Raw genomic sequence first — 57,671 nt, 5'->3', positions numbered from 1 at the left:
GCTGGTGTTGATCTTTGCCTTTCATCATTGAGGACAAATTCATTTGAGTCATGCTACTTAGTCTTCTCCGTAATAGTGGTGAAAATAATGCAATGATGGCTGTTGATGCTGCGATCATTGCACCAGTACTCATACCTTTTCTCTTTTTAAACAAACGAATCCCTCCATTTGATCGTGATGATACTTCTTCATCATGTTTAGGATGACCAATCAAGGCTGATTTATGAATTCATTGCTGAAATAGAGGATGTGTGCATAAAAAGTCTGCTGGATGAAAAACCTATGAGCAAAAGGAGGGAATCAATTGATGAATAAGAAATGGATGCTATCTTTATTACTCGTTCCAACATTGATCACTGCTGGGTGTGGAATGAACAACCAGGGCGATGAACGAAGAGGAACAATGAAACGACAGTACGAAAATGTCACATATAAGAACGACAACATGAGACAGGATCAACCAAATGTGCAGACACCTCAGAAGGTGAAAGTGGCAGATAAGGCATCAGAGCTTGTTGCCAACATGTCTGAAGTGAAAACAGCGAACGTACTTGTCACAGGGAAAAATGCATTTGTTGCTGTCGTGCTTGAAGGCAATAAAAGCGGAGATGTAACAGACGATTTGAAAAAGAAAATTTCTGACAAAGTCAAATCGACGGATCAACAAATTGATAATGTGTATGTATCTGCTAATCCAGACTTTGTCGATCGTATGGCAGGGTACGGAAAACGTATTAGAAGTGGAGAACCAATTTCAGGATTCTTCGACGAGTTTACTGAAACGGTTCGACGTGTCTTCCCTGAATCAAAATAGCTACGACAAAAGCCGTATGTCATATGCGGCTTTTTTGTTTGGAACCGCACCTTGCGCACCTGACTGCATAAAGTAAAAAATATATCACCTCTTGTTGATCTTTGTTTTTTCATAGAAAGAGAAAGAGGTTGCAGGATGAATTCAGGTGGGGAGTAAATGAAAGCAAAACCGTCATTAATTCATAAAAAACTTGTAAGCGGAATGATTGCAGCAGGTTTGATTTTTTATGCGTTCACTGCGTACTTGATTTATGTAGCGTTCCAGCTGGCAGGGCAATATCTAGAGGAGCATTCTTCGCCTAAAACGGTCTTAACGGAAGGACTCAATAAGCAAGTCTATGAACATATTCGAATCTACTATGCAAAGGATGAGGGCGCCTTTGTCGATCTGACCATAGAAGCGCTGGAACAGGCAAAGAAGAGGACGATGTCAGTGTTTCAGTATGAAGCTGATAAACCGTTAGATATCATTTATTTTGATGATAAAGAAACGATTGAGCAATTTGCCGGCATCAAGCATATTACAGGTTTTTATTCTGATGTTGATCATATGATTGGATTATACCCAGATAAACGGGAAGAATTGTTGAAGAAAGAGACACTGCCTTTATACTTTTTCAACACGTTATTCATTCATGAGTATGCCCATTTTGTTTTCTATGAAAAGGTGCATGCATATAAGGTATCTCCAGTCGTCTTTCCCCTTTGGTTCCATGAAGGGACAGCAGAATGGACGGCCTATGATGTGCTGAACGCCACGTCTGAACGGTTTGACGTCATTCCTTTCAAATCTCTTTATTCTGATCAAGACTGGCAAGAATCTCGCACGACGTATGAGACAGATGTTTATTTACAAAGCTACTATATGATCTATGAGCTTGTGCAGCTTTATGGACGAGATGTCATACATGAGATCATGGAGGAAACGGCGAAAACTAGTCGTTTTGATAGAGGGTTTGAACAAGCGACAGGACAACGTCTCACAGATTTTGAAGAGCAATTTAAACTGAATTATCAAAGAAAAAACGGCTGACCTGTAAATAGGTCGGCCGTTTTTTTTATTTAATGAAGCGGTTTTTGCTGGTTGGCTTTGCTCGGCGGCATCTGCACTTGTCCCTGCATAGGGGCAAATGTAGACGTCATCGCCTGCATATCTTGCGCTGTAAGCTGCGGAACTTGATAATAGCTATGTTTGTTTTGATATAAGAAAATTTCATACGCCATTTCAATAAAGTTCGGGATTTGCGCTGCAAGCACACGTCGTACCACAGGGTTTGTGACCTCTAATGCAGTCATTGAGAGTAATCCAGCATGAGATTTCACGAGACCAAGCATATGCCCTGTAATTCCCGCATCTTTTACATCCTGTAATGATTGATTTGGCTTCTTAGGTTGAGATGGTTTTATTCCGTATGTCACCTGTGTCTGTTCGTTCATCATATAAGTAGATGTTTCTTCACTAGGCTTTTGACCAGTAGAAAAGCAATCTACCGTGACGTTGTACTGGGACAATACAAATTGATATTGTCGATCTAACATGTCGGATAATGCGGGATCTTGGATAAATTGCCGAAAGATCATGTATTGATCCAAAATATTAATGGTCCCTGCCAATACCTCATGTAAATCAAATAACTCATGCCCGCCATGATTGAATTGGGGCTGCTGGACATGTCCTTGAACGTTTGGTTGCTGATCGTTTTGCATAAAGAATCCTCCTTCTGTTTATACAGTCTGTTTTAATGTGAGGAAGTTTTCCTCCTTTCATGCAAAAAACATTATTTACAATTAGAGGGTTTTCTTCCTTTTTGTCGAAAAAATGTATCAGACGAATGAACATGGGGGTACCAGATGCAGGACAAAATCATTAATCGTTTGATAGAAGACGAACATGTGCAGGCACCAGTGATTGGCATCGGTGTTTCGCCGTTTGAACAGCATCATCTTGAGGCTTTTTTTCAATCATTTCCGCATGAATTAAATGCCTCTTTTATTGTTGTGCAAAATCATGTGACAGGCGATTGTGTAACTGATTTGGAAGCACTTGTTTTACCGATTGGCTACCGGGCAAAGCCGATTAAGCATGGTGAGAAAGTCATGAAAAATACGATTTATGTTTGTCCGCAGCATGCAGCTGTGACATTGACAGAAGACAAACGGCTACACATAACAGAGCAGCATCCTACAAACAAGGCGTGTGCTGTAAATTCGTTGTTTCAGTCACTTGCCAATGTGCAAAAGGAAGAGGCCTATGCGATCTTTTTTCAAAAAGGCTATTGTGTAGGAAGTGGTTTGCTTCAAATCGTTGAGCAAGGCGGTACAGCCATATCGTGCAGTGAGACAAATAGTGGGTTTGATCGTATGTATCATCAAACATTTCAAGACCCTTCTTCACTTGCGTCATATATAGCCAACATCATCAACGTTCCGCATACAGATGTTGCAGACCCTGTTTTAATCAGAATCATTGAACGTCTTGAAATGCATAAAGGAATTGCATTTTCAACCTATGAGAAGCGCAGACTGCTCTCTGTCATTCAAAAAAGAATGAGGAGTGCGAACCAATCGATCTCCTTGTTGTCCGAGTACGATCGTTTATTAGAGAGAGAACCAGATGAGCTTGATCGCCTGCATGTACAGCTTTTAAGCGGCACGACTTCCTTTTTTAGAGATATGGAAGCCTTTCGAGTATGTGAACATCACATCATTCCGTCGATCATTGATAATACATTGAAAAATGGGAAATCTCGATGCCGCATTTGGATTGCAGGATGTTCTACAGGTGAAGAAGCCTATTCTTTTGCGATGTTATTTTTAGAAGAAATGAAACGAAGACAAGTGTCCATTGAACTTCAAGTGTTTGCAACAGACATCAACCGGAAAGCCATCCAAAGTGCAAGCAAAGGTGTTTATTCGCTTGAGTCTATGGCACGAATACCAGAAAAATGGAGGGCACGATATTTCGAAAAAAAAGGTGACGCTTTTATTGTGAAGCAGTCGCTTAGAAAACATATTGTCTTTGCTCCTCACAATTTATTGATCGATTCACCTTTTATCCACCTCGATTTTATCAGTTGCCGAAATGTTCTGATGTACTTCCAGCCAGAAGTACAAAAACGAGTCTTATCTCGATTCCAATATGCACTAAAGGATCAAGGGATGTTGATATTAGGACCGAATGAAAAGGTACCCAATATCCCTCGTTTATTTCATTTGTTAAATGAAAAGTGGAACATTTACACTCACTCAAACGTTCCTAAATACAATGCAGGTCATACGGAGTTAAAAAAACGAGCTGTCCAATATATGAAAGAAGTAGAGCAGGAGTATGATGCATGTTTCATCATAGACGATTGCGAGAAAATCCTCGCGATATCAAACGGTGCCTATTCTTTCTTAGCGCATGCAGAAGTCTCAGATGAATTATGTGAATATGTAACCCCTGATTATATGAAAGAGATACTAAGTCAAAGCTTTCAAAAGGTGTGGACTGAAGAGACTGAGGTTGTCTTTCAACATGTCCTCATTTCGGAAAATGGCAGAAAGCAGTATGCAGATTTTACAGTGAAACATTTTGATCGCCGTTTTAAAGGAGTATACGTCATTCTCATTCGGAAGAGTGAGAGAGGAAAAAATCAAAAGAACGGCAGGGACAAAGGGATGTTAGAGCAGAATTCGGTTTATCAACAGCGAATTGTCGATTTAGAAAACGAGCTCAATGAGGTCAAACAAAAAGAGCAAGAAGCAAGGGCTCAATTAAAAGAAAAAAACAAGCAAATAGAAGTGCGCGAGAAAACAAACGAGCATTTTATTAATATCATCAACAACTTAAAGGTGACAAGAGAAGAACTGTACCGGCCGTCTGTGAAGCCAGAACTTGCCACGTTGTTTGTGGACCGGGAAATGAATATTCGCTATCACACTCCTACAGCTACCTCTTTATTCACTTCAGCTCAAACCCGGCACCAGCAAACGTTTCAGTCAATGGTGAAGAAGTTATCGAAGGAAATGCTCTATCATGATATTCAATCTGTCATTTCAGATAGGCGCGTGATCGAACGTGAAATTGAAACGAACGAAGGAGAACAATTCACGGTTCATATGACACCTTTATATGATCAAGATCGCGAGGGAGCGGTGATGACCTGGATCAAAATGACCGAAATGACGAAATTGAAGCAGGCTCTTCATCTTGCGGTGACAGCACTTGATAACAGCCATATTCATATTGTGGTTGCAACGGGAGAAGGTGTTATTCAGTGTGTCAACCAGCGCTTTTGTCAGTTTGTACAGCAGCATGAATATGACTTGATCGGAAAAGATATTTTTTCTGTCTATTATGCGTTGTGTCAATGTGATGATCTAGTGAAACAATGGGACGTGTGTTTAAGAGAGGGCAGCTGGACAGGTGAGTTGTATTTTCAGGACTTATCAGGGCGTGAGCGATGGGAAAGAGTCTCTTTACACCGAATCGATGACCCTGACAAAATGCAGTCTACTGTCATGCGGATTTCAGAGGATATTACAAGTCAAAAACAGTCTGAGAAAATGCTGATGAAGTCTGAAATGCTGTCAGCAGTCGGACAGCTGGCAGCTGGTATTGCCCATGAGATACGTAACCCACTTACGTCGTTAAAAGGCTTTTTACAGCTAATGATTCAAAGTAAAAAGTATCAGAAGGATTATGCCGATGTGATGATGTCAGAGTTTAATCGGCTTGAGTCTATTATTAACGAATTCCTTGTGCTCTCTAGAAGCAAATCTGTTAAATTTGAACCGGTGAATGTGAATCTTCTGCTCGAAGAAGTCATTATGGTCGTTGAATCTCAGGCGGTCTTAAAAGGAGTGTCGATTCAAAAGAATCTGGCGCCCTCTCTGCCACATATTCAAGGCATTCCAAATGAACTAAAACAAGTGTTCCTTAACATTCTTAAAAATGGAATTGAAGCGATGGATGGAGTAACAGGTGTGATCCAAGTGACTTCATTATTGAAAAACGACCAAATGATGCTGATATTTGAAGACCAAGGAAAGGGCATACCAGAAGACGAGATTGGGAAATTAGGTGAACCTTTTTACACAACGAAAGAAAAAGGCACGGGTCTTGGATTAATGATGACCATTAAGATTATTGAAAGCCATGGCGGTACCATTCGTTTTGAGAGCAAAAGCTTTGAAGGGACACGTGTGATTATTACGTTTCCAAGTAATTGAGATCAGCTTTACATGAAATCCATCCAGTCTCAATAATTGCTTTGTACAATAGAAGAGATGAAGTTCAAAGGGGAGAAATCTAATGAAACGTATACAATCCATTCGAATGGTCTGTTGTTTGATTTTGGTGATATTTAGTCTGCAATCTTTACTGCCTAGTATGATGACTGCTGAGGCGTTTTCTTCTTCTGAGAAAAAGGAGACTTTATGGAAACAAACAAAGCCGATGAACATAAAAAAAGCCCGAAAACTGATAGGAGAAACGGTAACAGTGAGCGGAATCGTAACAGCAGATCAATCCGCTATAGGGAATGGGAAACTATCAACATATATTCAAGACAAAACAGCTGGTCTCAATATTTATTCTGCGCAGCCTAAGAATTTTCCAGAACTGAAAGCTGGCATGAAGGTCACGGTGACAGGCAAGATCACGACTTATAAAGGGCTCATTGAAATTGTGCCAGATCAAGACCATCTGAAGATTGATGCTGTGAATCAACCATTGCCTTCGCCAAAGAGAGTTTCAGTGAAACAATTGGAAACGGATCAGGCAGGTAAATATGAAGGAAGATTAGTGAAGATAAAAGGCTATGTAGAACAAGCGCCAGATCAGCCAGCTGGCGGTGGATACAATGTGGTCATCATCGATAAAAAATATCATAGCACAGTCCTTAGAGTCATGGTTGATACGGGTGCCATTGATCAAGTGAAGACCGGAAAATGGTATGAGTTTACTGGCGTTTTAAGCAGATACGATACGTTGCAAGTACTTCCAAGACATAAAACCGATGTCAAATTGCTGAAGCACCAGCCAAAGCCGCCAAAAATCAAAAAAGAATATGAGGCAACGGTAGATCGTGTTGTGGATGGAGATACCATTCATTTGAAGAAGCCTGTGCTCGGCACAACAAAGGTACGCTTCGTGAATATGGACACACCAGAAACCTACCACAAGCCAAAAAATGAATTAGATCAAAACCAGCTGCGTTTTGGACAAAAAGCGACGGATTATTTAAAAACCCTTCTTTCAAGTGGTGATCGAGTCACATTAAAGATTGGCCCGGAAGCAAAGGATGGATATGGACGTCTTTTAGCTCAAGTCAAAACCAAAAAAGGGCTGAATACGAACCTAGAGCTTGTGAAAAAAGGATATGCCCCTACTTATTTCATTTGGCCTGTTGGAGATGAAAAAGAGTATCTGATGTTCCAGCAAGCAGTGAAAGATGCCAAGGAAAAAGGGCTTGGTATTTGGAATGAAGAAGACCCTCTGCTAGAACAGCCGTTTGAATTTAGAGCACGCGAGCAGAAAAAAGGGCTCACACGTTATGTGGGTGATTCATCTGCAAAAACCTACGTATCACCTGACAGCTGGAATGAGATCGATGTGGATAAACGTATCTTTTTTGTTTCTAAAGAAGAAGCAGAGCAGGCTGGATATCAGGCGTCAGAATCAACCCGTGAAGTTCCATTAACCATTTTAAGCATGAATGATTTGCATGGGAAAATTGATCAGCAATATGAGCTGGATGTAAAAGGTGATGGCAGTAAAGGAACATATGGACGGATGGATTATGTGGCGGCTTATATAAAACAAAAGCAAGCTGCGCAAAAAAATACACTGACAGTTCATGCAGGAGATATGATAGGCGGAAGCTCGCCAATATCTTCTCTTTTACAAGATGAACCAACCGTTGAACTAATGGAGAACATCGGCTTTGACGTTGGGACAGTTGGCAACCATGAGTTTGATGAAGGTGTGGATGAACTATTGCGCATCTTAAAAGGTGGAGATCACCCGAAAGGCACAAAAGGATACGATGGGCAGAACTTCCCGCTTGTTTGTGCAAACTGTGAATACAAGGATACTGGCAAACCACTTTTACCAGCCTATGAAATCATGGATGTCGAAGGAATTCCTGTGGCTTTTATCGGGGTTGTGACAACATCAGCGGCAGGCATGGTCATGCCAGAAGGAATTAAAGACATTCAATTTACTGATGAAGTCAAAGCTGTCAATGAAGCAACGAAAGAATTAAAGCAAAAAGGAATTAAAGCGATCGCAGTTCTGGCTCATATGACCGCCTCTCAAAATGGCGATACCATTACTGGAGAAAGCGCAAGGCTCGCCAAAGAAGGTGATGACGAAATTGATGTCATTTTCGCTGGCCATAATCACGAAGTGGTTAATGGAGAAGTGAATGGAAAATTAATTGTCCAAGCCTTTGAATACGGAAAGGCAATTGGAGAAGTCAATGTCACACTTGACCGGAAAACAAAAGATATTGTCAAAAAGAGTGCAAACATCCAGTATGTAGACCAGGCTGGTATTGAAAAGGATCAGGAAGCAGCGGACATTTTAGCCCATTACGGAAAAGAAGTGGAGCCGATTATTAGTGAGGTTGTTGGAGAAGCTGGCGTCAAGATGGAAGGTGGCTATTCCAATGATGGTGATACACCACTTGGCAACCTCATTGCTGATGGTATGAGATATTCAATGAAAAGTGACTTTGCCATGATGAATGGCGGCGGTATCAGACAAAATCTCGAAAAAGGACCCATTACTTGGGGAGACCTCTTTAATATTCAGCCATTTGGAAATGTGTTAGTAAAGCTGGACATCAAGGGGAAAGATTTAGTTGATATCATTGAAGCTCAAATATCTCCTCAATTTGGACCAGATTATAGCATTTCAGGCTTTTCTTATTCGTACGATCCGTTAACATATAAAGTAGTCGACTTAAAACTGCCTGATGGTTCTTCCGTTGATTTCGATAAAACGTATACACTCACAGTGAACAACTTCATGGCGACTGCCACTGGAAGTAAGTATGCACCGATTGGGCGGCTAGGGAAAAATCCGGAAACAGGCCCAGAAGATTTAGAAGCAACGGTTGCTTTTGTAAAGAGCTTCGAGGGAGCTTCTATTGTGTATCAAAAAGAGGGCCGAATTCAACAAGCAAAACAAGAAGAAAAGGCAGCAGCAAGCTAAAGAATCATCAGCAAAGACAAAGGAGTTAACGCATGAAAAAATGGCTTGCAGTGATTGTTATGTCAGCGGGGATTGTGGTGCTTGGCTGGGGAATTTGGCAAATCGCTTCTACTCACTTACAAACAGCACATTCGTTAGAGGAAGCAAAGAAGGTCGTAGAAACTGATCAAGGGATGACAAAGGAAAAATTTTCACCTGAAATGGGGAAAGCCTCTGGCATTCTGACCATTCCGAAATTAAAAGCCGATTTGCCGATTGTTGAAGGGACAGATGCGGACGACCTTGCCAAAGGCGTCGGTCATTATAAAGGCAGTTATTATCCTGATCAAAATGGACAAATCGTTTTGTCGGGACACAGGGATACGGTCTTCCGCCGGACTGGTGAACTGGATATTGGGGATCAGCTGAAAATCACTGTACCGTATGGTGAGTTTGTTTATGAAATTACGCATACGAAAATTGTGGATCAGCATGATACATCCATTATTACCTTACAAAATAAAAAAGAAGAGCTTGTGTTAACCACATGCTATCCATTTCATTTTGTCGGCAACGCACCAGAGCGGTACATTATTTATGCGAAAAGAGCATCTGTCTAACGTCAAAAGAGCCTGTATGATCAGGCTCTTTTTTCTACATATTGTCAATTAATTCAGCCATATCAGGTGGGAGCGGTGCTTCTATCGTCAGCTTTTCACCTGTGAATGGATGGTTCATGTCTACTTGTTTGGCATGAAGGGCGCATCTGTGTATCAGGTCACGCTTCCCGCCATATAATGTATCGCCAGCTAAAGGATGCCCGAGACTGCTAAGATGGACCCGAATTTGATGCGTTCTGCCTGTTTCTAATCGCAGCTTAACGGCCGTCATCTGTAAACGTTTATTGAGATGGAAGACCTCATAATGAGTCTTGGCGCTTTGACCAGTAGGAGAAACCCTCCTTCTGACGGCATGGTGTTTATCACGTCCAATGGCTGCTTGGATCGTTCCTTTCTTTTTCTTAAACAGTCCTTGTGCGATGGCAAGATACGTTCTGTTAATTGCTTTTTTTGAAAGCATTTGATCGAGTACAGCATGTGCCAACCTGTGTTTGGCAAAAATGACGGTGCCACTTGTGTCTTGATCCAGCCTATGTATATGTCTGACCCGCTTTTCTTCTCCATTTGCTTGAAAATGGAAAGCGACTAGGTTCGCCAGCGTACCTGTTTGTCCTTTTTCATTTGGATGCGTCGGCCTTCCAGCAGGCTTTTGGACAATTAATAAATGCTCGTCTTCAAAGAGTACCTCTAATTCACCGTATTCTGGCGTTACATCACTTTCTTCCGTCTCAAATAAATCAATGAGAATCTGATCACCTGTACTCACTTTTGCAGCATGGTGTGCAGGTTTTTGATTGAGACGGACTTTTTGGTGCTCCATCCAAAAATGGATAATCGGTTTAGAGGCAGACACTTCCTCTTTTAAAAATTGACTTAAGGAAATGCCATTTTGCTGCTCACCTACTTTTAGGGAGAGCGTGTGTCCTTTTATGATCATGATATTCGTCCTCTCTTTGGGTATATATAGGAAACACTTACCTTAGCGAATGCCTTTTTTTCTGTGCTATTCTGAATGGAGTAATAACGACAGAGAGGTAGATGCCACGTGAGATTAATGAAAGCTGCGACAGACCTTCAAGAGCAGGCAATTGAAGAAGTATCAAAGGAAATCGAAGATCTTTTATCCCATTCTGTCAATGGAGAAGAGCAGGAAAAACAATCCCCGCTTACATTCATTGATGGTGTGTATAACGGGACAATGGATGATGCTTTTCGTATCTTATCAGGTCTTCAGCTATTACATACCATTATTTTAAAGCCGAAGCGACATATCACAAAACGAGATCGTGAGTTATTTGAACTCAACCGTGAACAAGTTAATGCGTGCGGCTTTTCTTTCCCGTTTGATTTAGATGATTTTGCAGGCCGTCACCTTCAAAATGCGTAAAAGTTGGTGTGAACTTCCTTGTTAACTTACAAGGTCGTCGCACATACTATTTTTAAGGGAACGGAGAAACCTTCAAGATCTGTAATACCAATTCCGCTCTTTTTCAACAATGTCTATTCTCCACGAATCGGAGCGCTTGGATCTCTTGCAGAAAGAATCGAACATGACAGGAGCCTGACAAAACGATGCAGGCTCCTTTTATACATAATCATTTTAGCAGACATTCATCTTTGAAAGTCAATTTTATTCACGATATGATAGCAGTATGGAAGATATTTCAGACTTTCGGAAAAAAGGAGTGGCCTCTTTGGTAAAGGCGATTATATTTGATTTTGATGGATTAATTTTAGATACAGAAACACATGAATATGAGGTTCTGCAGGAAATGTTTGCGGAGCATGAATCGGAGCTGCCTCTATCTGTATGGGGAAATGTGATTGGAACGCAGGCAGGTTTTAAGCCTTTTGAATATTTGGAAGAGCAGTTAGGGAAGACATTAGATCATGAGGCACTCACAGAAGACCGGCGTTCACGTTTTCAAAAGAGAATGAAGGACGAAGCAGCAAGACCTGGTGTAGAAGCTTATTTAGAAGCGGCAAAGGAGCTTGGAATTAAGATTGGACTTGCTTCCAGCTCAGATTATAAATGGGTGTCTGATCACCTGAAACAAATTCGACTTTTCGATTACTTTGAATGTATCCGCACGTCAGACGATGTGGAAGAAGTGAAGCCTCACCCAGAACTTTATTTGCAAACCGCACAATGCTTAGGCGTTGAGCCAAAGGATTGCGTGGCATTTGAAGACTCTGTGAATGGGTCAATCGCTGCCAAACGAGCGGGTATGAAATGTGTCATCGTGCCAAATAAAGTGACGAGCACACTGCAGTTTGAAGAATATGACGCGAGATTAGAATCCATGGCTGAAATCGAATTGCTCCAGCTATTCCATCAGCTTGAAAAAGAGGATCAGTAAGGGGGCAATACATCATGGCAGAAAAACTAGATTTAACGCGATTTGAAAAAAGAATGGTGATTCGAAATATTAGAGAAGAAGATATCGACCGAATCATTGCATTGCAAGAGGTATGCTTTCCAGGCATGGACCCTTGGAAAAAAGAGCACCTTGAAAGCCACCTTGAACATTTCCCAGAAGGCCAGTTCTGTGCGGAATTCGAGGGAGAAATTATTGGCTCATGTTCAAGTTTATTAATTAACTTTGATGAATACGATGATCGTCACACATGGCAGGACATCACAGATGATGGATATATCACAAACCATAATCCAGATGGGATGAATATGTACGGAATTGAAGTAATGGTCAGTCCTGAGTACCGCCGGATGAAAATCGGTCATCGTTTATATGAAGCAAGAAAAGACTTAGCGAGAAGATTAAATTTAAAAAGCATCATTATTGGCGGACGTATCCCGAATTATCATAAATATCAAGAGGAAATGACGCCTCGCCAATATGTAGAGCAAGTTATGCTGCACCAAATTTATGATCCTGTGCTATCTTTTCAGCTGTTAAATGAATTTAGCCTGATGCGGATCAATCCGAATTACTTGCCGGATGATAAAGCTTCCAGCACGTACGCAACGCTAATGGAATGGAACAATGTCGATTATCGCCCGCAATCGAAAAGATATTATAAATCGGCGTTCCCAGTACGTATTTGTGTCATTCAATATGCAATGAAGCAAATTCATTCCTTTGAAGAGTTTATGAATCAAGTGGAGTATTACGTGGATGTGGCATCAGATGCGTCAGCTGACTTTGCCGTTTTCCCGGAAATCTTTACAACGCAGCTTATGTCATATTTAGAAGAGAGATCACCAAGTCTAGCAGTGCAGCGGATCACAGAATATACTGAGGACTACATCAATTTGTTTACAGATCTCTCGGTCAAGTACAACATTAATATCATTGGTGGTTCTCATTTCGTTGAAGAGGAAGGGAAAATCTATAATATCGCCTATTTATTTAGACGTGATGGAACGATTGAAAAGCAATATAAGCTGCATATCACGCCGAATGAAAGAAAATGGTGGGGGATTTCAGCTGGTGACCAAGTCCGGGTATTTGATACGGACTGCGGTAAAATTGCGATCCAAATTTGCTACGATATTGAATTCCCTGAGCTTGCTCGAATTGCAGCTGACAAAGGAGCGAAAATTATTTTCACTCCATTCTGTACAGAAGACCGTCAAGGCTATTTACGAGTGCGTTACTGTGCGCAGGCGAGAGCGGTTGAAAATCAGATATATACGGTCATTTCTGGAACAGTCGGAAACCTTCCGCAAACAGAAAACATGGATGTCCAATATGCACAATCAGCCATCTTTGCACCATCTGATTTTGAATTCGCAAGAGATGGCATTGTAGGGGAATGCAACCCGAATATTGAAATGGTGGTTGTCGGTGATGTCGACTTAGAAATATTAAGAAGGCAGCGTCAAGATGGGACGGTTCGTCAGCTGAAAGACCGAAGAAGAGACGTGTACCATATTGAATATAAGAAATAATCAAAACAAGCGCCCCGCAGTTATGCGAGGCGCTTTTCTGTATGTTTACATTTTCTTTAATGCCACTGTAGCAAAATGGGCAATGCTTTTGGCAGCTAAAAATGGAACGTCTGATTTAACAAGAGATTGATAAATCGTTTTTTCTACTTGTTTCCATGTAAGATCAGACTCTTCTAAAAGATTTTTTAAATCAGGTCCTACATGCTGGTTGAAAAACTGTTCAAATTGTTCACGTTTTTCTTGTCCGGCAATCACTTCTAATTTTTGTAGCCACTTTTCTTGTTTTTGGAAAGATTGTTCGATGTTTTGTTTAATGGTGTCTGTTGTTGAAGGAAGCTGAAAATCACTTTCTGCTGTCACCTGCTTCGTTTGAATAGATGCAGCATCAGCTGTCTGTGTAATAGGTGAAGCGAATAAAAGGACAGTGGTGGAGAGCATCAAAGATTTTGCGATTGTTTTCATTAAGAAAACCTCCTAGTTCATTTAGTATTGTGCACGAGATTTATTATACATTTTTGTTAAAATAAGGTAATGAGACTTACCGCTTATTTTTTCATGCGACAAAGGGATGCCAAATGAAAAGACGAATATACTGAATGGAAATGATGTTTTACAAAGGGAGAGGGATATGGGGCGACAATCTAAACATCTGTATATCAATTTGCCGGTTAAGCATGTAAATGAGTCAAAGGCTTTCTTTGAACAGCTGGGGTTTGACTTTCAACAAGAACTGACGAATGAACATGCTGCTTGTTTTGTGATGAATGAGACGATCACAGTCATGCTGTTATCACTTAAGCATTTCCAATCCATTTCAGAGAAGGAATTGGTAGATGCCAGAAATGGCGCAGAGGTCATTATCTCTTTACAGGTCGAGACGAGGGAAGAGGTTGATGAGCTTGTGGAGCGTGCGATTGCAGCTGGTGGTTCACCGTTTAAAGAAAAACAAGACCATGATTTCATGTATGGCTGGAGCTTTCAGGATCGTGATGGTCATTTATGGGAAGTGTTTTATATGGATGAGGAGAGAAGCGACCTTTCATAAGGAAGCTTCTTTTTTATTGATGATCAGTGGTATGATAAGAGGGTAAAAAAGAAGGAATTCATCTAGAGAAAAGTAGGTGCTACATGGAGTTTTTACTTGTCTTAATGCCAGTGTTCGGCATATTCCTTATAGGGTATATTGGGCAGAAGACAATTGGTTTTGATATACATACGCTCTCATCAATGTCTTTATATTTAATGTCACCATTTCTTGCGTTTGAAACCTTTTATCAAAATAAAGTATCGATGGACTATGTGTACTTATCAATATTTGTCGTAGGGCTTTGTCTTTCACTTGTTTTATGTGTCTTCATTTTATCTCGAATTTACGGGTATTCGAATGAAACGTATTGTGCCATGATTTTGTCATCAGCATTTATGAATAATGGAAATTATGGCACGCCTGTTGTCCTTCTTGTTTTTGGAGCAGCTGGTTTAGATATTGCGATTGTGCTAATGGTCCTTCAGCAGCTCGTCATGAGTACGATCGGCATGTATTATGCAGCAAAAGGTGGAGAGGACGCGGGAGACTTGAAGGTCGTTCTAAAAAAAGTGCTGCGTATGCCTGTTGCTTACGGGGCTCTTCTTGGTCTATTATTTCAGCTCATTGACCTTTCATTACCTAAAGAGCTTATGACAGGTGTTCAGCTGGTCGGGGATGCAGCGATACCGACGATTATGCTGATTTTAGGTATGCAGCTCGCAGTGATTTCTTTTAAACAAGTGGATTATCGTAATATTTCCTATGCGGTGCTGCTGAAGCTGTTTATCTCACCACTCATCGCATTCGGCTTTACGCTTATTTTACCGGTAGATGATTTGGTGAAACAAATTATGATTTTAGTTGCAGCGATGCCGACTGCGGCGAATACCACGCTGATGGCTGTGCAATTTCGAACGAAACCTGAGTTTGTCTCAAGCACGACGTTTCTCAGTACGATTTTCAGTATTGTGACTTTACCTGTTTTATTATGGATTTTATCCATGCACCCTCTGGGATAGGGGACGGCAAACAAAGGGGGACTTATGAATGAATGTAGATGTTCATTTTCAAGTAAGTGATGTGTTAAAAACGAAGCATTTTACGCATGCGAAAGTGTTAGCTGGGGAAAAGGGATTGTTTCGGCAGGTAAAATGGGTACATGTACTTGAAGTGCCTGCTGTAGAGGATTTGTTAAACGGAGGCGAGCTGATCTTAACGACGGCCGCAGGCTTCCATGATCAATTGGAAGTCTTTCAGGCGTTTTTAAGACAGTTGATTGACTCAGGTGCGGCTGGATTATGTATTGAGTTTGTACCGCTCCGGTTTGATGTACCGGAAGAACTGATTATTTATGCAGAAGAACGTGATTTTCCGCTAATTCTGTTTACAAAAGAAGTGAAGTTCGTCAATATTACACAGCATCTCCATACGATGATGATTGAACGTCAGTATCAGATGATGGCAGATTTAGAAGCCTTGTCGTCAAAGTTGAATGAGCTTTTACTAACTCCTCATCCGCAGATGGATATTTTGGATCAAGTGTATCAGCATGTGAGAGGGATACTACTGCTGATCCCTGTTCAAGGTGAGCCGATTATTTTATGTGATTCTTCCAAACAAACAGAAGAGCTGGTGATGAATTATTTGCAATATGCTTCATTACCAAAAGGATATGAAGTGACGCAAAAACAAGTCCTTGCACTCAAACAAACCTTTGCAGACCTCGTCCTCATTCATCAATCGAACACACTCTCGGAATTTGAACTGCTTGTGATGGATAAAGGAGCGAATGCCCTTGCCCAGCAAACTTTAAGAGAGCTGTATACAGAAGAGCTGAAGAAGACAAAAGAGAATGAATGGCTGCAAAAATGGTTTCATGAAGATCATACAGAAAGAGAGATCATAGAACACCTTGAGGAGACAGAAGGGCTGAAAAAACCGACCGGCTGTGTGGTGATGCTCTTTCAAAAAAACCACCAAATAGAAGAAATCGCAGGGAATCTTTATTTTCTTGTCTCTTGCCGTTCTATTTTTCAGCGTGCTGGTTTCTATTTGATTGTGTACGAGCATCAAGGACAAACCTTATTTATTTTATTGAATACAAGAAAAGTTGAGGACTGGAAAGAGCGTGCAGAAAAAGCGGCAAACGACATCACGCAATTATATGACCGTGAGAAGCCCGGCGAGGCAGTCATCAATTATGGAATCGGTTCATATTGTGAGCAATTTCAGCACATGAGAAAAAGTTTTCAAGCAGCGAAAGAAGTGCTGCATTTAAAGAAAGTGATGCCGCAACGGATAAAAAGCCCATTTTATCAAGATTTACATATGCTTCGATTGATGCCTGTCATGAAAGAAAGCGGGTTATTAGAATGCATGGTGAAAGAGTATTTGGAGCCGGTGATTTTATATGATAAACAAAATAGCGGCAGGCTCTATCAGACGCTGAATATCTTTTTACAGACAAACGGTTCTAAAAAAGAAACCGCAAGCCAGCTCTATATTGTGAGGCAGACGCTTTATCACAGATTGGATAAGCTTCATGCTTTACTTGGTGAGGATATGATGCAAGCGCCAAAACGTCAAGCGCTTGAATTTGCGATCATTGCTTATGAATTTTTACAGGGAAATCGCCATTAACGGTATATGTTAGATTTGCCAAGGGATCAAGTAGAGTGTCTCATCGTTCTTTTCAATCAGTTGACGATCTGTCTAATGTAATGTGTCTGGCCCCTTTTTTATAATGAGAGTAACGACACGGGCGGTCTTGTTTTCATATGCCTCACTTTTTATCCATATAATGAATGGAGAGGTCATATGCAGGACCGGTTTAAGTTTCTTTGATGATGAAAACGGATACATGGGGGCGTGGGAAGATGAAAACACATAACGCACAAGATCTTCAAGCGAAAGATGATCAGTACATTTGGCATCATATGAAAGGGACAAACAAAGAAAATGAAAGTATGGTGATTCATGAGGCAGAAGGCGCATGGGTGACAGATATTCATGGAAATCGCTATTTAGACGGAATGTCAGGACTATGGTGTGTAAATGCCGGATATGGACGTAAAGAGCTTGCAGAAGCGGCGTATAAGCAATTAAATACGATGCCTTACTACCCACTGACACAAAGCCATGTGCCAGCGATTCAGCTGGCTGAGAAGCTCAATGAATGGCTAGACGGGGACTATGTGATCTTCTTTTCTAACAGTGGTTCTGAAGCGAATGAAGCGGCATTTAAGATTGCCAAACAATATCATGCGCAAAAGGGAGAGAGTACACGAACAAAATTCATTTCCCGATATCGATCGTATCACGGCAATACAGCAGCAGCTCTTGCCGCAACGGGTCAAGCGCAGCGTAAGTACAAATATGAACCGTTAGGACAGGGGTTTATCCATGTCGCACCGCCTGATATGTACCGGCACCCTGAAGATCAAGAGAGCTTGGCAAGTGCTGATGCAATCGATCAAGCAATGACGTGGGAATTAAGTGAGACCATTGCTGGCGTCATCATGGAGCCGATGATTACAGGAGGCGGTATCTTAATGCCGCCAAAAGGGTATTTGAAGAAGGTCAAAGATATCTGTGAAGCCCATGGAGCGCTTCTCATTGTAGATGAAGTCATATGCGGCTTTGGCCGGACAGGAAAGCGGTTTGGATTTATGCATGAGGAAGTGAAACCAGATATCATCACCATGGCAAAAGGGATCACAAGTGGATATTTACCGCTATCTGCAACGTGCGTGAAACGAGACATTTATGAAGCGTATGCAGGAGAAGATACGTATGACAGGCTACGGCATGTGAATACATTTGGCGGTCACCCTGCTTCCTGTGCGGTGGCACTTGCTAATCTAGAGATCATGGAAAACGAGCAATTAGTGGAGCGGTCAGGCACGCTTGGCCAAGACATGCTCGAACGTTTGCAAGAGTTAAAAGAGCATCCATTTGTCGGTGATGTGAGAGGAAAAGGCCTGCTGTTTGGAATTGAGCTTGTGCAGGATCAGGCGTCAAAAAAGCCAGCTGATCCAAGTGTAGTCGGTCAATTGATTGCAGAATGTAAAAAGCGAGGATTGATCATCGGGAAAAATGGCGATACAGTGGCTGGCTATAATAACGTGGCACAGCTCGCCCCACCGCTAAATATCACTGATGAAGACGCCTCATTCATTATTCATACTTTAAAAGAAAGCATGGCACAATTATAGCAGAGATTTCTCTGCTTCAGATTGTTGACAAAGGGCTAAAATATTATTTATTTTAGCCCTTTGTCTTCTTTTCAGCGTGATAGAAAACCTTTGCAGCCCTAGGAAGGACGAGTACTGGCGCGGAGCGAATTTGGCATTCGTGAGCACCAGCACGCAGGACTGACAAAGAATGCGAGGGTTTGCCTACACGCTGTAGCAGAGAGGTTTCTCTGCTTTTTTCTATGTCCAGAAAGGATCAGGTTTTAATTGATCTGCTAGGCTGAATGGTCAATGGGCACACTAGGTGTATTGAAAAAAACATGCGATTCTATTACTGTAAGGAGAAGATAGAACCAATACACATTAGAAGGAGACGGCATATGAGTTTTCATGATCAACCCATTCTACCTGCTGTTCGCAATATGAAGCAATTTGAGGAATTTTTAAAAAGTCCATTTACATATGGGGTCTTACTAGATGTTCACTTAGGGCGGCTTAAGGGCATCATGAATGAGGCGAATGCACATCATAAAAAAATGTTTGTCCATGTCGATCTCATTCACGGAATCAAACATGATGAGTACGGAACGGAATTTATTTGTCAGGAAATGAAACCAGCTGGTATTATTTCTACTAGGTCTTCTGTCATAGTAAAAGCCAAGCAGAAAAAGGTATATGCCATCCAGCGAATGTTTTTACTTGATACAAGTGCGATGGAAAAAAGCATGGAGTTTGTCGGAAAACATCGTCCAGATTTTATTGAAGTATTGCCGGGTGTCGTGCCAGATTTAATTACAGAAGTGCGCGAAAGAGCTGGAATACCAATATTTGCAGGAGGATTTATCCGAACAAAAGAAGATGTAGAACGGGCGCTTGCAGCAGGGGCGACAGCAGTCACCACATCGAATACAGAGCTTTGGAAAGCATTCCAAAAGTGAAAAAGATAAAATGTGAAAATTGATTGACAACGTTTTCATCCTCTGATACTATAGCACTAAGTTAATATCATGTGATGGAGAAACGGAGATCCACAACGACACTTTACTAGGTGACAAATGACCCTGATGTAAAGTATGTTTGTTGTGGATCTTTTTTTCTGTATCTTTTCTACACATTTATAGGGGATGGCAACTGAACCAGAGGAGGAATTTTTCATGACACCATTTTGGGGTGAAGTCGTTGGTACAATGCTTCTGATTATTTTTGGAGGCGGTGTGTGTGCGGCAGTCAGTTTAAAGAAATCGCTCGCTTATCAGTCCGGTTGGATTGTAATCGCTTTCGGATGGGGATTTGCAGTAGCGATTGCAGCTTATGCCACTGGAGGAATTAGCGGTGCACATTTAAACCCGGCGCTGACAATAGGTCTTGCATTAGAAGGAAGTTTTCCTTGGGCTGATGTTCCAATGTATATTGTCGGTCAAATGCTTGGCGCATTACTCGGAGCTATTATTGTCTTCTTACATTACTTACCACACTGGAAAGCGACAGACGATCCAGGTGCAAAACTAGGCGTATTCTCAACTGGTCCTGCGATTCCGCATACTTTTGCAAACGTGCTCAGTGAAGTCATTGGTACATTTGTATTGGTGGTAGGAATTTTAGCGATTGGTGCAAATAAATTTGCAGACGGAGTCAATCCGCTGATTGTTGGTTTCTTAATTGTCGCGATTGGTCTTTCATTAGGTGGTACAACTGGTTACGCAATTAACCCTGCACGTGATTTAGGTCCAAGAATCGCACATGCCATTCTGCCGATTCCAGGTAAAGGTCCATCAAATTGGAAATATGCTTGGGTTCCTGTTGTTGGTCCAATTTTGGGCGGTGCATTTGGCGGTGTTTTCTATAATGCAGCCTTTAAAGCGAACGTCACACCAGCCTTTTGGATTGTAAGCGTTATTTTAGTTGTGGTATTGTTAGGACTCTATGTTTCTACGAAAAACCAGACAAATGCTGTCAATGAAAGTATGTAAGGGGAGGAAAACACCATGGCAAAAGAAAAATATATTCTCGCATTAGATCAAGGGACAACAAGCTCAAGAGCGATCTTATTTGATCAAGAAGGTAAAATTGCCCATACAGCTCAGAAGGAATTCAATCAATATTTTCCGAACCCAGGCTGGGTAGAACACAATGCAAATGAAATTTGGAGCTCTGTTCTATCAGTTATTTCAACTGCTTTAATCGAATCAGGAATTGAAGCAGATCAAATCGCCGGTATCGGAATTACGAACCAGCGTGAGACAGCTGTTGTTTGGGATAAACATACAGGCGCACCTGTTTACAATGCAATTGTTTGGCAGTCACGACAAACATCTGGTATTTGTGATGAGCTAAAAGCGCAAGGGCACGATGAAACGTTTAGAAATAAAACGGGTCTACTCATTGATGCTTATTTCTCAGGTACTAAAGTGAAATGGATTTTAGATAATGTCGAAGGTGCTCGTGAGAAAGCAGAAAATGGTGACTTACTGTTTGGCACAATCGATACATGGCTCATTTGGAAAATGACTGGCGGGCAATCACACGTGACAGATTATTCAAATGCATCAAGAACGTTAATGTTCAATATTTACGATCTGAAATGGGATGAAGAACTACTTGATATCTTAGGTGTTCCAGCTTCCATGCTGCCAGACGTCAAACCATCATCACACATTTATGGTGAAACAACAGACTATCACTTCTTTGGTAAAAATATTCCGATTGCAGGAGCGGCGGGAGATCAGCAGTCTGCGTTATTCGGTCAGGCTTGCTTTGAAGAAGGAATGGCGAAGAACACATATGGTACAGGATGTTTCATGTTGATGAATACAGGGGAAAAAGCAATTAAGTCGGATCATGGATTGTTAACGACGATTGCATGGGGCATCGACGGCAAAGTTGAATATGCTTTAGAAGGAAGTATTTTCGTTGCTGGCTCAGCGATCCAGTGGCTGCGTGATGGACTTAGAATGTTTAAAGACTCAAAAGACAGTGAAGCTTATGCTGAGCGTGTTGAGTCAACAGACGGCGTATATGTCGTACCAGCATTCGTTGGTTTAGGCACACCATATTGGGATAGTGATGTCCGAGGTGCAGTATTCGGTTTAACACGCGGTACTTCTAAAGAGCACTTTGTTCGTGCAACGTTAGAATCACTTGCTTATCAAACGAAAGATGTTTTAGATGCGATGGAAAAAGATTCAAACATCTCACTTAAAACATTGCGTGTCGATGGCGGGGCTGTAAAGAATGATTTCTTAATGGGCTTCCAAAGTGATTTGCTCGATGTACCAGTAGAACGTCCAGAAATTAATGAAACGACGGCACTCGGTGCGGCCTATCTTGCGGGAATAGCAGTTGGCTTCTGGAACGACCGTTCAGACATTGCAAAACAATGGAACCTTGACAAGCGCTTTGAACCTAAAATGGAAGAAGACAGCCGTGACTCGTTATACAGCGGGTGGAAAAAGGCTGTAAAAGCAGCTCAAGCTTTCAAATAAACAAAAAGTATGGTATACTTCAAGTAAGTTAATAGAACGGTTGGAGAACTGGAGAGACCGCAAGCACCGAAGTGTAGAAATACGCTTTGGGTGTTTGCGGTCTCTTTTTCTTTACCGTACAACATGGGAGGAACAAGAGATGACTTTTTCTAGCTTAGAAAGAGAACAAATGCTTCAGGACATGACAAAAAAACCATATGATGTGTTTATCATTGGTGGGGGTATTACAGGCGCAGGTACGGCACTTGATGCGGCTTCACGCGGAATGCGTGTCGGTCTTGCGGAAATGCAGGATTTCGCAGCGGGTACGTCTAGCCGCTCAACGAAACTAGTGCACGGTGGACTTCGTTATTTAAAACAATTTGAAGTGAAAATGGTCGCAGAGGTCGGTAAAGAGCGTGCCATCGTATACGAAAACGGTCCTCATGTGACAACGCCAGAATGGATGCTTCTTCCGATGCATAAAGGCGGGACATTCGGTAAGTTTTCAACTTCAATCGGACTTAGAGTATATGACTTTTTAGCTGGCGTTAAGCATAGTGAACGCAGAAGTATGCTAAGTGCAAAAGAGACACTTGCAAAAGAACCACTTGTGAAAAAGGATGGCTTAAAAGGCGGGGGCTACTATGTTGAATACCGTACAGATGATGCACGCCTGACAATTGAAGTCATGAAAGAGGCTGTGAAATTCGGGGCAGAAGCGGTCAACTATGCGAAAGTAAAAGAATTTATTTATGATAAAGGCAAAGTTGTCGGTGTTGTCATTGAAGATGTCACAACACAGAAAACATACGATGTATATGCGAAAAAAATCGTCAATGCGACAGGTCCATGGGTCGATCAGCTAAGAGACAAGGACCACTCAAAAGAAGGGAAACATTTACAACATACAAAAGGAATTCACTTAGTATTTGATCAATCTGTTTTCCCATTAAAACAAGCAATCTATTTTGACACACCTGATAAACGAATGGTCTTTGCGATTCCAAGAGAAGGAAAAACGTACGTGGGAACAACAGATACCGTTTACAAAAAACAGCTGGAACATCCGCGTATGACAAAAGCAGATCGTGATTACGTGATCAAAGCCATTCAATATATGTTCCCAGATCTTAACATTACAGAGAAAGACGTTGAATCTAACTGGGCTGGTCTTCGTCCACTCATTCATGAAGAAGGGAAAGATCCTTCAGAAATTTCTCGTAAAGATGAGGTATGGACATCATCTTCAGGCTTAATCACGATTGCCGGCGGTAAATTAACAGGTTACCGTAAAATGGCTGAACACATTGTGAATCTTGTACGTGATGGACTGAAAGAGGAAACTGGAAAAGATTTCGGACCATGTAAAACGAAACATATGCCAATTTCAGGTGGGCATGTAGGCGGTTCGAAAAATATGGCATCCTTTGTTCAAGCGAAAACGGCAGAAGGAGCATCCGTTGGTTTGACAGAACCGATTGCACAAAAATTAGCTGAGAAATATGGCTCAAACGTCAGCAATGTCTTCAAGCGTGTAGAGCAGCTTCAAGGGGAAGCAGACAAACGAAACATTCCCGCATATGTGTTGGCTGAACTTGTCTATGCGATCGAAGAAGAATTGGCTGTAACACCTGTCGATTTCTTCTTGAGAAGAACAGGCAGCCTATTATTTAATATCAATTGGGCAAAAACATATGCACAGCCTGTTGTTGACTATATGGCAGATCGTTTTGGCTGGGATGAAGCGACAAAACAGAAACATCAAACTGAATTAGACCGATTATTCCATGAAGCAGTCGTACCGCTTGATGCTGAATAAGTAAAAAGCCGATCGTGTATCGGCTTTTTTTATTTTGTTCATCGTTTTTTCATATGTTCATGATATAACATGACATGAAGGATAATTCCATATAAAATAACAGTAGATGTTATTTTATTGATGATAAGAGCTGGGAGGACGACCATGAGTTGGAATACGAATTATGAGCGTTGGATCAATGAGAAGCACCTGGATACTGAACTAAGGGAATGGCTGGAGGCACATCAAGATGATCATCAAGCGCTTGAAGACTGCTTCTACAAAAACCTTGAGTTTGGTACTGGAGGAATGCGCGGAGAAATTGGTGCTGGAACGAACCGAATGAATGTTTATACTGTTCGAAAAGCATCTGCTGGTCTTGCTGCGTATATTGCAGCACATGGAGAGGATGCAAAAAAAAGAGGCGTCGCCATTGCCTATGATTCACGCCATAAATCTCCTGAATTTGCGATGGAAGCGGCCAAAACACTGGCTTCACATGGCATTCAAACATACGTATTTGACGAACTGCGTCCGACACCAGAACTCTCTTTTGCAGTTCGAGAACTGAATGCCTTTGCAGGGATTGTTGTGACAGCAAGTCACAATCCGCCAGAATATAATGGCTATAAAGTTTATGGAGAAGATGGAGGCCAAATGCCCCCATTTGAAGCAGATCAAGTCATTAAAGAAGTAGATGCCATCGAAAATGAATTAGCCATTTCAGTGGAATCAGAAGAAGTATTGAAGCAAAATGGTTTGATCCGCATGATTGGTGAAGAAATCGATCAAGCGTATATGGAAAAATTAAAAACGATTCGTGTGCACCCTGAGCTTGCAAAAGAAGTCGATGTCAAAGTGGTGTTTACCCCGCTTCACGGGACGGCGAATAAACCTGTCCGAAACGGACTTCAGGCCTTTGGTTATAAGCATGTGACGGTTGTACCTGAACAGGAAAAACCAGATCCGCAATTCTCGACGGTCACTTCTCCAAATCCAGAGGAGCATGCCGCTTTTGAATACGCCATCAAGCTTGGCGAAAAGCAAAATGCTGATATTTTGATTGCGACAGATCCAGATGCAGATCGATTAGGTATCGCTGTGAAAAATCATGATGGTGAATTTACCGTTTTGACCGGCAACCAAACAGGCGCCTTACTACTTCATTATTTATTATCTGAAAAACAAAAACTAGGTCAGCTGCCGCCTCGCCCTGTTGTGATGAAAACGATTGTGACAAGTGAGCTTGGGCGTGCTGTTGCCTCAGCATTTGGAGCTGACACGATTGATACGCTCACTGGCTTTAAATTTATCGGAGAAAAAATCAAGCAGTTCGAGGAAAGCGGAGAATACACGTTTCAATTTGGCTATGAAGAAAGCTACGGCTATTTGATCGGTGATTTTGCACGAGATAAAGATGCAGTTCAAGCGGCGTTATTAGCAGTTGAAGTCGCAGCCTTTTATAAGAAACAAGGGAAGTCATTATATGATGCGCTTGTTGATATTTTTAAGGAATTTGGATTTTACAGAGAAGGGTTAAAGTCATTAACCTTAAAGGGGAAAGTAGGAGCAGAGCAGATTTCTGCTATTCTTCATACCTTTAGATCAAACCCGCCAGCTTCTATCGCCGGTCAGCGCATTACGGTCATTGAGGATTATCAATCAAGTCAAAGGCACCTTGTGGCTGAAAAGAAAGAAGAAACGATTCATCTGCCGGCATCAAACGTCCTGAAATATTTCCTTGAAGATGGCTCATGGTTTTGTTTACGACCTTCTGGTACGGAGCCTAAAGTCAAATTTTATATTGCAGTCAAAGGCACATCGTTAACAGACAGCGAAGAAAAGCTGAAACACTTATCAGAAGAAGTCATGAAAGTCGTCTATGACATTGTGGAAGAAACAGCTAAATAAAATATCACAAAGCCATCATGTCATGCATGATGGCTTTTTCTCAGTCAAAAGGATGAGAAAAAGCCATCCTTTTTGAGAAAGAGCCGCACAGATGCTCATGGTATAATCAACATATTGATAAGAGAGGTAGTAAAAGCCGGGGGTACACACGATGGGAGATTACCAAGAAAAAGTCAAAACATTAAAAACGTTAAAAGAAATTGCTGAAAAGCTAAATGAAGGGATGGAAATGAAGGAAACGCTTCATGAAGTGCTTCATATGCTTATGGAAGTGACAGGCTTTCAAACAGCATGGATTTATTTTATAGAAGAAGACGGATCGTATGAACTAATGGCAGAAGTATGCTTACCTGAAGCGTTGGCAAAGGATCGAAAGCAATTGATGTGTCAAAACGATTGCTATTGCATCAACCGCTACACGAAAGGCTCACTGCAATCAGCTACCAATATCATCAATTGTAAACGGATTGAAACGGCGATTGAGCAAAAGCTTGGAGATACAGAAGGAATTACCCATCATGCAACCGTTCCGCTCCAAGCATGTAAGCGTACGTTTGGCTTATTAAATGTGGCGGCAAAAGGGAAGGTCACATTTACACAGGAGGAGCTGAATCTGCTTGAAAGTATTGCACTGCAAATTGGTACGGCTATTCAGCGCATGAAACTTGTGCAAAATGAGCAGCAGCATGCACTTTTAGAAGAACGAAACCGGCTTGCGCAGGATTTACACGATTCTGTGAATCAAATGCTGTTTTCCGTGAGTTTGACTGCAAAGGCAGCGCGTCAAATGACAAGTGATCAAAAATTAGGTGAGATGATTGATTTTATTCAGCATTTATCACAAGATGCCCTCATTGAAATGCGATCACTCATCTGGCAGTTAAGACCAAAAGGGCTTGAAAAAGGATTTACAACAGCGATTGAAGAGTATGCACAGCTTTTAGGTCTAAATTGTTCATTGTCTTTATCAGGCTGTATGGAAATAGATCATTCAAAGCACGAGACTTTATTTCGCGTATGCCAAGAAGCTCTAAATAATTGCCAAAAGCATGCGGGCGTTGAGAAAGTAGAGGTCATACTGGAGCAATCAGGAGATACGTTTGGTATGAAAATCATCGATCAGGGAAAGGGATTTCAGTATGATGAACAAATGAGTCTTCCTTCATTTGGGCTGAAAGGGATGGCTGACCGTATCCGAAGAGCAGGAGGTACATTTTGCATCAATTCTGAGCTAGGTAAGGGAACGACGATTGATGTGAAAGTACCATTTTCTCAAGAAAGGAAGGGATTGTCATGAGGGTAGTCATTGCAGATGATCATCACATTGTCAGAAAAGGGCTGGTCTTTTTCTTGCAAACCCAGCCAGATGTGGACATCGTTGGTGAAGCATCCAATGGAGAAGAGGCACTACAGGTAGTGAGGCAGACAAAGCCTGACATTGTCTTGATGGATCTCTCTATGCCTGTAATGAATGGGATTGAGGCGACAAAGCAAATGACGCTGGATATGCCGGATGTCCGCATTGTCATTCTGACAAGCTATGCAGATAAGGACTATGTGATTCCTGCTATCCAGGCGGGAGCAAGGGCTTATCAGCTCAAAGATGTAGCACCTGAAAAGCTTCTCAAGACAATGATTGAGGTGCAAAATGGTACGTACCAGCTAGATGGTCATATTACAGCGTTTCTTGTACAGCATCTAACTGAACCTAAAGAGCAGAAATGGGCATTGATGAACGAACTGACCAATAGAGAACGTGATGTCTTATTTGAAATCGCAAAAGGGAAAAGTAACAAAGAAATCGCCTCATCGCTTTTTATTTCTGAAAAGACTGTGAAAACTCACGTGTCTCATGTGTTATCAAAGTTAGAGCTGGCAGATCGAACTCAGGCCGCTCTCTATGCGGTAGATTATCAAAAAAATCAGCCGAAAGAGCTGTTGTAAACAGTCATGGTGGACATTTCAAAAGACTTCATGAGTATTTCTCATGAAGTCTTTTCTTCTTTATGAAAGGCGGTTAGTAAAAGGGTGAAAACAAAGAGCTAAAATAAAGTTCATTCTAGCCCTATGTCAACAATCTGAAAGAAAATCAACCTTTTCCTTTATGTGTACATTGGTTCAGCATATGCTTCAGCAACGGCAGCTTCTGAAGCATGGTCGATATACTGCAGGAGTCCATATAAACATTTTTCAACATCTGCATCGTTCCGGTTAAATTGATACGCATGTAAGAAATGCTCAATACGTTTCGAGAGCAAGTCATCTTGCGTACGTACCATAAGAATAAGTAAATTATCCCATTGCGAGCGATGCGTATAATAAAGTGCTTTATCATAATCTGCCACATTCATTAAACCTTCTCCTTTCCCTTGAGAAGTCTTACTTAGTTTGCTCGGATCAGATCGACTTTTTCAGGGGAAAAGTTGGTGTCTGCATAAACAGGGTACCGGGAATTATAGGCTGAATAAATGCTTGATGTATGAAAAAGAACCAACCAGCAAAACCTAAACAAAATAGATATGAAAGTGAGAATATTGATATCATGCACCCGAAATTATGGATGCTTTTTGCAGCAGGAATTGTTTTATTCGGCAGTCTCATGGTTCATCCATCTTCACAAGCAGCCGAGCAGCCGGCAGAGAATTGGGAAAGACTTGCGTATACTGCCTTGCAAGATGAATATGAAGGCGCCGCTTTAAACGATTATCATTACATTGGACGTACACAAGTGAATGAAGATCAAACAAAAGATGTGTTTCGCGTGACCGTGAAGGAAGGCTCCACACGATTTGCAGCACATGCAGAAATTTATTTTCATCCAGTGACGGGTCATTTGATTAGTATTAACGTATTTCGGCTATAAAAAAGCACCTCTTTTAAAAAGAGGTGCTCCAGCTGAAAAGAAGATTTATTTCATGCTTCCTTGAAGATATGAGCGAATATCCACACCGAGTGAATCCGCTAAACGCTGTCCATAATCTTCATCTGCACGATAGAAGTTGCAGATCGCAAGTAATTTCGTTTTTTCATTTACATCTTTCAAGTCAGCTGTCAGGTTTTTGATCAATGCTTGTTTCTCTTCTTCAGAGTAGCTTCGATATTTTTCTCCAGCTTGTTTGAAATCGTTTGGTTTTTCGATTTTTTGTCTCACCATACGGTCACCGTGAAGAACCGGTTCACTTTCTTTGTAGTGAGGGTTTTCTTTTGGCTGATCGTCATAACGGTTTGGTTCATAGTTAATATGACCGCTTGGACGAGTTGTTGTCATAAAGCCATCCTGTTGGTTATTGTGTACAGGCGCATAAGGACAGTTCACTGGGATGCGCATGTAGTTTGCACCTAGGCGGTGACGCTGCGTGTCAGGATAAGAGAACAGACGACCTTGAAGCAGTTTGTCTTCAGATGCTTCAATTCCTGGTACTAGGGCACTTGGCGTGAAAGCAGCTTGCTCTGTTTCAGCAAAGAAATTTTCTGGATTGCGGTTCAGTGTCATGCGGCCCACTTTTTGCAGTGGATAATCTTCCTCGCTCCACGTCTTCGTCGGATCACATGGATCATAATCTAGTTCATCATAATCACTGAGCGGCATAAGCTGAACGTAAAGATCCCATGCTGGATAATTTCCTTTTTCAATACGATCATACAAGTCTCTTGTCGCATGCTGGAAGTCGTTTGCTTGAATTTCTGCAGCTTCTTCCATCGATAAATTGCGAATGCCTTCTGATGGTCTCCAGTGATATTTCACATATTTTGTTTCTCCGTATTTGTTTACCCATCTAAACGTATGAACACCAGAACCGCGCATTTCAGCGTAGTTCGCAGGAATACCTTCGTCAGAGAAGAGCCATGTGAGCATGTGAGTGGATTCAGGTGTTAACGTCATAAAATCCCAATAACGGTCAGGATCTTGAATGTTTGTTACAGGATCTGGCTTGAGAGAGTGAACCATATCAGGGAATTTGAGTGCATCACGAATAAAGAAGATCGGCAAGTTGTTCCCAACTAGATCATAGTTGCCTTCTTCTGTATAAAATTTGACAGCGAAGCCGCGAGGGTCACGTAATGTTTCAGGCGAACCTTTAGGATGAATAACCGTTGAGAAACGGACAAAAACGTCTGTTTGTTTTCCTTTTTCACTTAAGAAGGCTGCTCTTGTATGTTTCTCCATGCTATTTTCTACTTCAAATACACCATAAGCGCCGGCGCCTCTTGCATGAACGACACGCTCTGGAATACGTTCACGGTCAAAGTGTGCAAGTTTTTCAATCAAATGGTAATCATCAAGAAATGAAGGCCCCCTGTGACCAGCAGTTCTTGAGTTTTGATTATCGCCAACTGGCACGCCTTGATTCGTTGTCAAATTTTTATGATTAGAATTTGTCATTCTTTTTCTCCTCCTGTAAACAAAAAATGGTTTCTAGCAATCTATATACCCTAATTATATTGAATCAAACATGATAGTCAATATTTATTTATAATAATTTTAAATAAATTATTATTACAAGGAGGTAAAGAAAAAGACGAAAGAAATAAATTCTTTCGCCTTAGAGCAGAAGCTCTCTTAGAGCATCTTTGTTTTGTGTTAAATCACTTAATGTGTATTGGTCAAGAACGCGTAAATAAGCAGTGAGTGCTTCATGAAGTACGTGCTTTAATGAACAAATCGGGGAGATAATACAGCTATTTTTCTTCGGATCAAAGCATTCCACCATGACTAAATCATCCTCTGTATAGCGGACAACCTCACCAATATTAATGCTTTCTGGGCTTTTCCCCAGCCTAATCCCACCATTTCTTCCGCGGATCGTTTCTACATAACCACGTTTTCCTAGATGGTAAATTACCTTTGTCAGGTGATTTTTCGAAATGCCATAAATATCGGCAATCTGCTGAATATTTGACAGTTCATTGTTTTCTCTCGAAGCTAAATAAATGAGTACCCTTAATGAGAAATCTGTATAATTCGTAAGTTTCATTTGGACGACCTCTAAACCTAATAGAGTTTTGTATCATCGTAACACATTTTAGACAAAAACTGTTCGAGAAAGTACTAAATGTGACAACATTTAAAACATGTATTATAAATATTGCTTTTATACGTTGTCTTCCATTACGATAAAGATGTATTTAAAATACATCTTTTGAAAGAAGGAATAACGATGTTATCCACAGATCAAATGAATGCCATTAAACAATCAGCCCCTCTTCTAAAAGCTGAGGGAACAAAACTTGTGACAGTTTTTTATCAAAATATGATTAGACAGCATCCAGAGCTACTCAATCAGTTTAATAAAACAAATCTCATGAATGGAAGCCAGCCAGAGGCGCTTGCCGCAACACTCTATCAAGCTGCACTGCACATTGATCGCTTGGCAGACTTGTTACCTGCTGTGAAACAAATTGCCCATAAGCATGTCAGTGTCATGGTGAAAAAAGAGCAGTACCCAATCGTCGGATATCACCTTCTTGAAGCAATGAAAGAGGTATTTGGGTTATCAGAGGAAGATGACACATTGTTGGCTTGGAAGGCTGCATATGACATCATTGCGAATATATTCATCACCATTGAGGCAGAAATGATGGCTGAAAATGTGAAACAAACGGGTGGATGGGCAGATGTCAAACCGTTTATTCTGAAGAAAAAGAAACAAGAATCTCCATCACTCATTTCCTTTTATTTCGTACCAGAGGATGAATCTGAGCTACCAATGTATGAAGCTGGTCAATACATTACGGTGCAGGTAGATATGCCGGGTGAAGCCTATGTATGCAGCAGACAATACAGTTTATCAGATCAATATCACCCATCTTACTATCGCATCACCGTGAAACGAGATGGGCATGTCTCCACATTCCTGCATGATGAAATGAGAGAAGGCGATATTCTTCAAGTGAGTATGCCGCAGGGAATGTTCTGCTTGCAAGATGACACCAAAGAACCCGTTTATTTGATTAGTGCCGGTTCTGGTGTCACACCAATGATTGGTTTAGTGAAAACAGCGTCGCATAACAATCAACCATTCACGATGATTCATGCAGACAGACTAGAGGATGTAACTGCTTTTGAACAAGAGTTTGAACACGTTCTCACTTCATCTCCAGAGGGGCGTATTATCCTTTGTAACGAACAATTTGAAAAGAGTGGAAAGAGTGAGCTGGTTGAGAAGGCGGCTTCCCGTATTGACCAGCCATTCCTCCAATCAGTCATTGGTGAAGGAAAAGGCCAATTTTATGTTTGCGGTTCCCCAGCATTTACACAAGAGATGATCCTTAGTTTAAAAGCGATGGACATCCCGGAAGAGAATATCCATTATGAATCGTTCGGCGGGCAGTCTATGAAAGAGATGGAAGTCGTCTAAACAACTGGCTGAACATCATGTTTTATTAAGTACGCTCATATAGTAGGGATAAGTCCGATGAGGAGGGATGGTTTCCTTGAGCGTATCTGAAAAGCGTCTTTTACAACGAGCCATTGATGAAATTACAGAAATTGCAGAAGGGTTTGGTCTAGATTTTTATCCGATGAGGTATGAAATCTGTCCCGCGGAGATTATTTATACATTCGGTGCATATGGCATGCCAACACGATTTAGCCACTGGAGCTTTGGAAAGCAATTTCACAAAATGAAGCTTCATTATGATTTAGGATTAAGCAAAATTTATGAGCTGGTGATTAATTCAAATCCTTGCTATGCCTTTCTCCTTGATAACAATTCGCTTGTTCAAAATAAACTAATTGTGGCTCATGTCTTGGCACACTGCGATTTCTTTAAAAACAACTGCCGTTTCCAAAACACAAAACGAGATATGGTGGAAAGTATGTCAGCGGCAGCAGAGCGAATTAAAGAATATGAACATATCCACGGTACAAAAGAAGTCGAGTCCTTTTTAGATGCTGTATTGGCATTGCAGGAGCATATTGATCCGTCGCTTGTTCGTTCAAAATTAAGTTGGAATCTCGACGATGAAGATGAATATGAAGAGGACAAACCAAAACGTCAAACGCCATATGATGATTTGTGGGGAATGGATGAACCGAAAACACGTGAGAAAAAGAAAACGATCAAGCAATTCCCCCCAAAGCCAGAAAAAGATATTTTGCTCTTTATCGAGGCACACTCCCGGGAGCTAGAGCCTTGGCAGCGGGATGTGCTGACGATGCTGAGAGAGGAAATGCTCTATTTTTGGCCACAGCTAGAAACGAAAATCATGAATGAAGGCTGGGCATCGTATTGGCACCAGCGGATTATGCGTGAACTTGATTTAGATTCAAGTGAATCGATTGAATTTGCCAAATTAAATGCAGGTGTCGTGCAGCCATCTAAGACAGGAATCAATCCTTACTATTTAGGGCTGAAGATTTTTGAAGATATTGAAGAGCGCTACGATCATCCATGCGAGGAATTAAAAAAAGCAGGAGTGACGGAAGGGTCAGGTCGCAGCAAAATGTTTGAAGTGCGAGAAATTGAATCAGACATTTCTTTTATTCGAAATTACTTAACGAAAGACCTTGTGATGAGGGAAGATTTGTACTTGTTTCAAAAGCAGGGGAGAGACTATAAAGTCATTGATAAAGAATGGAAGGCAGTCCGTGATCAGCTAGTCAGCATGAGGGTCAATGGCGGCTTTCCGTATTTGACAGTCATCGATGGTGACTATTTAAAAAACAATGAACTCTATATTAAACATTGGTATGAAGGCATTGAGCTCGATCTCAAATACTTAGAAAAGGTGCTTCCATATTTGTATCAGCTATGGGGAAGAAGTGTGCACATCGAGTCAGTTCTTGAAGGAAAAGAAGTGATGTTTTCATACGATGGAAAAGGGGTTCATAGGAAGTATCTCACTTAATGATCAAAAAAGATGTCTACGACTAGACATCTTTTTTTGTGATTAGCACTTTATTGGTTTTTCAGCAGTTTGAAAATGTGTTTCGCTTGATCTGTATTTTCCATGAGCCCTTTTAGCTGTTCGCTTGTTGGTCCATAAGCATAAAATGGTACTTCATCCCCTGTATGACCTGATGTGGTCCAGCCTGTATGAGACCTTGTATTGATGACTTTTTCGATGGCATCATCAATTTGAACAGGATCTTTTGTTTCAGCTGCCTTTTGAATAGAGGCGATTTCCTCTTTTGTGAAATCAAGGTCGATGTATTGTTTGAGCGCAGTCTCGACCGTCATACCCTCTACAATTTTGTTTGCAATGAAATCAGGTGTCTTCTTTGCTGCTTTGACAGGCTGATAATCCCAGCTTCCCGAGCCGTCTGCCCCGAAGGAAAGGCCGCCAGTTGAATGATCTGCGGTCGTGATGACTAACGTGTTTTTATCCTTTTTTGCGAAACGAATGGCTTCTTCAAATGCTTTTTCAAAATCCTTCATTTCGCTCATCGCACTGACAATATCGTGGTCATGTCCAGCCCAGTCAATTTGACTGCCTTCAACCATGAGGAAAAACCCTTTTTTGTTTTTAGACAGCTGTTTGATGGCTGAGGATGTCATGTCTTGCAAGGAAGGGGTCGTTTTATCACGATCAATTGCTTTATCGAGACCACCGTCAGCAAAAATGCCTAACAATTTTTGCTGTTTGTTTTTTTGTAAGTCAGCTTTATTGGTTACGTAACGATAGCCTGCTTTTTGAAATTCTTTCGTCAAATCACGATCTTTGCGGACAAAATCGATCAGTCCTCCGCCAAGCATGACATCGACTGTATGCTGTTTGCCAATTTTCTCATCGAAGAAATCATCAGCAATGGCTGCTGTGTTTTTTCTAGACACATCGTGGGCGGCATACGCAGCAGGTGTCGCATTGGTTAATTCAGATGTGACGACGAGACCAGTAGACTTTCCTTTGCGTTTTGCTTCTTCTAATACTGTTTTTAGTTTTTTGCCATTTTTGTTTACACCAATGGCGTTGTTGTATGTCTTTTGACCAGTTGCCATGGCTGTACCAGCTGCTGCTGAATCAGTAATGTTACTTTTAGAATCATCAGGGTATGTTTTATGCATGCCAGTGAGGTAAGGGTCAAACGCTGTTTGCTTGGAAAGATCACCGTTGTGTTTAAATGAGCGGTAAGTTGAAAGGTAAGGTGTTCCCATGCCATCTCCAATGAGCACGATCACATTTTGTACGTCATTTTTTGGTTTCTTTTTAGCCTCAGCTTTGTCAGCCTGTCCAAATTCAATTCCTGAAAAAATACCAATCGATAACACTGATGCGGCTGCGATTGCAGCTATTTTCGTTTTCGAGCTTTTCAACACACTCATTCATTTTGCCTCCTCATTGTTTATGTATCGCTCTCACGTTTACAATGGTAGAGCAGAAGTGTGGATTCCAAATGACAGCACCGTAAAGTTCACTTTAAAATTGTAAAGGTCCACTTTACATAGAATGAACCAAAAAGAGAAATGAATGTATGATTTATCTATGACAAGATGCATTTGTTTTGTCATGATTGTGTAATAAAAATGAAATAAAAAGAACCCTAAAAAAAAATAATTTTTGCCGAATTAATAAGCATAATGTCGTAGGAAGTCAAGACTATTTCTTCTGGTATTCGATCCTTATAATAGAAAGTAGATAAAAATTCGGATCACGATAGATACATACAGGAGGAACAAATGAAAAAACAATTGATCACAGCTGCAAGTGCAGTTCTACTTGGGACGACATTATTTGCCGGAGCTGCCTCAGCACAATCAGTAAAGGTTCAAAAAGGTGACTCTCTTTCTGTTCTAGCGAAAAAATACAAAACAACCGTGAGTAAGATTAAATCAGACAATAAACTGAAATCTAACACGATTTATGTTGGACAAACTTTAAAAGTGAATGGTACTTCTTCAAAAAAGGTAACGAAAACATCAAAAACAACAACAAAAGTAAAAGCGTCTTCAGCGACAGCCACTCATAAAGTTGTCAAAGGTGATACTTTATCTAAAATCGGCAAAAAATATGGAATGACAGTGAAAGAGCTGAAATCGTTAAATAAACTCAAAACAGATCTGATTAAAATTGGACAAAAGCTGAAAGTGAAAAAGACATCCAAAGTGAAACCAACACCTGTCAAAGAAAAAACAGTTGCTACTTCTTCTTTAAACACGTCTAAACTCGTAGCAGATGCGAAAGCACAAAACGGTACACCATATAAATGGGGTGGAACGACACCGAAAGGCTTTGATTGCAGCGGTTTTATGTGGTATATCATTAACAAACAAACAAAGATTTCAAGACAAACAACTGAAGGTTTTTGGGGATCAATGAAAAGCGTCTCAACACCTAAAGTTGGAGATTTTGTCTTCTTTACAACCTATAAATCTGGCCCATCTCACATGGGTGTCTACCTTGGGAACAACAAGTTTATCCACGCTGCTTCTGATGGTGTGACGATCAGCGATATGACTTCAAGCTATTGGAAGCCAATTTACCTTGGCGCAAAGACATTTGTAAACTAATAATGGATCTTAAGAGACTGCTTACTAGGCAGTCTCTTTTTTTGTATATCGTTTGCGCAGCTAAATCAGTCCTTTATCATAGCTCTCTATGAGTCTAAAGGCTTTTAAATAAGCAAAAGTGAAGACAAGTTATCAAAAGAATAATTTTATTTTCACTTTATAAAAATTATATCAAAAAAGTATAATTTTGTATGTTGTATAATAAATAGAAGAAGCCAAGTTATGATTTGAATAAAGATTGAAGAAAATCTACCCTGATGATTGACAAATATTTTGTTGATAAATAAGAATTTTCACTCTATTTTGAAAAAAAGTGTTTTCATTTTTTAATTTTCATATATAATAATTTTACGCCACTAATTTATTGCGCTAAATTAAATCTAAATATTCAGAAAATAAAGTGAATTACGAAGTGGTGGCGTCTTTAGACGGATACTAAGTTTTGGGAGTGATGGTATGAGCAATTCGTTGTTTAGAAAGAAGAGCATTTCAGAGCTAATTGCGGCAACACAAGGGGAAAAAGCGTTAAGAAAGGAATTAGGTTCATTTGACTTAACGATGCTTGGTATTGGAGCGATTATCGGTACAGGGATATTTGTACTGACAGGTACAGGCGCCGTCACAGCAGGACCAGGACTTGTTTTATCATTTGTGATTGCAGGTCTTGCATGTTTATTTGCGGCATTGTCATATGCGGAATTCGCTTCCACAGTGCCAGTATCAGGATCTGTTTATACATTTACGTACGCATCTATGGGAGAATTTTTAGCGTTTATCATTGGCTGGGATTTGATATTAGAATATATGCTAGCCGCTAGTGCCGTTTCAGCAGGCTGGTCAGGCTACTTTGTGTCGTTTTTAAATGGGATAGGGATTCATATACCGGTTGAATTAACAGCAGCACCAGGTGGTTTAAAGGGTCAAGTGACATATTTTAATCTTCCTGCATTTATTATTTTAATGATCATCACCTTCTTGCTGTACTTCGGTATTAAAGAATCAAAACGAGTCAACAACATTATGGTCATTATGAAAATTGCGGTGATTCTGCTCTTTATTTTAGTCGCTGTGAAATATGTAAAACCTGAAAACTGGACACCATTCGTTCCTTTTGGAACTTCAGGCGTGTTAAGTGCAGCAGCTCTCGTATTCTTTGCATTTATCGGATTTGATGCAGTTGCTTCTGCGGCAGAGGAAACAAAAAATCCATCCCGCAACTTGCCAAGAGGAATCATCACTTCCTTATTGATTTGTACCGTGTTGTATGTGGTAGTCAGTGCGATCATGACAGGCATTGTTCCATTTATGAACTTTGAGGGAGTATCCCATCCAGTGTCTCTTGTTTTACAAGTAGCCGGTCAAAATTGGGTGGCGGGTATTGTAGATGTTGGGGCGATTTTAGGGATGACCACGGTCATGCTTGTCATGCTGTACGGCCAAACACGTGTCATGTTTGCCATGTCTCGTGATGGCTTGGTACCAAAGGTTCTTTCAAAGGTTCATCCAAAACATAAAACACCTTATATCAATACTCTTTTCTTTGGAACATTGTCAGCATTAATGGGTGGATTCATTCCGCTTGATGAGCTGGCAAGTCTAGTGAACATCGGAACACTTTCAGCTTTCATTTTGATTTCAGTTGCTGTCATTGTCATGAGAAAAACACAGCCTGATTTACCGAGAGCATTCAGATGCCCCGCAGTGCCGCTCATTCCAATCTTGGCTATTCTATCTTGCGGACTGCTCATTTATAAGCTTGGCACCATCACATTTGTTCGTTTCTTAATCTGGCTTGCCATTGGGCTTGTTGTCTATTTCTTATATTCAAGAAAGCACTCCGAATTAAACAAAAAATAAGAGTGTACAGAAAAAGCCAGTCAAGTATGACTGGCTTTTTAGTATTAAAAACCTAATTGAAGATCTACATCAATCGAGACGATCGCATAGACACAAACGATGACAAAAATATTCAGAACGACGCCTAGGAAACCTGGTCCAGTGCGGCCTTTTTTAATGAACAGTTCAATCACACCGAATGGAACTGCGGCCATTGCAAAAGGAAGCATTTGAAACGAATAAAATGTCACATTGCTAATAATGGCGAGGTTCAGCATGAGCAGCGATAAAATAGCGGTGCCGACCGAAATCCAGCCAAACACATTATGCTCTTTAAAAATTCTTACCAATTCCATAATTCCACCTCGCTCACTTTGGCCGTTTTAATGCGTTTTGTCTTCACAAATTTCTCTATTTCTTTAGAAGGACCTGTGACAACAGAACCGTAAACCGTGACACCATTTTGATTGATGTAGCGTATTCGGTTAGAGAGGTCAAGTTCAGGTCTGCCAGAGATCGTTTTTGCCCAGGTTGGATGCTGGTTGACATAGGCGAGGGCATCTTTGAACTGATCAACCTCTGTTTTTGATGTGTGCTGAAGCTCTTTTAAAAATTCAGAGTCTTTCCCGGGAAAACCGATTGGACGCTGATTTCCACTTAATGAATCTTCTGTTTTTATCGCATTCCAAAGCACTTTCATATCATATTTTTTAGCAAATGAATACACGTCTTTCGGTGTGTATGCTTTGTCATAGGATACATACACTTCACTCACTGTTCCTTCAGGTAGCTTGTCTAGAGTAGTGAGTGTTTGTTTTTTTGATGTATCTGCCTGAGACGAAGGGTGCGTAAAGAAATCCTCCGTATTACGTGTGCTGTCGCCATAATAAGAGATCGTAGGCTGCTTTAATTTATCGAAAAACATTTCGATTTGTTCACTGCCGATGGCTTCTGTTTTATTGCCAATTTGTTTTTGTAGCTTAAGTTCTGTGTTCATACCAAATAGTTTGACTTGCCCTTTTAAATCCTTCATATCAATGGCGACATTCGGTTTTGTTAGGGCGACTGTTACAGCGGCCGTTTCCATAAAATGATTGCCTTTACTGTCTGCTCCGCCAACGCCGTAGTATAGATAACTACCTAGTGTACAAAGCGGTAAAATAATCAGTGTAGATATGACAGCAAGCACAGAAATACGTAAATAGGACTTTCTTTTTCCGTATTGTAAAATGGCTTTTTGTTTTTCAGGACTGATGGAGAAGTCTGTCCAATCTGAGTCATTCAGTTCTTGGCTTAAGCGTTTTTCATTTTCTTCAAGCTCTTCTTCAAACGCCATCATTTCTTCCTCGTTCATCTCGCCATTATTATATTGTTCCCATCGCTTATTAAACTCTTCATTCATCATTAACACCTCTGTTATATAGTGCTTTTAGGCGCTGCCTTGCACGAAATAAAACACTTTTAAAATTTGCTTCAGTAATATTCATGACCTTGGATGCTTCTTTGTAATTTAGTTCTTTTAAATAATACAATGTCAACGCTTCCTTGTAGTTATCTGGAAGCTGCTCCAAATACATGTTGAGAACTTCTTTTATTTCAATCTGTTCAGCGGGACTTTGTACAGACGTTTGTAAAAGGCCGCCAATGAGATCATCCGATATGGTCACTTCTTTTTTATGTTTCCTGACATAATCAATAAAAGCATTTCGTGCCACCTGAAATAACCAAGGTTTCACTTTGCTATGGTCGTAGGAATGAATATGTATATAAGCACGCATAAAGGTTTCCTGCAATAAGTCCTCTGCCAAATGTTTGTCTTTTGTCATGGAGAGCAGAAACCTGTAAACATCGTTCATATACATTTGATAAATTTCATCGATCGTCACTGATTTTTCTCCCCTCTATGTTATACACGCATAAGAAAGGCATAAAGTTGCACGAAACTTCTCATAGGCCGTACATTACTCATCTCTTTCACCGAATCAAAATCATTTCTCCTTATCATAGCGAAATTTGCATCATTTATAAAGTGTTTTCAATAGAACAAATCAGGAAAAAAACTCAAAAAACGACAATTTTGGACACATTTCTTCCTCTATTCTCTCCTAAAAACACATACTTGAATACAGAAGGAGCGGTCTCTTAAGTGAAAAGATGATTTTTAGTGAACCGTCTCTATTTTATCAGTAGGAGAAAATTTTTAGTACCAGGTAATAAAAAATTTGTTATAATAGAAACAAATCCTTCATTCTTCAAACAAAGGAAGTGCACTATGTATAAATTTTCAGGCTATACCGTCAAAGCATTTTTTGCTCTCCGAGGCGGAATCAAAGTATATCAAAAAGAGAATCTGCCAACAGACCGGGGGTTTGTCATTGCTTGTACGCATGAGGGTTTTGTGGATGTTCTTGCATTAGGCGCAGGAATTCTTCCGTTTGAGATCCACTACATGGCGAAAAAAGAGTTGTTTGCAAATAAATGGATCGGCGGATTTTTAAAGAAGATTCATGCTTTTCCAGTTGATCGAGAGAATCCTGGGCCAAGCAGTATTAAAACGCCCATTAAATTATTAAAAGAGGGGAAAATCGTTGGGATTTTTCCAAGCGGAACACGTACAACAGAAGATGTTCCTTTAAAAAGAGGGGCCGTTACGATTGCGCAGCTTGGCAAATCACCAATCGTTCCAGCAGCGTACAAAGGACCTTCTAATGCAAAAAGCCTTTTTAAGAAGGGGAAAATGCGCTTAATCATTGGTGAACCGATTGAGCTGTCTGAATTTGATCATCTGCCGCCAAAAGAAAGATTAGGTGCGATGACAGAAGTATTAAACACAAGAATCAAAGAACTTGAAGCTAAGTTAATCGAAAAGGGATAAAGAAAACGACCACTTGCTAAGGCAAGGGTCGTTTTTTTCTTAAGAAGCGCCTTCTTCAGCTGCTTCTAATAGTTGTTCGTTTAGTTTTTTGACTTCGATGTATGCCACATGGTGTCCATCGACTTCATTAATGATAAATTCATAGCCTTGTTCACGAATCGCGTCATTTTTCTCGACTTCATATTTTTGTGTAAGGAACCAGCCGCCGATTGTGTCGACTTCTTCGTTATCAAGCTGAATACCTAGTAGCAGGTTGACTTGATCCACAAGAACCTTTCCATCAAAGATATAGTGGTCTTCTCCCAGTTTACGCACTTCGTTGATTTCATCAATATCGAATTCATCACGAATTTCACCGACGATTTCTTCAAGGATGTCTTCAACTGTCACAAGTCCTGCTGTACCGCCATATTCATCTGATAAAATGGCCATGTGTACACGCTCACGCTGCATTTTAAGCAGTAGATCATGAACAGGAACCGTTTCAATTACATGAATAATTGGGTTTACAAAATGTTCGATCGTATCACTTGTGGAACATTCACCACTAATACATGCAGTGAGTACTTCTTTAATATTCACAACACCGATGATGTTGTCTTTATCGCCATCTTCAATTGGATAACGTGTATATTTCTCGACCTTGGTCACTTTCAGCATTTCCTCAATCGTAATATCATGCGGGAAGCTGACAACTTCGGTACGAGGAATCATAATTTCTTTCGCCAGACGATCATCAAATTCAAAAATTTTATTCACATATTTGAATTCAGACTGGTTAATCTCGCCGCTCTTATAGCTCTCAGATAAAATAATCCGCAATTCTTCTTCAGAGTGCGCCATGTCATGCTCAGATACTTGTTGAAGACCAAATGCTTTTGTTAACAAACGAGCAGATCCATTTAATACCCAGATAAAAGGGAACATCACTTTGTAAAAAATCATAAGCGGTCTAGCAAATAGAAGGGACACTTGCTCAGCCTTTTGAATGGCGAGTGTTTTTGGTGCAAGCTCTCCAACCACGACGTGTAAAAACGTCATAATACTAAACGCAATAATAAAAGTGACAATATGACTGGCTGATTGAGGAATCGACAGCTCTACAAATAGTGGAGCAAGCATGTGCGCAATTGTTTCTTCCCCTAACCAACCAATCCCAAGGGCGGTAATGGTAATACCGAGCTGACAGGCCGACAGATACTCATCAAGGTGAGTCGTGACGTGCTTGACAGCAACTGCTGTTTTATTACCTTCTGCAATTAATTGATCAATTCTTGAGCTTCTTAAGCGAATGATCGCAAACTCCGATGCAACGAAAAACGCGGTTAAAGCTATAAGTAAAGCAACTATGAGTAAATTCACTATGTCCAATTAAGGCCTTCGTTCTGACTTTGAGAACGAAGGTAACACCTCCTGTTTAGTAAAAATTTTAACTTAACAGCAGTAAAAATGATTGGACAGCCGTCATTTTTTCAGGAGTAAGCTGCTCTTTTAGTTTTTCACGTTGTTCTGGCTGAAGCTGCTTACAACGTGCCAAAATGCGGTCCATATGCTCATTCATCCGATCGATATCTGAGGTTAAATGGACAAGTTCATCAGGATCTTCCTTTTGAGAAGGGAATTGTTCATCTAATCTGGATTTGATGTCAGAAAGAGCCAATCTCTGCTGTTTGCAAAGAACGATTAATTGTAATCGTTTTAAAGCATGTTCATCGTAATAACGATAATTAGAGCAAGATCTAACAGGCGCAAGCAACCCTAGATTCGTATAATAATCTACAGTTCGTTTCGTCACCTGTGCAATCTGTGCTAGTTCACCAATACGATACTTTTTCTCAGCCCCATCTGAACATCTCCTCCTAACCGTCACGTTATAGTTTATGAAAATAGTTTAATATAATTCGAGTCTGAAATACAAGATAATTGTTCAGATTTCCTGCCAATATGAAGAAACAAAGGGCATTTCCATCAATTTAGGTTGTCATCTCTAAAATACTGTAGCGATACAGGAATTTTCAGATTATTTATGGTAAGATAAAATGAATACCGTTTCATATATATGTAGAGAGACGGATTTTACGTGAACCGGAGGTGGTTAAGTGGGGCCCTCAAAGTAGTCTTATTTAATCAGTTAACCGTTTTGCAAAAGACAACATCATCAATCAGGAGGTGACTCCTTGTTCTTCTAAGAAAGAGCAAGGTTAAATGGACGATATTGTTAATCTGAGTATAGTCGGAGTTTTGATTGCTTTAACAGCTTTCTTTGTTGCATCTGAATTTGCCATTGTAAAGGTGAGAAGTTCAAGAATTAATCAGCTTGTTGCCGAAGGGTCCAAAAAGGCTATCATGGCGAAAAAGGTGACATCAAGGCTAGATGAATATTTGTCAGCCTGCCAGCTTGGTATTACAGTGACATCCCTTGGTTTAGGGTGGATCGGTAAACCGGCAGTAAAAGAACTTTTAGTTCGAGGTTTTGGTTTGACAAACATTCCTGATTCAGCAATCAGCCTGATCTCAGCAACACTTGCGTTCTCTATTATTACCTTTTTGCATGTAGTTGTTGGCGAGCTTGCACCAAAAACACTTGCCATACAAAAGGCAGAAAAAATGACGCTTTGGCTGTCAGGACCGCTGCATGCATTTTATATCCTTATGTACCCTTTTATTTATGTGTTGAACGGGTCAGCCCGTGTACTAACGAAAATGATGGGCATCGATATGGGGTCTGAAAAAGAACATTCCCATTCCGAAGAGGAATTAAAGATTTTATTATCTGAAAGCTTAAAAAATGGGGAAATCAACTCATCAGAGTATAATTATATGAACAAGATATTCGATTTTGATAATCGAATCGCAAGAGAAATTATGATACCGCGAAGAGAAATTTGTGCGATTCCAGAAGATATGCCGTTAGACGAAATACTGGCGATCATGACAAAGGAAAAGTACACACGCTTCCCAGTGTTTTCAGGGGATAAAGACCATGTCATTGGCATGCTCAACAAAAAGCAGCTCTTTGCAGATATTGTGTATCAAGGAGAAAAAGATCAACTGAAGCTTCAAGATTATATTTATCCAGTGATTGAAGTGATTGACACGATTCCAATTCAAGAGCTTCTCGTCAAAATGCAGCGCGATCGAATGCATATGGCGATTTTAACGGATGAATATGGCGGGACATCTGGACTTGTCACAACGGAGGATATTTTAGAAGAGATTGTTGGAGACATTCGAGATGAATTCGATGAAGATGAGCAGCCTGTCATTCAAAAGAGAGCGGAGCATCATTATATATTAGATGGAAAAGTGAGATTAGAGGAAGTTCAAGATTTGATCGAAATGTCATATCATGATGAAGAAATTGATACGATAGGCGGGCTAATCTTAAATGAGAACATTGATATCCGAGAAGGACAATCCATTTATCTTGATGATATTCGGATGAAGGTCTTGGAGATGGATGGACGCTATGTGAAAAAGATCGACCTGAAAAAAGGCGTCACATCATCAGAAAAAGAAAATACACGAACAGGGCTTGATATAAAAGAGCCACTGTTAGTAAATGAAATGACCTTGAGCGAAAAATAAGCTCAAGGTTTTTTTAGGTATTTAGCCTCTTTTTTGGGAATGTATGTTCGTATATAATAAGAACAAACGTTCGTAAAAAGGGGGATGGACATGCTCTGGTATGAAACAGCAAGTATCACGGAGAAAAAAATCTCAATGAAACGTATTGAGTTTCATTTAAAAAATTTCAAGAACTATCAAGCGGCCATTTTAAATATTGAAAGACAGCTTGAAAAGCGAAGTTCTCTCCAACATCATCATATGGCACGTCAAAAATTAGAAGAGCAGAAAAGTCAGTATGAACTGATTGTTGCTTGTATTGAAACGGCTTTAAAAGAATTGGATGAAATAGAGCAGCAGCTCATTGATTATAAGTATTTTCGAGATTGGCGCATGGCAAAATGTGCAATCGAAATCGGCTATAGTGAGAAGACACTATTTTTAATGAAGCGCCAGCTGATGGATCAACTGCTCATCAGCCTAGCTGCCATCACAGATATTTAAAACAGAAGTTGTCCTATTTGATAAAACACCGCAAAAAGGCATAAAGAGCCGATAATTGTTACAAGTAAATAGGCAGCAAGCTTTCCTATTTGACGCTGCATCAGCATCGTCGCAGATTCTACACTAAACGTAGAGAATGTGGTAAAGCCGCCAAAAAAACCGGTTCCTATGATCACTAGCAGTGGATGATTGGACGTTACAGCGCCTGTGAGAAAACCTAAACCGGCTGCACCTAATAAATTAATGCAAATAATACTGTACGGGAAAAGGGCATGGGATGGAGTTTTCTGGATTGTTTGGCTGATGAAGAAACGACATGCACTGCCGATCCCTCCAGCTACAGCTGTACAAAAAACAATCATTTATCTGCTTCCTTTCTGCTGCTTATTTTGATGAAAGAGCCGTTCAGCAAGGATCAGGCCAGCTAAAGCAGCGGCTACTCCAGCAATGACTGAGAGCAGGATGTACATCATACTTAAATTGAACTGCCCTGCCTGTAACAGAAGAACTGTCTCTTTAGAAAAGGTGGACATGGTCGTAAACCCGCCGCAAAACCCTGTTCCAATCAAAGCAGCAAGATATTTTTTCCCTTTCTGAAATAGAAAGTATCCTGTCGCAAAACCAAGAAGCAGGCTGCCAAAAATGTTTTCAATCATCGTTGCATAGGGGAATGTCTGGCTGATGACAGTTTGGCTTAGTTCATATCTGCAAAGTGTACCAATCAATCCACCGATAAAAACGGCGAAATAAGTTTTCATCTGCATCATTTCTCCTTTTGAAAAAATAGCGGGTTATCCGTTACCACACCATCAATTGGATATTTTTTAATTCGATCCGCTGTTTTTTGATCTTTTACAGTCCATATGAATACTTCCATTCCGAATGAATGAATACGATCTATCCACCATTTATTGATCATCGTTTTCTTCATATTAAGACCATTTGCAAACGAGCTGTATGTCGTTAACTTTCGTTTCGTTAGTTTAAATGCATCAGGCTTTATAATCAAAGCTGTGCGAAGAGAAGGGGCGAATGCTTTGATTCTTTGCAGTGCATGAACATCAAAAGATTGAATCATGATATGACGAGAATAGGCAAACCGATTGATGATGCGGGCAACTGCCTTTTCGATTCCTATCTGCCGTTTTGGGTGTTTGATCTCGATCAATATCCCAATCCGCTGACTGTATCTTTCAAGAATTTCTTGTAATGTTGGAATTCGTTCATTCGTATACTGTTGGTCAAACCAGCTTCCTGCGTCCAGTTTTTTCAACTGATCAAGTGTATAGCTTTTGACTAATCCGTTTCCGTTCGTCGTTCGATCAACGGTATCATCATGGATGACGACGACGTGCTGATCCATTGTCATTTGTACGTCTAATTCAATATAATCTGCTCCTTGCTCGACAGCTACATCAAACGCAGCGATTGTATTTTCTGGGGCGGCGCTTGATGACCCTCTATGTGCGATAATATACACTTGCTCCAGCTCCCTGACATAAGTTCTGGTCTTATCATATCAAATGCTTTGGTGGTTTTCCTTCTTTACTATATGGAGAAGAAGAGCGCCGTATTATCATGGAACCTCATGTACCGAAAAAGCTTGATGTATCATTTTGAAAAGTTACAGGAATAGAGCAAGCTTTGATTGAGTAAACCTGAATTACATCAATTTTTCTTCGATCAATTTTGTCCAAATCGTCAGCGTTCGTCAAAATATTAGTGCTTTCGTCATGTTGACTGAAAATTCTGATGTTTTATAATGATGAAAAGGAGGCGAGATGATTGGGTAAAGGGAGAATTAGAGTGGAAGAACGTATTAAGGCCGAAACGGATGCTGAAATGTTTAAAGCGACTCTCCTTGATCAGGCTCAGAAGAAAAAGTAGTTTGCTGCCCGTCGATATGTCTCAAGCCAAAATTTCATAATTGAACATCATGCCTCGGGATAGGTCCCGAGGCTTTTTATATAGAGGTCAGACATTTAAGAGAGGACATAAACGAAGGTTATATTATAAACTAGAGAGGATTGTTTTAAAGGAGAGAGACAGAGATGTTTACACAAAAATGGATGGATACATATTTTACAGTCGATATTGCGATCCAAATAGGCATTAGCCTTTGTATTTTATTGCTTTTTTTATTACTTCGAAAAGTATTTACGAAATACTTGTTTCACCTGCTCTTTAAGCTGACAAACCGGTCTAAAACCGAAGTCATTAATCAAATTGTCGTAGCGTTTGAAAAACCTGCGAGACTGTTTTTTGTGGCACTAGGTTTATATTTTGCGTTAAGACAAGCCCCATACTTTGAGCACCATATGGATGTCATTGTCAAATTGTATAGATCCTCTATTATTTTGATGCTGACGTGGGGACTTTGTAATCTAACCGCAGCTTCTTCCTTCTTATTTCAAAAAGTGAATTCAAAATTTGAATTAGAGATGGATGATATTTTAGCGCCATTTTTATCAAAGGTTCTTCGGTTTATGATTATTGCACTGAGTATTAGCGTCATTGCACAAGAGTTTAATTATGATGTGAACGGACTTGTGGCAGGGCTTGGTCTAGGTGGTCTTGCTTTTGCGCTCGCTGCGCAGGATACAGTGGCGAACTTTTTTGGAGGAATTGTGATTATTACAGAGAAGCCTTTTACAATGGGCGATTTTGTAGAGACTCCAAGTGTACTTGGGACTGTAGAGGACATTACCTTCCGAAGCACAAAATTTAGAACACCTGCTGAAGCGGTGGTGACCGTGCCAAATTCGACCCTTTCAAAGGAGCCGATCACAAATTGGACGAGAATGAATAAACGTCAAATTACGTTCTCTGTTCGCGTATCTTACAATACACCGAAAGAAAACATTGATAAGTGCATCAAACGTCTGAAACAAATGCTTTATGAGCATGATGGGGTTCATAAGGAAACGATAATGGTGAATTTCGATGTGCTGGCAGACAGCTATTTAAACTTATTCTTTAACTTTTATACAAACACAACGGCTTGGTCTGAAAACCTGGATATTAAGCAGGATATTAACTATCGCATTATTGATATTTTCCATGAAGAAGGGGTAGAATTTGCTTTCCCTGGACAGACCATTTATATGAAACAAAAAGGTGAGAAACAGCTCGGTGAATAAAGGAGGAATGGTGGTTGGATCAAACAAAAGTGGCAGCGCTAAGAGAGAGATTATCAAAGGCCTCACATATTACGGTCCTTTCAGGTGCTGGGATGAGCACAGAATCGGGAATTCCCGATTTTAGATCAACGGGTGGACTATGGACAGAAGATACCTCTCGCATGGAGGCTATGAGCCGGTCTTACTTTTTATCACATCCTCATCAATTTTGGCCGAAATTCAAAGAATTGTTTCAAATGAAGATGAGTGGAGAGTACGAGCCAAACGCTGGACATGCTTTTTTAGCCAATTTAGAAAAGCAAGGAAAACGCGTGGATATTTTCACGCAAAATATCGATGGTCTGCATAAAAAAGCGGGAAGCCAGCATGTGTATGAACTGCATGGTTCCATTCAAACAGCTACATGTCCATCATGCGGGTCAACATACGAACTGCCTTATTTATTACAAGAAGAGGTGCCGGTTTGTGAGCGGATTTCATCAGACGGCCGCACATGTGGACGAGTACTTAAAACAGATGTTGTCCTTTTTGGAGACATGGTGAAGCACTTTGATCAAGTGGAGAAATCGCTCCAGCAAACGGACATGCTGCTCGTTATGGGAACTTCCTTAGAAGTGGCACCAGCTCGATATATTCCAGAAGATGCTGCTCATCATCCTTCCATCTTTAAGGTCATGATGAATTTAAGTGAAACGGAATTCGATCCGCTGTTTGATCTTGTCTTTCACGAACGAATTGGCGAGCTTGTGAATGCTTTATAAATCATAAAAAACCCGCATCCAACAGGTGCGGGTTTGCTTTATTGTTGTAGTGGCTTCATTGTTTCATCAAGGACTTCAAACGTGTAGCCCTTCGCCTTTAATTGTGTGATCAGGCTGTTTAAGTATTTTGCGGTAGCTGGTTGATCATGCATTAAGATGATTTTTGGCTCTTTCGGGTACTTGGTTTCAAGCACTTGCAGCTGATTTAATACTTCTGGTACATATTTTGAGCTTTTATATTTCCAGTCAAGACTGTCAATGGTCCAGTCCCAGTATACAAAGCCTTTTTGTTTTAAACGTGTTTTTTGCTGGTCTGTTAAGTTTGGAGAACTGCCATAAGGTGTTCTCACAAGATGTGTATATTCACCAGTAACAGAAGCCAATATACGTTGATCTTCTTTCATCTCATTTACAGGAGAACCACTTTTTTGATAAAAGCGTTTCACATCATGCGTGATGCCATGAAGTCCTAATTGATGACCTTCTTGATGAAGTCTTTTCACAGCTGCTGGGTGTTCTTTGATTTGCGGCCCGAGCATAAAGAATGTGGCCTTCACTTGCTGTGATTTTAGCACATCTAACAGCTGATTTGATGTAGCAGAAGGGCCATCATCAAAGGTCAAAAAGATCGTTTGATCCGTTACATGTTTGTTTGGATTGATCTTAAAATGTGCATCTAATGTTTTTGGCGAATCATCTTTTGGTTTCAGACTTGTACTTGTGTCTCGAAATGGACTGCTCGCAGACACTTCATTCGGTTGATCTGCTGCCTGCATATTGGTTTTAGATATATCCCAAATGAAAAAAAGGATCAATGTCAGAATGACTAGACCAATTGCCTTTGAGAGCAGCATCGTGTTTGAAGGTGTCTGTTTTTTCGTAACCCGTTGCATTACAATCGCTCCAATAAATCAGTAGTTTGTGTCGAATCATGTAGTGGATTCTGTCTTTTTTCGCTGTTTTTTGTCGTGCTCATATGGAGTAAGTATACAGGAAAAAAGAGCCTATGAATATAGAAGATGCTAAAAAATTGGAATCTTTTTGGTTATGAATCTATATTTGTTACAATAGAAGGTTATCCAGTCAAATGGATATGAAATAATTCTGAATAATCATTGAAACGTTTACATTTATCCGCTAAGATAGCATCAGATTCAACCATTAAGCAAAGCGAAGGGGAGATTCCATATGAAAGTATTGTACAATGGGGATTTTATTGAAAAAAAAGATGCACATGTTGATATTGAAGACAGAGGCTATCAATTTGGCGACGGAGTCTATGAGGTCATCCGCGTATATAATGGGACTTTGTTTACATTAAAAGAGCATACTGAGCGTCTATTCAAGAGTGCAAAGGAAATCGGCATTCATCTGCAAGGTACAGTATCCGATATGGAAGAGAATTTGAAGAAGCTAGTCGCAGATAATCAAGTGATTGATGGCGGCGTGTATATTCAAGTCACGCGAGGCGTCGCACCTCGTAAGCATCAATATGGTGCACTTACCCCTCAGATTACGGCATATACATTTCAAGTGAAAAAGCCTATTCAAGAGCAGACAGCTGGTGCGAAAGCTCTATTGTCTGAAGATCTTCGCTGGTTAAGATGTGATATTAAAAGCTTAAACCTTTTATATAACGTCATGGAAAAGCAGAAAGCGTCTGAAGCTGGTGCGTTTGAAGCGATTTTAATAAGAGACGGCTTTGTGACAGAGGGGACGTCCTCGAATGTGTATGCCGTCATTGACGGTGTCATTCGTACACACCCAGCAAATAACCTGATTTTAAACGGCATTACACGTAGAAAGCTGCTAGAGGTTTGTCAGGAAGAAGGATGTCGTGTGGAAGAAACCCGCATGAGTAAAGACGAACTTTTGCATGCGCAGGAAATTTTCATTAGTTCAACGACAGCTGAAGTGATTCCAATTGTAGAGATAGATGGTCAGCAAGTTGGGAAAGGTGTTCCAGGAGAGATCACGAAGCGTGTACAGGAAGGGTTCCAGAAAAAAATTAAGCATGAAAGCGAAGCATCTATTTCTTCGTAAAAGGAAAAAGGCTGTAAACCAATGTTTACAGCCTTTCAGCGTGTAGACAAACCCTCGCATTCGGTGTCAGTCCTGCGTGCTGGTGCTCACGAATGTCAAATTCGCTCCGCGCCAGTACTCGTCCTTCCTAGGGCTGCAAAGGTTTTCTATCACGCTGAAAAGAAGACAAAGGGCTAAAATAAAGTTCATTTTAGCCTTTTGTGATGACATTTATTTCACGATCAGTACAGGTATATCTGATTTGGACGATAACTTTTCACTCACACTGCCAAAGAGCATTTTTTTCAATCTGCTTTGGTCACGTGCTCCCATGACGATGAGGTCTGCTGAAATCTCTTCAGCGTATTCGATAATCGCTTCTGCAGGCTCCCCTTCAACAATTTCAATCGCAGCTTCAAACTGCTCTTCATTTAACAGCATTCTTGCTTCTGCAACGACCTCTTCTGTATGGTCTTCAAAAATCAAGGGACTTTGCTGTTCATCATGAGGTACATACACAGGGGGTGTTTGAAGGTCTGCCATGCCGCCTCCGATATAAGCGCCGCCAGTCATTGGGCGAGGTGCATCAAACACCTGTCTGCTGGATTTCCCATCATGAGCGTAGGCAATGGTCAGCTTGGCATGCAAAGTTTTGGCTAAAGCGATTGCCTTCTTTAATGCTTTCTTACTGTCTTCATGTCCATCAAACGCAACGACCATCCGATCAGCTTGAAACAATGTCCTCATTCCTTTCAAAAGGAGTCTATACGTTCATGGTATACCCGATATCTGAAAAAGATACACATAAAGGGTGTGAACTTTTTGTTAGAAAATTTCATTTATTGAAAAATATTTATTGACAAAATGGTGACAGCCACTATAAGATAAAAAAAGATTCAAGAGCCAAAAGGAGGAAATGTCATGTGCAACATCATTGGAAGAATGAAATCAAACTGCATGAATGGGTTGATTCACGTGACAATTACACCTTCATTGGTCATTGAAAAGGGACTCGTATGTTCCAATTGATCGGATGAATCAAGGCGTATGTTGCGTATTTGTCAACATGCGCCTTTTTATCATGTATAAAAGAGGCGTACCAGTCAGCTGGTTGCCTCTTTTTTTGTTGTATACATTTCGTATATCGAAATAATGGAATGCATCAACAACTAAATGAAGAGGAGTGAAAGCATGTGAACATGCCAAAGGCAAGACAAATGACAAAAGCTCAAAAAACGAAACAAGGTGACAATCAGGAAAATATAGAAAGCGGCTAGCTTTAAAAGGAGAGACAAACATGTTTTCAGTATTTGTGAAATTAGGCTGGTTCTTTAAACAAGAGTGGAGGCGCTATACAATCGCCATTACGCTGCTACTCATTGTGAATGTGCTTGAAATGCTGCCACCGAGGTATCTAGGTCAAGCAGTTGATGACATTCGGTCTGGTCAATTTACAACATCCAGTATCTTATTTTACGTAACCATTTTTTGCTTACTTGGTGTCAGTGTCTATGCGCTCACCTACTTTTGGATGTATCAGTTATTTGGCGGCGCAAATGTCATGGAGCGTGTGATGCGCGGAAAATTAATGCGCCACTTACTTAAGATGACACCCACCTTTTATGAAAAGAAAAAAACCGGAAATTTAATGGCGTTAGGTACAAATGATTTGAATGCTGTGGCTTTAACAACAGGCTTTGGCGTTTTAACATTAGTCGATTCCACTGCTTACATGCTGATGATCTTTTTTACGATGGGACTGACGATCAGCTGGAAATTAACTTTAATGGCCATTATTCCAATGCCACTGATGGCGATTTTGATAGCGTTTTATGGCAGTAAAATTCATGAACGCTTTACAGTCGCTCAAGATGCATTTGGTGATATGAATGATCGTGTATTAGAATCAGTTGCCGGCGTTCGGGTGATTCGGTCTTTTGTACAGGAAAAACAAGATGTGAATCGCTTTCGAGAAATGACAGATGATGTCTTTCAAAAAAATATGAGAGTGGCGATCATTGATTCATTGTTTGAGCCGACGGTGAAATTGCTTGTGGGGATCAGTTATTTAATCGGTATCGGTTACGGCGCATATCTTGTGTTCCAAAGTGATTTAACCATTGGTGAGCTTGTCGCATTTAACGTCTATCTGGGGATGATGATCTGGCCAATGTTTGCCATTGGTGAATTGATTAATATCATGCAAAGAGGAAATGCCTCATTAGACCGGTTGAATCATACACTCAGTTATCAACCGGATGTAACTGACGCAACCAAGCCAAAAACATTACAAGAGCCTGGCGATATTCAATTTGAACATGTGACATTTAGGTATCCAACTTCCTCTAAAGATAATCTAACGAATGTCTCCTTTACTGTACGAAAAGGGCAAACGATTGGTATTACAGGAAAAACGGGAAGCGGAAAAACAACGATTGTCAAACAGCTTCTTCGTCAGTATCCGACAGGTGATGGGAAGATCTTGCTTTCAGGTGTTCCAATTGAGGACATTGAATTGGATCAACTGTTCCAATGGATTGGCTATGTTCCGCAAGATCATGTCCTTTTCTCAAAAAGTGTAGAAGAGAATATGCGTTTCGGTCATAGAGACGCGAGAGAAGCTGAATTAGCACAAGCGATTAAAGATGCTTACTTTGAAAAGGATTTACGCCTTTTACCAGAAGGCTTGGAAACCATGGTTGGAGAAAAGGGAGTGGCGCTGTCAGGAGGACAGAAGCAGCGGATTTCCATTGCACGTGCTTTATTAATTGATCCAGACATTTTGATTTTGGATGACTCGTTATCTGCAGTTGATGCAAAAACAGAAACGGCTATTTTAGAGAATTTAAGACAAAATCGTCATGGAAAAACGACATTTATTACAACCCACCGTCTATCAGCTGTAGAGCATGCGGATCTCATTCTTGTCATGGAAGAAGGACGTATTGTTCAAAAGGGAACCCATCAAGCGCTTATTCAGCAAGATGGATGGTATAAAGAGCAATTTCTGCGTCAGCAGCTGACAAATCAGCTGGAAGGAGGGGATGAGGCATGACAACAGGGAGAAGACTTCTTGCCTATGCACTCCTCTATAAAAAAGTGTTGTCTGTTGCTTTGATCTTTCTGATCATTGCAGTTGGTGCTGAGTTGACAGGACCTTTCATTGGGAAAAAAATGATTGATGATCATATTTTAGGTGTAGAAAAACCGTATGTTGAGGTAAATGAAAAAACAGATAAAACGGTTTATTACCAGGGAAATAACTATATAAGAAGTGACCGGCTACAGAATCAAAATGAAGCTGGAAAGCAAATCAATGTCGTGCAAGTCGGATTTGGGTACTATTTTGTGAATGAACCGATTCGATTTGACGGGAGCCGGACAATAGAAGGGGATCAGCTCACCATTGAAAATGGGAGCGAGCGTGAGACGTATCAGGTACAGCGTTTATCCAAAGAGGAAATCTTCGCTTTTTATCAACCGGAAATCAGTGGTTTGGTGCAGCTTGTTCTATTTTATTTTGGGATGCTCGTCATTGCGATTTTCTTTCAATATGGGCAGCACTATTTACTCCAGCGTATTGCAAATCGCATTATTCAAAAAATGCGAGTGGACGTATTTGAACATATTCAAACGCTTCCGATTCGGTATTTTGATAATTTACCGGCTGGAAAGGTTGTCGCGCGGATTACGAATGACACAGAAACCATTCGTGATTTATATGTAACAGTACTCGCTAATTTCGTCACAAGTGCCATTTACATGGTTGGAATTTATATCGCCATGTTCTTATTAAATGTGAAGCTGGCGCTTATTTGTTTAGTGGCTGTTCCGATTATTTTCCTATGGTCGATGACTTACAGAAAGTTTGCGTCGGTTTACAATCATCGCATTCGATCCATCATCAGTGAAATTAATGCCAAGCTAAATGAAGCTATTCAAGGAATGACGATTATTCAAGCATTTCGACATGAACAAGCAACGAAAGAAGAATTTGATGAGCTGAATAACAATCACTTTCGATATCAGCGAAAGATGCTTCATTTAAATTCACTGCTTTCACATAACTTGGTGAATCTGCTTCGGAACTTAGCATACGTCGCACTCATTTGGTATTTTGGCGGCGCGTCCTTAAGTGCGACGGGCATTGTGTCGATTGGGGTGCTCTATGCATTTGTCGATTATTTAAATCGTTTGTTCCAGCCGATTACAGGCATTGTGAATCAATTTTCTAGATTAGAATTAGCAAGGGTTTCATCTGAACGGGTCTTTCGATTATTAGATGAGCCTGGTACTGAAGTGGAAGAACCGGTTCAGAAGAAAATCGAGGGGCTCGTTCAATTTCAGGATGTTACCTTTGCGTATAATGAAGGGGAAAATGTATTAAAGAACATCACCTTTGAGGCGAAAAAAGGTCAGACGGTGGCACTCGTTGGACATACCGGTTCTGGGAAAAGTTCGATCATGAATTTGCTGCTGCGTTTTTATGATATTCAGCATGGGGATATCCTCATTGATGGAAAAAGCATCTATGATCAGTCGCGCCAAACGTTGCGTAAGCAAATGGGCATTGTACTGCAAGATCCTTATTTGTTCTCTGGAACGATTGCCTCCAATGTCAGTTTAGGAAATGAAGACATTAAAAGAGAAACGATTGAAACATCGTTAAAGCAAGTGGGCGCAGCAGAACTATTAAAGCATTTGCCTGAAGGTTTTGATGAACCAGTTGTTGAAAAGGGGAGTACTCTTTCCTCTGGGGAGCGTCAATTGATTTCATTTGCCCGTGCACTGGCATACGATCCAGCGATCTTAATTCTAGATGAAGCGACGGCTAACATCGATACAGAAACAGAAGCCATCATTCAACGGGCACTAGATGTCGTCAAAGAAGGCCGAACCACTTTTGTCATTGCACACCGATTATCTACTATTAAGAAAGCTGACATGATTTTGGTGTTAGAAAAGGGTGAGATTGTCGAGCGCGGCAGCCACGAAGAGCTCATGGAGCAAGGCGGACTGTATGCGCAAATGTACGAATTACAAAAGGGAGCTGTGGCTAGCAGCTGATAGGATGAGCAGCAAAAGCCTCTTTCAATTTGAAAGAGGCTTTTTTCATGGCAATGAAAAAAGTCGAGGCTTCATGAAATGATCTCGACTTTTACTGGTTGTATATCATTTACACGAACTAAATGGTCAATAAGCGATACCGACGCGTTGATGCACAAATTCCTTTGAGTTTAACTGCTGATACAAAAAGTGTGCGGTATCTTCAACTGAAATTTTCTGTCCATCTATAGGGAGAAAATTCTTTTCATAGCGATATGACCGTGTCACTTCTCCATCTGGTAAATAGGTTGGGCAAATGATTGTCCAATCTAGTTCAGTTGATTGAAGAATTTCAAATGCTTTGGCATGTTCTTTAGCAGCTCGGGAAGTGGTTCGCCTTGATTCATTTGTTTCAAAGCGGTAAAGCTCAGGCTGCTGCCTTGCTTTTAAAATCCCCGCAGTGCCAATCGTTATAATTCTTGATGTTCCTGTTTGCTTCATGGCTTGTACGATATGCTCCATTGAAACAGATAAAGTATCATCACCATCTGTTGATAGACAGCTCACGACAATATCTGATCCTTTAATCGTTTCAAGGACATCCTCTTGATTTCTGGAATTGCCGGTGACTTGAAACATACCCGCAAGCATTTCTTCCCGGTTTGTCCGAATTAACGAGCGAACCATGTAACGATCATCTTCTTTTACGAAACGAAGAAATGCTTGTCCTACACGTCCATGAGCACCGAAAAGAGCTATTTTCATCTGATCGATCCCTCCACTACATACTATAAGTGAAAAGAACTTAAAATGGTACAGTTTTATGTCATGCTTTTTTTATAAAGATGAAAGGACCGAATACTATGAGCATATTCACATAATAGAGAGAGACCGACAAATTGTAGAAGTTCAAAATTCACACCTGAAATAATGTCCATGAAAATCCGCTCCTTTCTAATACATCATATGAATTCAAAAGGAATCGGTGAGGGATAAAACCAAAAAAAGAAGACACCATAAGAGGTGCCTTCTATGATCCAGATATGAAATTAAGCTTTTGTTCCGCCAAGGTTTTGCTGAGCGTAAGATACAAGACGTTTTGTGATTTCTCCACCAACTGAACCGTTAGCACGAGCTGTTGTTTCTGCTCCAAGGTTTACACCAAACTCAGAAGCGATTTCGTATTTCATTTGATCGATTGCTTGCGCTGCTCCAGGAACTAGTAATTGATTTGAACTATTAGAATTTGCCATGATGTGAATCTCCTTTTTATATATGATTTTTTTGGTTGGGTTTGCTGGAATCGCACCAGCGAAATGACCAAGTCATTTGCCACTTGGCGAAACCCAATGTGGTAACTGCTTTGTACTAAATATTATGGTTCGCTACGAAAAAAACATACGGAAAAAGAACATGGTAAATGTTGTTTTCATATACAAAAAACCACCACCCAATGGTGATGGTTTGTGGAACGTCTTCTTATTCAGCTGAGCGGATGCGCAGCTCAGTCTCTGTATCAAAGAAGTGCGCTTTATTCATATCAATGGC

The 57,671-nt window shown here is 40.6% G+C and carries 54 protein-coding genes (2 of these 54 running past the window's edge); 33 read left to right on the top strand and 21 right to left on the bottom strand.

Annotated features, from left to right (window positions below; all coding sequences use genetic code 11):
- Positions 1-154 carry the start of a hypothetical protein gene (locus EBQ12_RS04685; RefSeq protein ID WP_025206997.1) on the bottom strand. It extends 263 nt beyond the left edge of the window, so the window shows 154 of its 417 coding nt (coding positions 1-154); it begins with the start codon at positions 152-154; its stop codon lies beyond the left edge, outside the window.
- 153 nt (positions 155-307) lie between these two features.
- On the opposite strand from EBQ12_RS04685, the gene EBQ12_RS04680 reads away from it, so the two are divergent.
- Both EBQ12_RS04680 and EBQ12_RS04675 read left to right on the top strand, forming a co-directional pair.
- On the top strand, positions 308-814 hold the full coding sequence (locus EBQ12_RS04680; protein WP_008349054.1) for a YhcN/YlaJ family sporulation lipoprotein: 507 nt from the start codon (positions 308-310) through the stop codon (positions 812-814).
- Between the two features lie 156 nt (positions 815-970).
- Positions 971-1,846, top strand: coding sequence for a hypothetical protein (locus EBQ12_RS04675; protein ID WP_048003247.1), 876 nt, complete (start codon positions 971-973; stop codon positions 1,844-1,846).
- A 29-nt stretch (positions 1,847-1,875) separates the two neighbouring features.
- Here EBQ12_RS04675 and EBQ12_RS04670 read toward each other — a convergent pair whose 3' ends face one another.
- Positions 1,876-2,520 (bottom strand): spore coat protein, encoded by a 645-nt coding sequence (locus tag EBQ12_RS04670; RefSeq protein WP_050827090.1) that lies wholly within the window; start codon positions 2,518-2,520, stop codon positions 1,876-1,878.
- Between the two features lie 144 nt (positions 2,521-2,664).
- On the opposite strand from EBQ12_RS04670, the gene EBQ12_RS04665 reads away from it, so the two are divergent.
- The 3 genes from EBQ12_RS04665 to EBQ12_RS04655 all read left to right on the top strand — a co-directional run bounded on the left by EBQ12_RS04665 (position 2,665) and on the right by EBQ12_RS04655 (position 9,615).
- Entirely contained in the window at positions 2,665-6,027 is a 3,363-nt protein-coding gene (locus tag EBQ12_RS04665) for a CheR family methyltransferase (protein WP_125589185.1), read from the top strand.
- 82 nt (positions 6,028-6,109) lie between these two features.
- Positions 6,110-9,016 carry a 5'-nucleotidase C-terminal domain-containing protein gene (locus tag EBQ12_RS04660; protein WP_125589183.1) on the top strand — a complete coding sequence of 969 codons (2,907 nt, stop codon included), beginning with the start codon at positions 6,110-6,112 and terminating at the stop codon, positions 9,014-9,016.
- Between the two features lie 32 nt (positions 9,017-9,048).
- Positions 9,049-9,615, top strand: a complete 567-nt coding sequence (locus EBQ12_RS04655) for a class D sortase (RefSeq protein WP_025207002.1) — start codon at positions 9,049-9,051, stop codon at positions 9,613-9,615.
- A 34-nt stretch (positions 9,616-9,649) separates the two neighbouring features.
- Here EBQ12_RS04655 and EBQ12_RS04650 read toward each other — a convergent pair whose 3' ends face one another.
- The gene (locus tag EBQ12_RS04650) at positions 9,650-10,552 is read right to left on the bottom strand and encodes an RluA family pseudouridine synthase (RefSeq protein ID WP_125589181.1); all 903 of its coding nucleotides are present in this window, start codon (positions 10,550-10,552) and stop codon (positions 9,650-9,652) included.
- Positions 10,553-10,660: 108 nt separating this feature from the next.
- Between EBQ12_RS04650 and EBQ12_RS04645 the strand changes: the two genes are divergently transcribed.
- The 3 genes from EBQ12_RS04645 to EBQ12_RS04635 all read left to right on the top strand — a co-directional run bounded on the left by EBQ12_RS04645 (position 10,661) and on the right by EBQ12_RS04635 (position 13,528).
- Positions 10,661-11,002 (top strand): DUF5365 family protein, encoded by a 342-nt coding sequence (locus EBQ12_RS04645; RefSeq protein ID WP_035392580.1) that lies wholly within the window; start codon positions 10,661-10,663, stop codon positions 11,000-11,002.
- 307 nt (positions 11,003-11,309) lie between these two features.
- Complete coding sequence (locus EBQ12_RS04640) at positions 11,310-11,975, top strand: HAD family hydrolase (protein WP_125589179.1); 666 nt, start codon at positions 11,310-11,312, stop codon at positions 11,973-11,975.
- Between the two features lie 14 nt (positions 11,976-11,989).
- On the top strand, positions 11,990-13,528 hold the full coding sequence (locus EBQ12_RS04635) for a bifunctional GNAT family N-acetyltransferase/carbon-nitrogen hydrolase family protein (protein ID WP_007497061.1): 1,539 nt from the start codon (positions 11,990-11,992) through the stop codon (positions 13,526-13,528).
- 45 nt (positions 13,529-13,573) lie between these two features.
- Here the strand turns inward: EBQ12_RS04635 and EBQ12_RS04630 are convergent, their stop codons facing one another.
- Complete coding sequence (locus EBQ12_RS04630) at positions 13,574-13,990, bottom strand: hypothetical protein (protein WP_007497062.1); 417 nt, start codon at positions 13,988-13,990, stop codon at positions 13,574-13,576.
- Between the two features lie 166 nt (positions 13,991-14,156).
- Here EBQ12_RS04630 and EBQ12_RS04625 point away from each other — a divergent pair, with 166 nt between their 5' ends.
- The 11 genes from EBQ12_RS04625 (at position 14,157) to EBQ12_RS04575 (ending at position 27,865) form a co-directional block, all read left to right on the top strand.
- Positions 14,157-14,573: a VOC family protein gene (locus EBQ12_RS04625; protein ID WP_008349030.1), complete on the top strand. Its 417-nt coding sequence runs from the start codon at positions 14,157-14,159 to the stop codon at positions 14,571-14,573.
- An 83-nt stretch (positions 14,574-14,656) separates the two neighbouring features.
- Entirely contained in the window at positions 14,657-15,574 is a 918-nt protein-coding gene (locus EBQ12_RS04620; protein WP_125589177.1) for an AEC family transporter, read from the top strand.
- Between the two features lie 28 nt (positions 15,575-15,602).
- The gene (locus EBQ12_RS04615; RefSeq protein ID WP_125589175.1) at positions 15,603-17,195 is read left to right on the top strand and encodes a PucR family transcriptional regulator; all 1,593 of its coding nucleotides are present in this window, start codon (positions 15,603-15,605) and stop codon (positions 17,193-17,195) included.
- 236 nt (positions 17,196-17,431) lie between these two features.
- Positions 17,432-18,769: an aspartate aminotransferase family protein gene (locus EBQ12_RS04610; protein ID WP_125589173.1), complete on the top strand. Its 1,338-nt coding sequence runs from the start codon at positions 17,432-17,434 to the stop codon at positions 18,767-18,769.
- A gap of 359 nt (positions 18,770-19,128) precedes the next feature.
- Positions 19,129-19,686 carry a glycerol-3-phosphate responsive antiterminator gene (locus tag EBQ12_RS04605; protein WP_017360356.1) on the top strand — a complete coding sequence of 186 codons (558 nt, stop codon included), beginning with the start codon at positions 19,129-19,131 and terminating at the stop codon, positions 19,684-19,686.
- 216 nt (positions 19,687-19,902) lie between these two features.
- Positions 19,903-20,718 carry an MIP/aquaporin family protein gene (locus EBQ12_RS04600; RefSeq protein ID WP_008349011.1) on the top strand — a complete coding sequence of 272 codons (816 nt, stop codon included), beginning with the start codon at positions 19,903-19,905 and terminating at the stop codon, positions 20,716-20,718.
- Between the two features lie 15 nt (positions 20,719-20,733).
- Complete coding sequence (glpK, locus tag EBQ12_RS04595) at positions 20,734-22,230, top strand: glycerol kinase GlpK (RefSeq protein WP_007497075.1); 1,497 nt, start codon at positions 20,734-20,736, stop codon at positions 22,228-22,230.
- A gap of 139 nt (positions 22,231-22,369) precedes the next feature.
- On the top strand, positions 22,370-24,031 hold the full coding sequence (gene glpD, locus EBQ12_RS04590; protein WP_017360355.1) for a glycerol-3-phosphate dehydrogenase: 1,662 nt from the start codon (positions 22,370-22,372) through the stop codon (positions 24,029-24,031).
- Between the two features lie 144 nt (positions 24,032-24,175).
- Positions 24,176-25,921 carry a phospho-sugar mutase gene (locus EBQ12_RS04585; protein WP_024719954.1) on the top strand — a complete coding sequence of 582 codons (1,746 nt, stop codon included), beginning with the start codon at positions 24,176-24,178 and terminating at the stop codon, positions 25,919-25,921.
- A gap of 151 nt (positions 25,922-26,072) precedes the next feature.
- A complete protein-coding gene (locus tag EBQ12_RS04580) occupies positions 26,073-27,218 on the top strand; it encodes a GAF domain-containing sensor histidine kinase (RefSeq protein ID WP_125589171.1) in 1,146 nt (381 codons plus the stop codon).
- On the top strand, positions 27,215-27,865 hold the full coding sequence (locus tag EBQ12_RS04575) for a response regulator (RefSeq protein ID WP_125589170.1): 651 nt from the start codon (positions 27,215-27,217) through the stop codon (positions 27,863-27,865). The genes EBQ12_RS04580 and EBQ12_RS04575 overlap by 4 nt, the downstream gene beginning before the upstream one ends.
- Positions 27,866-28,023: 158 nt before the next feature.
- Here EBQ12_RS04575 and EBQ12_RS04570 read toward each other — a convergent pair whose 3' ends face one another.
- On the bottom strand, positions 28,024-28,272 hold the full coding sequence (locus EBQ12_RS04570; protein ID WP_008349000.1) for a YhdB family protein: 249 nt from the start codon (positions 28,270-28,272) through the stop codon (positions 28,024-28,026).
- A gap of 191 nt (positions 28,273-28,463) precedes the next feature.
- Here EBQ12_RS04570 and EBQ12_RS04565 point away from each other — a divergent pair, with 191 nt between their 5' ends.
- Entirely contained in the window at positions 28,464-28,784 is a 321-nt protein-coding gene (locus EBQ12_RS04565) for a YqzG/YhdC family protein (protein WP_370539199.1), read from the top strand.
- A gap of 45 nt (positions 28,785-28,829) precedes the next feature.
- On the opposite strand, the gene EBQ12_RS04560 is transcribed toward EBQ12_RS04565, so the two are convergent.
- Together EBQ12_RS04560 and EBQ12_RS04555 are read right to left on the bottom strand one after the other, a co-directional pair.
- Positions 28,830-30,305 (bottom strand): catalase, encoded by a 1,476-nt coding sequence (locus EBQ12_RS04560; RefSeq protein WP_024719958.1) that lies wholly within the window; start codon positions 30,303-30,305, stop codon positions 28,830-28,832.
- Positions 30,306-30,465: 160 nt separating this feature from the next.
- Positions 30,466-30,897, bottom strand: coding sequence for an Rrf2 family transcriptional regulator (locus EBQ12_RS04555; RefSeq protein ID WP_007497090.1), 432 nt, complete (start codon positions 30,895-30,897; stop codon positions 30,466-30,468).
- Between the two features lie 183 nt (positions 30,898-31,080).
- On the opposite strand from EBQ12_RS04555, the gene EBQ12_RS04550 reads away from it, so the two are divergent.
- The gene (locus EBQ12_RS04550; RefSeq protein WP_125589168.1) at positions 31,081-32,280 is read left to right on the top strand and encodes a globin domain-containing protein; all 1,200 of its coding nucleotides are present in this window, start codon (positions 31,081-31,083) and stop codon (positions 32,278-32,280) included.
- Positions 32,281-32,347: 67 nt separating this feature from the next.
- Positions 32,348-33,772 carry a SpoVR family protein gene (locus tag EBQ12_RS04545; RefSeq protein ID WP_007497093.1) on the top strand — a complete coding sequence of 475 codons (1,425 nt, stop codon included), beginning with the start codon at positions 32,348-32,350 and terminating at the stop codon, positions 33,770-33,772.
- 50 nt (positions 33,773-33,822) lie between these two features.
- Here EBQ12_RS04545 and EBQ12_RS04540 read toward each other — a convergent pair whose 3' ends face one another.
- A complete protein-coding gene (locus EBQ12_RS04540; protein ID WP_074042129.1) occupies positions 33,823-35,187 on the bottom strand; it encodes an alkaline phosphatase in 1,365 nt (454 codons plus the stop codon).
- A gap of 354 nt (positions 35,188-35,541) precedes the next feature.
- On the opposite strand from EBQ12_RS04540, the gene EBQ12_RS04535 reads away from it, so the two are divergent.
- Complete coding sequence (locus tag EBQ12_RS04535; RefSeq protein WP_008348987.1) at positions 35,542-36,372, top strand: C40 family peptidase; 831 nt, start codon at positions 35,542-35,544, stop codon at positions 36,370-36,372.
- Positions 36,373-36,828: 456 nt separating this feature from the next.
- On the top strand, positions 36,829-38,229 hold the full coding sequence (gene bcaP / locus EBQ12_RS04530; protein WP_008348986.1) for a branched-chain amino acid transporter BcaP: 1,401 nt from the start codon (positions 36,829-36,831) through the stop codon (positions 38,227-38,229).
- Between the two features lie 44 nt (positions 38,230-38,273).
- Here bcaP and EBQ12_RS04525 read toward each other — a convergent pair whose 3' ends face one another.
- From EBQ12_RS04525 to EBQ12_RS04515, 3 genes are read right to left on the bottom strand one after another with little or no spacing between them, the layout of a single operon-like run.
- A complete protein-coding gene (locus EBQ12_RS04525; RefSeq protein ID WP_008348984.1) occupies positions 38,274-38,564 on the bottom strand; it encodes a hypothetical protein in 291 nt (96 codons plus the stop codon).
- Positions 38,552-39,610 (bottom strand): anti-sigma factor, encoded by a 1,059-nt coding sequence (locus EBQ12_RS04520; protein WP_125589166.1) that lies wholly within the window; start codon positions 39,608-39,610, stop codon positions 38,552-38,554. Before EBQ12_RS04520 ends, EBQ12_RS04525 begins: the two co-directional genes overlap by 13 nt.
- A complete protein-coding gene (locus tag EBQ12_RS04515) occupies positions 39,603-40,094 on the bottom strand; it encodes a sigma-70 family RNA polymerase sigma factor (RefSeq protein WP_008348979.1) in 492 nt (163 codons plus the stop codon). The genes EBQ12_RS04520 and EBQ12_RS04515 overlap by 8 nt, the downstream gene beginning before the upstream one ends.
- A gap of 386 nt (positions 40,095-40,480) precedes the next feature.
- Here EBQ12_RS04515 and EBQ12_RS04510 point away from each other — a divergent pair, with 386 nt between their 5' ends.
- A complete protein-coding gene (locus EBQ12_RS04510) occupies positions 40,481-41,083 on the top strand; it encodes a lysophospholipid acyltransferase family protein (RefSeq protein ID WP_017360344.1) in 603 nt (200 codons plus the stop codon).
- A 39-nt stretch (positions 41,084-41,122) separates the two neighbouring features.
- On the opposite strand, the gene EBQ12_RS04505 is transcribed toward EBQ12_RS04510, so the two are convergent.
- A complete protein-coding gene (locus tag EBQ12_RS04505; protein WP_007497105.1) occupies positions 41,123-42,454 on the bottom strand; it encodes a hemolysin family protein in 1,332 nt (443 codons plus the stop codon).
- Between the two features lie 58 nt (positions 42,455-42,512).
- On the bottom strand, positions 42,513-42,953 hold the full coding sequence (locus EBQ12_RS04500; protein WP_008348973.1) for a MerR family transcriptional regulator: 441 nt from the start codon (positions 42,951-42,953) through the stop codon (positions 42,513-42,515).
- A gap of 335 nt (positions 42,954-43,288) precedes the next feature.
- Between EBQ12_RS04500 and EBQ12_RS04495 the strand changes: the two genes are divergently transcribed.
- Both EBQ12_RS04495 and EBQ12_RS04490 read left to right on the top strand, forming a co-directional pair.
- Positions 43,289-44,671 (top strand): hemolysin family protein, encoded by a 1,383-nt coding sequence (locus tag EBQ12_RS04495; protein ID WP_017360343.1) that lies wholly within the window; start codon positions 43,289-43,291, stop codon positions 44,669-44,671.
- A gap of 90 nt (positions 44,672-44,761) precedes the next feature.
- Entirely contained in the window at positions 44,762-45,154 is a 393-nt protein-coding gene (locus EBQ12_RS04490; RefSeq protein WP_008348969.1) for a hypothetical protein, read from the top strand.
- Here EBQ12_RS04490 and crcB (EBQ12_RS04485) read toward each other — a convergent pair.
- The 3 genes from crcB (EBQ12_RS04485) to EBQ12_RS04475 are packed head-to-tail and all read right to left on the bottom strand — an operon-like array spanning position 45,151 to position 46,634.
- A complete protein-coding gene (crcB, locus tag EBQ12_RS04485) occupies positions 45,151-45,516 on the bottom strand; it encodes a fluoride efflux transporter CrcB (protein WP_125589164.1) in 366 nt (121 codons plus the stop codon). The genes EBQ12_RS04490 and crcB (EBQ12_RS04485) overlap by 4 nt on opposite strands.
- On the bottom strand, positions 45,517-45,918 hold the full coding sequence (crcB, locus tag EBQ12_RS04480) for a fluoride efflux transporter CrcB (protein ID WP_039169279.1): 402 nt from the start codon (positions 45,916-45,918) through the stop codon (positions 45,517-45,519).
- The gene (locus tag EBQ12_RS04475) at positions 45,918-46,634 is read right to left on the bottom strand and encodes a glycerophosphodiester phosphodiesterase (protein WP_125589162.1); all 717 of its coding nucleotides are present in this window, start codon (positions 46,632-46,634) and stop codon (positions 45,918-45,920) included. The genes crcB (EBQ12_RS04480) and EBQ12_RS04475 overlap by 1 nt, the downstream gene beginning before the upstream one ends.
- Positions 46,635-46,939: 305 nt before the next feature.
- Between EBQ12_RS04475 and EBQ12_RS04470 the strand changes: the two genes are divergently transcribed.
- The 3 genes from EBQ12_RS04470 to EBQ12_RS04460 all read left to right on the top strand — a co-directional run bounded on the left by EBQ12_RS04470 (position 46,940) and on the right by EBQ12_RS04460 (position 49,055).
- Positions 46,940-47,041, top strand: a complete 102-nt coding sequence (locus EBQ12_RS04470) for a YhdX family protein (protein WP_017360338.1) — start codon at positions 46,940-46,942, stop codon at positions 47,039-47,041.
- Positions 47,042-47,205: 164 nt separating this feature from the next.
- Positions 47,206-48,294 (top strand): mechanosensitive ion channel family protein, encoded by a 1,089-nt coding sequence (locus EBQ12_RS04465; RefSeq protein ID WP_024719970.1) that lies wholly within the window; start codon positions 47,206-47,208, stop codon positions 48,292-48,294.
- Positions 48,295-48,323: 29 nt separating this feature from the next.
- On the top strand, positions 48,324-49,055 hold the full coding sequence (locus EBQ12_RS04460; RefSeq protein WP_026050067.1) for an NAD-dependent protein deacylase: 732 nt from the start codon (positions 48,324-48,326) through the stop codon (positions 49,053-49,055).
- 38 nt (positions 49,056-49,093) lie between these two features.
- Here EBQ12_RS04460 and EBQ12_RS04455 read toward each other — a convergent pair whose 3' ends face one another.
- Positions 49,094-49,948 (bottom strand): polysaccharide deacetylase family protein, encoded by an 855-nt coding sequence (locus tag EBQ12_RS04455; RefSeq protein WP_125589160.1) that lies wholly within the window; start codon positions 49,946-49,948, stop codon positions 49,094-49,096.
- Between the two features lie 295 nt (positions 49,949-50,243).
- Here EBQ12_RS04455 and dat point away from each other — a divergent pair, with 295 nt between their 5' ends.
- A complete protein-coding gene (gene dat, locus EBQ12_RS04450; protein ID WP_017360334.1) occupies positions 50,244-51,098 on the top strand; it encodes a D-amino-acid transaminase in 855 nt (284 codons plus the stop codon).
- 210 nt (positions 51,099-51,308) lie between these two features.
- Here dat and EBQ12_RS04440 read toward each other — a convergent pair whose 3' ends face one another.
- Entirely contained in the window at positions 51,309-51,815 is a 507-nt protein-coding gene (locus EBQ12_RS04440; RefSeq protein ID WP_008348950.1) for a universal stress protein, read from the bottom strand.
- Positions 51,816-52,374: 559 nt separating this feature from the next.
- Here EBQ12_RS04440 and bmrC point away from each other — a divergent pair.
- Both bmrC and EBQ12_RS04430 read left to right on the top strand, forming a co-directional pair.
- The gene (bmrC, locus tag EBQ12_RS04435) at positions 52,375-54,132 is read left to right on the top strand and encodes a multidrug ABC transporter ATP-binding protein BmrC (protein ID WP_125589158.1); all 1,758 of its coding nucleotides are present in this window, start codon (positions 52,375-52,377) and stop codon (positions 54,130-54,132) included.
- Complete coding sequence (locus tag EBQ12_RS04430; protein ID WP_125589156.1) at positions 54,129-56,144, top strand: ABC transporter ATP-binding protein; 2,016 nt, start codon at positions 54,129-54,131, stop codon at positions 56,142-56,144. The genes bmrC and EBQ12_RS04430 overlap by 4 nt, the downstream gene beginning before the upstream one ends.
- A gap of 126 nt (positions 56,145-56,270) precedes the next feature.
- On the opposite strand, the gene EBQ12_RS04425 is transcribed toward EBQ12_RS04430, so the two are convergent.
- The 3 genes from EBQ12_RS04425 to EBQ12_RS04415 all read right to left on the bottom strand — a co-directional run.
- Positions 56,271-56,888, bottom strand: coding sequence for an NAD(P)-dependent oxidoreductase (locus EBQ12_RS04425; RefSeq protein WP_008348943.1), 618 nt, complete (start codon positions 56,886-56,888; stop codon positions 56,271-56,273).
- Between the two features lie 284 nt (positions 56,889-57,172).
- Positions 57,173-57,376 carry an alpha/beta-type small acid-soluble spore protein gene (locus tag EBQ12_RS04420; protein WP_008348940.1) on the bottom strand — a complete coding sequence of 68 codons (204 nt, stop codon included), beginning with the start codon at positions 57,374-57,376 and terminating at the stop codon, positions 57,173-57,175.
- A gap of 226 nt (positions 57,377-57,602) precedes the next feature.
- On the bottom strand, positions 57,603-57,671 hold the final stretch of the coding sequence (locus EBQ12_RS04415; RefSeq protein ID WP_024719977.1) for an ABC transporter ATP-binding protein. It continues 1,038 nt past the right edge of the window; only the last 69 of its 1,107 coding nucleotides appear in the window; the start codon falls outside the window, past its right edge; its stop codon occupies positions 57,603-57,605.

Origin of the sequence: Bacillus sp. 2B09, assembly GCF_003946835.1 — a bacterium.
GTDB classification, from domain to species: Bacteria; Bacillota; Bacilli; order Bacillales; family Bacillaceae; genus Bacillus; species Bacillus altitudinis.
The sequence above is the reverse complement of the archived record's forward strand: the minus strand, read 5'-3'. Positions and strand labels throughout refer to the sequence as shown.

Excerpts from the sequence above, each read along its gene's own strand:
- EBQ12_RS04680 (WP_008349054.1), top strand. The coding sequence starts at position 308 with ATGAATAAGAAATGGATGCTATCTTTATTACTCGTTCCAACATTGATC.
- EBQ12_RS04675 (WP_048003247.1), top strand. The coding sequence starts at position 971 with ATGAAAGCAAAACCGTCATTAATTCATAAAAAACTTGTAAGCGGAATG.
- EBQ12_RS04670 (WP_050827090.1), bottom strand. The coding sequence starts at position 2,520 with ATGCAAAACGATCAGCAACCAAACGTTCAAGGACATGTCCAGCAGCCC.
- EBQ12_RS04665 (WP_125589185.1), top strand. The coding sequence starts at position 2,665 with ATGCAGGACAAAATCATTAATCGTTTGATAGAAGACGAACATGTGCAG.
- EBQ12_RS04660 (WP_125589183.1), top strand. The coding sequence starts at position 6,110 with ATGAAACGTATACAATCCATTCGAATGGTCTGTTGTTTGATTTTGGTG.
- EBQ12_RS04655 (WP_025207002.1), top strand. The coding sequence starts at position 9,049 with ATGAAAAAATGGCTTGCAGTGATTGTTATGTCAGCGGGGATTGTGGTG.
- EBQ12_RS04650 (WP_125589181.1), bottom strand. The coding sequence starts at position 10,552 with ATGATCATAAAAGGACACACGCTCTCCCTAAAAGTAGGTGAGCAGCAA.
- EBQ12_RS04635 (WP_007497061.1), top strand. The coding sequence starts at position 11,990 with ATGGCAGAAAAACTAGATTTAACGCGATTTGAAAAAAGAATGGTGATT.
- EBQ12_RS04630 (WP_007497062.1), bottom strand. The coding sequence starts at position 13,990 with ATGAAAACAATCGCAAAATCTTTGATGCTCTCCACCACTGTCCTTTTA.
- EBQ12_RS04625 (WP_008349030.1), top strand. The coding sequence starts at position 14,157 with ATGGGGCGACAATCTAAACATCTGTATATCAATTTGCCGGTTAAGCAT.
- EBQ12_RS04620 (WP_125589177.1), top strand. The coding sequence starts at position 14,657 with ATGGAGTTTTTACTTGTCTTAATGCCAGTGTTCGGCATATTCCTTATA.
- EBQ12_RS04615 (WP_125589175.1), top strand. The coding sequence starts at position 15,603 with ATGAATGTAGATGTTCATTTTCAAGTAAGTGATGTGTTAAAAACGAAG.
- EBQ12_RS04610 (WP_125589173.1), top strand. The coding sequence starts at position 17,432 with ATGAAAACACATAACGCACAAGATCTTCAAGCGAAAGATGATCAGTAC.
- EBQ12_RS04605 (WP_017360356.1), top strand. The coding sequence starts at position 19,129 with ATGAGTTTTCATGATCAACCCATTCTACCTGCTGTTCGCAATATGAAG.
- EBQ12_RS04600 (WP_008349011.1), top strand. The coding sequence starts at position 19,903 with ATGACACCATTTTGGGGTGAAGTCGTTGGTACAATGCTTCTGATTATT.
- glpK (WP_007497075.1), top strand. The coding sequence starts at position 20,734 with ATGGCAAAAGAAAAATATATTCTCGCATTAGATCAAGGGACAACAAGC.
- glpD (WP_017360355.1), top strand. The coding sequence starts at position 22,370 with ATGACTTTTTCTAGCTTAGAAAGAGAACAAATGCTTCAGGACATGACA.
- EBQ12_RS04585 (WP_024719954.1), top strand. The coding sequence starts at position 24,176 with ATGAGTTGGAATACGAATTATGAGCGTTGGATCAATGAGAAGCACCTG.
- EBQ12_RS04580 (WP_125589171.1), top strand. The coding sequence starts at position 26,073 with ATGGGAGATTACCAAGAAAAAGTCAAAACATTAAAAACGTTAAAAGAA.
- EBQ12_RS04575 (WP_125589170.1), top strand. The coding sequence starts at position 27,215 with ATGAGGGTAGTCATTGCAGATGATCATCACATTGTCAGAAAAGGGCTG.
- EBQ12_RS04570 (WP_008349000.1), bottom strand. The coding sequence starts at position 28,272 with ATGAATGTGGCAGATTATGATAAAGCACTTTATTATACGCATCGCTCG.
- EBQ12_RS04565 (WP_370539199.1), top strand. The coding sequence starts at position 28,464 with ATGCACCCGAAATTATGGATGCTTTTTGCAGCAGGAATTGTTTTATTC.
- EBQ12_RS04560 (WP_024719958.1), bottom strand. The coding sequence starts at position 30,305 with ATGACAAATTCTAATCATAAAAATTTGACAACGAATCAAGGCGTGCCA.
- EBQ12_RS04555 (WP_007497090.1), bottom strand. The coding sequence starts at position 30,897 with ATGAAACTTACGAATTATACAGATTTCTCATTAAGGGTACTCATTTAT.
- EBQ12_RS04550 (WP_125589168.1), top strand. The coding sequence starts at position 31,081 with ATGTTATCCACAGATCAAATGAATGCCATTAAACAATCAGCCCCTCTT.
- EBQ12_RS04545 (WP_007497093.1), top strand. The coding sequence starts at position 32,348 with ATGGTTTCCTTGAGCGTATCTGAAAAGCGTCTTTTACAACGAGCCATT.
- EBQ12_RS04540 (WP_074042129.1), bottom strand. The coding sequence starts at position 35,187 with ATGAGTGTGTTGAAAAGCTCGAAAACGAAAATAGCTGCAATCGCAGCC.
- EBQ12_RS04535 (WP_008348987.1), top strand. The coding sequence starts at position 35,542 with ATGAAAAAACAATTGATCACAGCTGCAAGTGCAGTTCTACTTGGGACG.
- bcaP (WP_008348986.1), top strand. The coding sequence starts at position 36,829 with ATGAGCAATTCGTTGTTTAGAAAGAAGAGCATTTCAGAGCTAATTGCG.
- EBQ12_RS04525 (WP_008348984.1), bottom strand. The coding sequence starts at position 38,564 with ATGGAATTGGTAAGAATTTTTAAAGAGCATAATGTGTTTGGCTGGATT.
- EBQ12_RS04520 (WP_125589166.1), bottom strand. The coding sequence starts at position 39,610 with ATGAATGAAGAGTTTAATAAGCGATGGGAACAATATAATAATGGCGAG.
- EBQ12_RS04510 (WP_017360344.1), top strand. The coding sequence starts at position 40,481 with ATGTATAAATTTTCAGGCTATACCGTCAAAGCATTTTTTGCTCTCCGA.
- EBQ12_RS04495 (WP_017360343.1), top strand. The coding sequence starts at position 43,289 with ATGGACGATATTGTTAATCTGAGTATAGTCGGAGTTTTGATTGCTTTA.
- EBQ12_RS04490 (WP_008348969.1), top strand. The coding sequence starts at position 44,762 with ATGCTCTGGTATGAAACAGCAAGTATCACGGAGAAAAAAATCTCAATG.
- crcB (WP_125589164.1), bottom strand. The coding sequence starts at position 45,516 with ATGATTGTTTTTTGTACAGCTGTAGCTGGAGGGATCGGCAGTGCATGT.
- crcB (WP_039169279.1), bottom strand. The coding sequence starts at position 45,918 with ATGCAGATGAAAACTTATTTCGCCGTTTTTATCGGTGGATTGATTGGT.
- EBQ12_RS04465 (WP_024719970.1), top strand. The coding sequence starts at position 47,206 with ATGTTTACACAAAAATGGATGGATACATATTTTACAGTCGATATTGCG.
- EBQ12_RS04455 (WP_125589160.1), bottom strand. The coding sequence starts at position 49,948 with ATGCAACGGGTTACGAAAAAACAGACACCTTCAAACACGATGCTGCTC.
- dat (WP_017360334.1), top strand. The coding sequence starts at position 50,244 with ATGAAAGTATTGTACAATGGGGATTTTATTGAAAAAAAAGATGCACAT.
- bmrC (WP_125589158.1), top strand. The coding sequence starts at position 52,375 with ATGTTTTCAGTATTTGTGAAATTAGGCTGGTTCTTTAAACAAGAGTGG.
- EBQ12_RS04430 (WP_125589156.1), top strand. The coding sequence starts at position 54,129 with ATGACAACAGGGAGAAGACTTCTTGCCTATGCACTCCTCTATAAAAAA.
- EBQ12_RS04425 (WP_008348943.1), bottom strand. The coding sequence starts at position 56,888 with ATGAAAATAGCTCTTTTCGGTGCTCATGGACGTGTAGGACAAGCATTT.
- EBQ12_RS04420 (WP_008348940.1), bottom strand. The coding sequence starts at position 57,376 with ATGGCAAATTCTAATAGTTCAAATCAATTACTAGTTCCTGGAGCAGCG.